We start from the raw sequence: 57671 nt of genomic DNA on the forward strand, positions 1-57671 counted from the left end.
GAACATGCTTCGTTTTAAAAATCTGAACTAATAAGTGTAGCGCTTCTTTCATCTCTTCTTCTAAAGGTAATCGAGTCTCCAGATCGAGCTGTGCTTGAATAGACTGAATTCGTCGATAAGGCTCAATCACCCCTTGCGTATACTCGGCGTCGTTCCAGTTCCTATTGCGAGTACTGACTGCTGCGGTAAGACACTGGGTCACAACATTAAAAACGTTACGCTTGCGTTCCTGCTCTTTCATCTCTGCTGCCATCTCTTCCTGCGCCAACAGGTACTGCTGGGATTGTTCTAGGGGTAGGCAGACCATCGACTTGGTGTTAGATGCCATTAGATTCGTTAGTACGTTCTTAGACCCGAGCTCCACCGCAAGGGAAATTCCCTTTTGAGCTAGGAACTGTATGGACTGCACCCATCTCACAGGAGATATTAATTGCTTAGCTAACAGCGAAGCCACTTCCTTCGGTTGGTCATAAGGCAAGCCAGTCACATTAGAGATTACAGGCCACCGAAATGGATGAAAGGTATACGATGCAAGCTCCTTCTCGAATCGGACAGCTGCCGGGTGCATCAGAGGACTATGGAAGGGCGCACTAACTTGAAGAAATGAAATGCGCGCCCCCTGTTCTTCCAGCGAAGATGCAGCGCATTGAACCGCTTCGCGCTCCCCGGAGATGACGATCTGTTCTGGCGAATTGTAATTCGAGACGACAACTTTTTGTTCCGATATTCCTTGAGGGTCAAATGGAGACGCTCTTCTACATTCCTCTTCCACTCGCTCACGATGGATTCCAATAATTGCACACATTGCCCCCGTTCCTTCAGCCGCAGCCTCCTGCATGAACAGTCCCCTTTGCCTAACAAGCTTCAATGCATCCGAGAACGTAAGTACTCCAGCACAGACCAAAGCTGAAAATTCGCCAAGACTATGCCCAGCCGCATATGCCGGATTCACATCAATCTCTTCCTGATAGACTTGATAAGCTGCTACACTTGCAGTAAGCAAGGCTGGTTGGGCATTCTCGGTACGTGTTAATTCTTGCAACGAACCTTCGAACATTAGCTTTCTGAGATCGAAGTCCAGAATATCCCCAGCCTCCTCATATAACCGCTGAATGGAAGAGTAACGATCATATAACTCTTTGCCCATTCCGATATATTGAGAGCCTTGTCCTGGAAAAAGAAGTCCCAGCTTTCTCATCGCACGTCCACCTCCCCTGAAGGTACAAAACTTGCTGCTATTTGCTGAAGCAGATCCACATAACTTTCCATCAACCCTTGTATCCGCCGTTTGCTTAATCGTCGATCATTAAATGTACAGATGAGGTCCATGTAATCTTGATACATGTTTTCATTCATCCCCAGATTTCCATCTATGCGTAGCACTATGTCGTAATGCTCCAGTACATCCACATCAATTACAAAATTTAGATTTACACCGAATAGAGGCAGAATCGAATGCTTAGACTTGGTCAACCGAGTGGCTTGGAGTCGGCTACGCTCATACGACTGCTGCATCGCATCGATTCTCTGCTCATTCAGCTGTCGGAACAACGTTCCAAAATCATGAAGATCCGATAAATCCATAACAAGCGGAACGACCTGATTTCCCTCCTCCTGTGTATACTGAACAACTACTCGCTTCATTCCGCTAATCTCTGCCATTACATACATCCAGACCGATAACAGCACATCCGTACAAGGAATATGATGTTCACTAGCTATCGCTTGAATATGCTCCATCCACTTACCTTCTAACTCGATTCTTATCGTACCTAATCCCGTATGAAGGGGCTTAGGGTCAAAGAAGACAGCGGGCAGCGCTTGATAAGAGATAAGAACTGACTCATCTATCCCATCCCCTTGCTGATCTAACCACTGGGAAAGAGTAGCAATGGTAGGGTAGGCGAACAAATCGGTAATCGCTATACTAAATTCGTACGTTTTGGCAAGTTTAGCGTGAAGCTGCATTAGTAGAATGGAATTTCCACCCATTTCAAAAAATGGCTCATGCAAGCCCACATCGTCAAACTTTAAAACCTCCTGCCACAGCTTGCGCACTTGCGCTTGCGTTGGCGTTAGCGGAATTTGTTCAGACATTTCCAAGTGTTGTTCTAAGAGAAGCAGATTTCCCTTATCCCGCAGACTCTTCTTATCGATCTTGCCATTCACGGTCTTCGGTATGCCACCGACTCCATAGAATAAAGAAGGAATCATGTATGAGGGAAGATGCTCGGCTAGGAAACTCCGAAGCTGCTGCGCTCTAACTACCGTCTCGGTAACTATATAGGCGGCCAGAATCTGCATTCCATGTCCATCTACCTCTGGAAGGACAACTGCCTCCTGAACTTCGGGATGTGTTATCAGATGATGTTCAACTTCTCCAGTCTCAATGCGGTATCCCCGGATTTTGACCTGTTCATCATTGCGGCCCAGAAATTCAATTTGTCCATTCTCAAGCCATCGCCCCAGATCGCCCGTTCGGTACATTCGTAAATCTGTTGTCTCTTCTTCCTGTGGATCTAGGACAAATCGATGTCTGGTCTGATCTGGCTGATGCAGGTAACCTCGAGCAACCCCAGCACCAGCAATACAAATCTCTCCAGCAAGGCCAATAGGCATAAGCTGATTCTGTTCATTTAGAATGTACACACGGTAATTCAGAATAGGTCGTCCAATAGGAACCCGCACCGAATGACTGGGTAGACTGGATGGACATTCATAATACGTAGCACAGACCGTTGCTTCCGTTGGGCCATACGTGTTATAGATACGGGCATGCTGGGTTAGATTACTGATATACTCCGGTTTTAAAACATCGCCCCCACTAATCCACGTCTGTACCTGGCTCAGTCCCTCAAGTCCATTCAGTTCATTTAAGAGGAGCGGTGAACACGAGACACGCGTGATACCGTGGGTCTGAATCATGGGAATTAGCTTGCCTACATCCATAACTTCTAACTTACTTGCGATGACAATCTTAGCCCCCACACATAGCGCTGGGTACACTTCTTCCACGAACTGATCAAAGGAGCATGAGGATTGCTGTAAAAAAACATCCTTCGAATTGAGCTTAAATTCATCTTGAAATGCAGCCACATAAGCCATCACTTGTTGATGTTCTGTTACCACTCCTTTCGGCATACCAGTCGACCCTGACGTATAAATAACATAGGCTGCATCATCGGGATGGATAGCGAGTTCAAGATTCGTATCCCAATCTGTCTCTAAGGGTAGATCTACTGATACACTGCTGACCTCAATCACTGTCCCGGGGAAATGTAAATCAAGCTGACGATCTAACGCAGTCAATACATAACTACACCCGCTATCCAGTACAATCGATTGAATACGACTTAAGGTATACTCATGATCAATAGGAATATAAGCTCCACCTGCTTTGAGCACCCCCAACATAGCGACAATGCACTCAAAAGAACGCTCCAACACAATAGCTACATAGGTGTTCTTGGTGACGCCCAGTTTTTTAAGTTTCCTTGCCCAAAGATTAGCGTGATGGTTCAGTTCCAAGTAGGTATAAGATCTTCCCGCGTAGACAACAGCCGTCTGGGAAGCTGCTATACGTGCCTGCTCCTCAATGACAGAATGTATGATGAATCCTTTATCGCTTGCCATGATCTTCCGATTAAAATGATGCAGGATTTGGTCCGATTCCTCATCCGTGACTATGGTAATATCTCGCAACTTACGATTCGGATCATTGACGATTTGCATTGCTAGATGCTGAAAGTGCCCAGCCATACGCTGGATCATCTGACTTGTGAAGCGCTTCGTGTCATACGCCAACTCCACTTCAACTTCACGCCACATTTGTATTCCTAGGGTCAGGCCATAATGCGTACTTTCTTCCATCTGGTAATGATTTATGGCCAGGGGACCACGGTCCAGTAAAGTAAGATCTAAAGGATAATTCTCCAGTACTACAATGGAGCTTATGAGTTCGCTTGGCGCTACTGCATCGGTACAGGCAAGGATTGAGGATAATCCCGTATGCTCAAAGGGTTCCCGACGTTTTAAATGCCGATCTACGCTTTGAACATAGTCCGCTCCTTGCATCTCTGTAGAGGACTGAATACGTAGTGGAATCGTATTAATAAAGAGCCCCACCATCTGCTCAATCCCCCGAATGGAGGGCTCTCTCCCAGATACCGTTGTTCCAAATAGGACATCTTCTGTGTGGTTATATTTCTGCAGAAGCAGCCCCCATATGCTATATAGAAAAGATGCCATTGTAATATCATATTGCTTTGCAAAATCATTCATCCTTGTCGTATCTTCTAGCGAAAAGGATCGAATAACTTTGTCAATATTACCTACTGTTTCCGCATTTAGATGTCCTTCTTCTGGAAGTGCTGTGGCTCCCTCCACCCCCTGTAATTGTTCTGTCCAAAAAAACTGCTGCTGCTCTAAGTCTTGAGCCTGCTTCCATCTCAAGAATTCCTTAAAGCTTGTCTTAGGCTGAGAAATGAACTCGATGCTTGAAGCATGCGCTGTATAAGCCTCAAGGAATTCTTGGATCAGAATTCCATTACTCCATCCATCAAACAAAATATGATGCCAAGTCAAACTCATCTGATATCGATCGGCACGAAGTTTGAAGAGATGGATACGCAGTGGAGCAGTTTCGAGGTCAAAGCCCTGCATGCGATCCTCTAACCTGCTTTGTTCAGCAAGGATTTGTGCTTCTTCCAAAGGAAATTCCGAGTAATCTCGCTCCGTAATAGAAAGGGGATGCTCTTTTAAAATAATTTGAACCGGATGCTCCAGCTTGTCCCACCGAAAGACTACTCGCAACATTTCATTTATTCTCGCCACCGTACCCCAAGCCTTACGGAACGCAGAATGGTTCACCGCACTCGAGATATCGAGATAAAGTTGCTCCACATAATATGATTGATCGGGATCACTTACGTAGTGGAATAACATGCCTTCCTGAGTTGATGTTAATCCTAGAATATGTTCAACATTTGCTTTATCAATCTTCACAGAAACTGCGGGTTGCATAATCTTCCTCCTTTCTCCTTTAAATGGTTGAAGATATTGAGTCATAAGCTAATCTATTAAGTTCCGTAGATGTTGATAGATGAGATTCGCTCTGCACCATCTGGCCCATATCCATCTTGATCACCCGGTCGGCCAAGTTGAAGAAGCGATCGTCATGAGTAATAGCAATGATGCACTTGCCCCTCATCTTAAGTTCGGGCAGCAAGGTGTGATAAAAGAATGCGCGATATTCGGGATCTTGGTCCGCCGCCCATTCGTCGAACAGATAGATCGGCCGATCCTCGAGATAACTAATCAGAAGTGCAAGCCGTTTCCTTTGACCCGTAGACAGCTTAATCGTGTTGAGCATACCGTTCTCTATATGCACTTTCTCTTCCAGATGCAGGAGCTTCAGATAACGGGAAATCTCCTCGTGCTTCTCCCTATAAGGTATGCCATACATTTTCTCAAATAGATGGAAATCACTAAAAATAGCTGAATAATTCTGCCCAAGTCCATTCGAGTGAATAGGCTGTCCACCTAACCAGATTTCACCATGCGTTGGTGTGTATAGACCTGTAAGCAGTTTGGCCAATGTGGATTTCCCACTCCCATTCCCACCTGTAATAAACGTGATTTCTCCAGTATGAAAGGCATAATCGATCGGCCCTACCGTGAAGCTCTCTCCATCTTTGCTGCTATAGTGATATTCCACTGCTTTCAGTTCCAGTTCTACCGTCTTGGGTATTCGTGAATCCTGTTCATGATGCAGATTACCCGTGTCCTGCATGATATCTAGCTGCTTCGATAATGCTTCAATCCGATTCCAACTTACTCGCACTTTGAATATATTCGGAATTGTTCCGAGAATACCGTGCAGCGGCCCCGTCATATACAGCAGTACGAATACATAACTTCGAAGGGAATCGACTTTGAGTTCTGGAAAAAGAATGGGGAATACAAAGGCGACTACTCCTATTACGAACGTGAACAACAACTCTCCAATGACATTAGCATTAGCGAATTTCAAGTCACCCTGAATGCGCTTATCGCGATAAAGCTTACTACTGTCCTGCATATCCTCTTGGAAATCCTTACTTTTGCCTTCATGCATCCAAAGTTCCTTGAAACCGTGCGTGAGATCATGAATGAATTTGAAGAATGTATTCTGAATGTCCCGGGTCTGCTCCCATAGCTTGTTAGCTTGAAGGCCTACCACATAATGAACACCTGCAGCTAGTATGATCACAAGAATCGCTACGACCACCCCAATTGGGCTGATCATTCCCATGTAGACAAAACAGCAGATCAGCGTTACGAGGCTGGTTGCCCCCGTTATGACAATGTTGGAGAACTCGCTGATTGTCTCGGTATCATTGTTCAAAGAAGCTTGAATGGAACCTTCCTCTAAAGCCTCTACCTTTTGATAAGAGGTTTTTAAGATTTTATCTAACAGTTCTGTTCGTTTCTCAAAAACCATCTGATTAGCAATTCTAACTAATTTTGTTCTAACTAATTTCTGACCAAAGGCATAAATCGTAATCCCTAAGATGAAGTAGAGGAGCAACCCCCCCTGGAATTTTTTAATATCCCGGTTCAAAGCCTCATTTACAATAAAAATAATTAGAGCATTACCAAATCCGCTAGCGATACTCAGCATAATGAGTACAAATAGAGATTTGTCCCCTGTCTGCGGAAAGAGCTGAATTAAGATGAAATAGACACTGAAGATTAGCGCTGTCAGGAACAAAGATACGATTCCGTACACTAGGCTTTGCGGGGCCCACACACTTAGAAATGTCCAATTCAATCCCCAATACAGCACATCAGGAATGCGATATAGACAATATGCAAAACCCGTCATCCCCATCAGAAGTACAAGAAGACTCAGACCCATAGAAGATCTGGTGCCTACAAAAACACGATCTTGTCGGACAACTTGCTTGACCAAGCTCCCCGTGAACCAAAGCGTTAGAAGCATAATCGGAAGCGTAATAAAAAGAATCGCCGATGCCATATTATCCAAGCTTTTGTAGATATCACTTGTGGGAACAGGCAGTTCCTTGCCCTGAATAATATCCATAATTCCATCAGCCAAGGTCGAAGTATAAGGTGAATTCATGTTCGCTAGAATCCCAATTCCAATTCCCTCTGCGGGTCGAAGTACGATCTGCGAAGAGAAGTTAGGGTTACTGCCAGTATGTGAGATTTCACCCGATCCCTTTTGAAAAATACTCCAGCCCGCAGCATAAGAGGAACCATCTATATCTGGCATTACTGTTCGATCAGGAACATGCGATTTCTTGATTAATGCCTGTAGAGCAGGGCTAACTTTGGGATCTGCCCCAAGTTGTATCTGTATCCATTTTGCTACATCTAGCCCATTCGTAATAATGTAGCCTGCGGGCGAATTGCCCCGATACATCGGTGCATTGTAAGCTTTAGGACGTAACAAGTTAAATTTATATCCTTTGGCAAAGGACTGCTTTGCAGCCTCCTCCCGAAAAAGAACGGTATGTTCAAGCCCTAAGGGAGCGAATATATGTTGCGCCATATAAGATTCATAGCTTTGACCCGATACCTTCTGAATGATGAGACCCAGTATGTCGTAATTGATAGTCGCATACAGATATTTTTCACCTGGGGAATGGTCTAGGGTCTGTCCGACAAGAGGCCGAATTGTATCTTCAAGCGCTGTGTTTTTATCCGTGGCCGGAATATCTCCAATCGTCTGAAATGGAATACCACTCGTATGATGGAGTAATTGACTTAAAGTAATCTTTGCCGGATGACCTTGATAGCTCATGTGGAACCACGGCAGATACTTGGATACGGAATTTTCTAAGTGAATTCGCCCTTCCTCTTCTAATTGGAGAATCGCTAATGCGGTAAAGGCCTTGCTAGTAGAACCCAGTTCGAACAACGTATCCGGTGTAACGGGCTGCTGGGTCGATACATTAGCATAGCCGAAGCTTTTCTGATACACGGTACGCTTCCCTTCAACAATTACGACAGACAACCCAGGGATATCAGATTTCTTCATATTTTGCTGGATATACTGCTCAATTTCGCTTTCTTTGGCTGATAGGGAATCCGGCGCAGCCCAAGCTGTATGAGGCAGCAAGCACAATAGGATAACCATGAATAAAAGCACATGCCTTGAGTTATATTTCATGAACAACCCTCTTGTCTGCAAAGCGAAGAATCTGGTCTACGGCTGCATCTAATCCGCCCGTGACTTTGAACGATTGATGAATGACCTCACAGTGTCGTCTGTATTCGGGGTCGGTTAGTACATGCTGTACAGCTTGCCGAATATCTATGGATTGCAGTTCATCCTCTCGCAGATAGATTCCCGCCCCGGCTTGCTCAACCATGAGCGCCCCCATAAATTCATCAAATACTTGGGGCACGACTACCATAGGCACATGATGACATAGACTTTCATAGATACTATTGGCCCCGCCATGGGTTACAAAAGCATCTGCCCGGCTCAACACTTCTAGTTGTGGAACATAGGGGAACACTAAAATATGGCTTGGGATAGGACCCAATTCTTTTACATCTATTGCACTACCTATAGATAGAACAACTTGCACATTCTCGCTAGTGAAAGCCTGGATGCAGGATTTTACCAAATCTACTAAATTGTTCAGAATAGTACCAAAGGCAATATATACAAGGGGACGGTCATCCAACTTCTCATAAGGAAAATCTACGAGTTCCAATCGCGGACTTAATGTATAGCCTGCAAACCAATAGCTATCATCGAATGCATCTGCATAGAGTTGAAACTGTTTGGAGGTAAGTACGATATTTAATCGCTGCTTACTGCCAAACACATCGTTAATGATGTTAAGCGACTCTATTCCATACTTCGTAGCTATAATACGTGACAGCTTGTCCAGCAGCTTCCGATACATATCATGATTTCCTTTATGCTTCTTATATAGGGGATCATCTGCCGCCCTAAGTACGTACTCCATGAAGAAATCTGGATCTTCCTGCGCCATCTCATCAATGAAGGGAAAATTTGCAATTAGCGCTACTCCAGGAAGTTCAAGCTTCTCAGCAAACTGCTTTCCCCACAGGCAAAATGCATCATGTAAAATATAGTCTGCTTGTAACTCCACCACTTCTTCGTGCAGAGCCTCTAACATGGTTTGACTTTTATTCATAATAAAATCAGCGAAGACGAGAAAAGTATCCACACCCGAGCCCTGATGCGTCCCAAACCCGAGCAATCCCCGGTAACTTCGGAACGTCGCGCCAGTATGTTCAATCTTGTCCCGAAAAGCATCACTACAGTAATAAAAGACTTCTTCACCTCGCTCCACGAGCTTCCGAATTAAGCCAAGACTCGGATTCACATGACCGTGTAAATCTACACCGAAGTAAATGACTCTAGACATCCGTTTTCCTCCTTGTCTAAAAATCTAATGCAGAGATAGTACGCTAAAAAAGTAGGCTATCCAGCTCACTTTGGGACAATGCTGCGGTCTCAAAATCAGATGGAGTATAGTCCGTATCCCCTTTTAAGCAGCAATGATTCACGATGCCTTGGAATGTATTGCTATACATGCGTATCCAACCTTCCATCGTCTCTGGGTAGAAGTGATTCTCACTGTAAGTGACTGCAAGATGCAGTCTTTGATCGATAAGCATCATGTTCACTTCCAATGCAGCTGTCAGATGGTTCTCTTTGCTTACATCACTACCTTTAGACTCTTGGGATAGATGGGTGAACCATGCATTCGTAAAAGTCGAGCCGAAGTCTCCGAGATAGTTGAACCGGATGGGCTTGAACTTAGCGTAGCCTGCAATTTCGTGAGATATATAGTGCAGGATGCCAAAGCCAATACCGTGATTCGGGATGCAGCGGAGCTCCTCCTTAATCGATTTGATCGTAGTCGCTAAGTCTTCGCTCACTTCAAGCTGCATAGGATAAAGACTAGTGAACCAGCCGACAGAGCGGGTTAAATTCAAGTTAGAATGTAGTTCCTCACGGCCATGTCCTTCAAGTTCCACGATGGGCAGTTCCATCTTGAAGTATTCTTTTAGCGTCAGACCCAGTGTAACCAAAAGTAAATCGAGCGGTTCTGTACCATACCCTTTATGCGATTCATTAAGCCATTGTTGGGTTATCTCCACATCAAATTCATGAGTAAGGATTCGTGCTCTAGCCCATGTGTCTTCACCAAGCATTTGGTCCACAGGAACGGGCTGCATCTTATCAACGATAGACTGCCAGTACATTCTTTCCTTACGGACATGGCCTTTCTCCTCTTGAATCCATGTGGCCCAAGACTGTATAGAATCTGTTTTGTTCGGTAGTTGATCGCTGTTGCCTGCTTGATTATGCTCCAACAGCTGGACCATATCCTCTAATAGAATTCGCCAAGAGACACCATCTATCACCAAGTGATGGGCCGTCAGCAGAAGTCTCTGTCCCTGAACACCTAGATCGAACAGACAAGCTTGAAAAAGGTAACCTGATTGTAAGTCAAGTGAAGCTTTAAGCTTCTCCGCAATTTCAGCCATCTGGATATGTCGCTGCTCATCCGAGAGATCCCTTAGGTCAAAGATAAGTAACGTTGATGCTAGAGTACCTCTCATATCTTTGGAGTTATAAAAGAGTGTCTGACCGTCTGTTGCCACATTAGCTCGGAGTACATCATGATGGTCAATGAGTTGATCTATAATCCTGTGGATAATGATCGGTTGAACCGTCTGCTTCAATTTCAGCAGAACAGACTGATGATAATGTTCTGGATGTGCGAACTGCTGCGTCCAGAACCACTGTTGGATGGGCAATCTTGGAATGACACCAGTACAGGGCTCTTGGTTAACCATGGACATCGTTTCAAGCTCAATATATTGTGCCATCTCTCCAATTCGAGGATGGGCTAGAATATGACTTACTTTCAGTGTGTACCCTGCATTGTTCAGCCTTGATGCTAACTGAATGGCTTTAATGGAGTCTCCGCCCATATGATAAAAATGATCCTGCATCCCGATCTGCTCTACCTGTAGTATTTCTCTCAGTACATGGACAAGGAGGTGCTCTTTTTCATTTCGGGAAGGAACATACTCGGCTACTAGGGCAGATCGATCCGGTTCAGGCAGCCGCGTTCGATCTACTTTTCCACTTACGTTAATTGGAATCTCCGAGAGCCTCGTGTAAAAAGTAGGGACCATATAGTCAGGTAGAGTAGCATTCAACCACTCTCTTAGCTCATCATTAGAGACTAGGCCATCCACCAAAATATAAGCGCTTAAATATTTAGCAGAAGAGGAGTCTTCTAAATCTATAACTACAGCATCTACAACAGCGGTATGCTCCAGCAGTTGCTTCTCAATTTCTGTAAGCTCAATGCGGTGACCCCTAATCTTTACCTGATGATCGGATCGTCCACAATATTCAATGATTCCATTCTTAAGCCGCAGCGCAAGGTCGCCCGTTCTGTACATCCGATAGCCTGGCACAAATGGATTATCTAAGAATCGCGTTGCACTCAGTTCCTTTTGATTCAGATAACCTCGTGCCACACCATCTCCCGAGATATACAATTCCCCAATTACACCCTCAGGCACGGGATTGCAGTGTGGATCAAGCACATAGATCATGACATTATGCGCAGGAACTCCAATGGGCACCGAAGCTTTTCTATCTGCTAACCGATTGAACTTATGAATCATACAGCCTACAACGGTCTCCGTAGGGCCATATTCATTGTAAATCTCTATGTCACCGCTAAAGATATGTTCGATCATTTCTGCTAGATTTACTTTAAGCTCTTCCCCTCCTACAATAAATCGCTTCACGGATGAAGAAGGATAGCTCTGGTCTTTAAGTAAAGACAGGTGTGCCGGCGTAAGTTTGACTACCGTGGCTTCATTCTCTTTCATAATCCGATGTAAGATGAACTCATCACCCGTATCTCGGTATACCAGAATCATTCCTCCACTAATTAGAGGGGTAAAGATGGAGGTTACAGTTAGATCAAAAGCCAGTGAAGAATACAGAGGGAATACTTCTCTCTCTTTGCTCACATACATCAATGTAGCCCACCAAATATAATTCGTTAGCCCTTGATGCTCGATTAGAGTTCCTTTGGGTCTGCCTGTAGAACCTGAAGTATAGATTACATAAGCTAAATGGTCCGGCTGAATATCTAGCATGAGATTCGACGTATCTCCCGTATACCACTTGGGATCGTTCACATCTAGCCACTCCAACGAACTCAGTCTCTCAGAAATACCAATTTCTAATCTCCCACCTACATGAGTAAGAATGAGCTTCGTTCCAGAATCCTCCACCATGTACTGAATACGATCACTCGGATAAGCAGGATCAATAGGTAGATAAGCCGCACCAGCTTTAAGTACAGCAAAGATAGCCACTACAGTTTCCAGCGAATGCTCTATACAAATTCCCACCCAATGACCATAACCCACGCCTCTTAATCTTAATTCTCTAGCTAGTTGATTGGCTTTGCTATTCAGCTCTCCATAGGTTAATTGTTCCTCCCCATATCGAACAGCTACCTGATTATAGGAATGATTCACTTGCTCCTCAAATAATTGACTAACCGTATACTGCCTAGGATAGGCCGTTGTTGTCTTGTTGAAATCGTACACAGCTTGGTTCCATTCTTCTGAAGAGAGCAAGGATATATTGCTAAGCATCTGTTCAGGATCTGCCAATATGTGTCTTATAAGATTACGGATACAGCGTAGCATTTCATCTACCTGTTCTGCCGTATATTCACTACATTTATAGTCTATATCCAGCACTAGTCCATCCGTCTCGGACCAGTCTTTGATGACCCACTGCATGGCATACAGTTGGTTACCATTATAAAATTCTGTGTTCGTAACGGGCATTCCATTAAAATTTGTAGCAAGCTTAGTATTGTAGTAATTCACACAAGTGTGGAATAACTGATCATATCCTTTTTTCTTAAGTTCCAATTCCTGAATTAATTGTTCATACGGGTATTTCTGATGGATATAACAAGTCATTAACTCTTTTTGTATGCGGGTTAGTGTATCGAGTACCGATTGTTCATCATTCAGCCTAAATCGAAAAGGCATCGTACTTGTGAACATACCGAAGGTACTTTTTTCCTTGATGCCTGAGCGATTAAGAACGGGAGTCCCGATGACCAAATCATGTTGATGTGTCGTTTTATTCATATAAAGAAAATATAAAAATATAAAAAAAGTATTTAATGAAATGCCATGCTTCTGTGTGTAGGTTTTGAGAGTGGAGGATAAATGGGGATCAATAGAATAAGATATTCTATTCCCTTTCGTATCAGTAGAGGAACGATCAGCCCTTAACATCTCGGGTAAAGTCTCGTATTGGTTCAGCCAGAACTTGCGATTCTTCTGATAACGCTTCGAATCCAAATATATGGGCTCTTGCAGAGCATAATCGACATAAGATGGAGGCTTGTTGAACTGATGTTCGAACTCCCCGTTGGACTGCTGAGCGAAATGAGCAGTGTAATAATTCGTAACGTACTCCGTTATAATCTGATTGGACCATCCATCAGCAATCATATGATGCAACTTGACGTAATAACCATTCTCTTGATCGGAACATGTAAATAGCGCGAAGTAATAAAGGGGACCCTCTGTAAGATGGAAAGGGCGAGCCGACTCCTCTTCAATCCAGCGCTGGAATTCTTCTTCAGGCTTCTCATATGGAGAGAAATCCATGAAGTCAAGTGGCGTTCTACCAAGATGAACGACTTCCTGAAATACTTCTCCATGTTCTTCTCTGAGCTGTAACCGAACCCCATCATGATGCTCAATGAATGAAAGAATAGCCTGCTCTAAAATACTAAAATCGATCGGACCATGAATCCTGATCGGTCCACCAATATTGTACATTGAAGTATCCGGGAAAATGTTCTCAATATACCAGATTCGTTTTTGCGGATGAGTCAAAGGAATTCTAGACATAAATATTCCTCCCTGTTAAATTGTACTATTACAGTAAATTTTTATATAATCAGATAGATGGGAGGTTCATTCTTGCTTTGACATCAACTCGTCTAATTTACGCTTAATATATCAAATGTTAACGGAAGGAGCCTATACACACGATGGCCCAAAATATGGATTATATGATCAGCACCTTACCGATACGTGTCGTTGATTTGAAAGTTGTCCAAAATAAGCTATTAATCCAGGACCTGTATATCGCTCAAATTGCGCATATTCCTGGCAGAACGCATTATTGTACAAATACTTTCTTTCAAGATTGGGCCATAGTCTATATTGTAGGGGGCAATGGAAACTATCGTGTTAATGATGGACCATCCCATCCTGTAAAACAGGGAATGATTCTAGTATTTCGTCCTGAGACCAAGTTTGAATATGGACCTCCTGCGGGAGAGAGCTGGAATGAATATTACATTACGTTTGGAGGTAAGCGGCTCAACTCCTGGCTGAAGAGTGGACTTCTTCCTATTGATGAACCTGTAAACGTAGGCCTCGATGAACACATTATTTTGAAGCTTGAGTCCATGATTACACTGCTTGGCAGTCAAATCCCCTCCCACTCGGATCGGGCGGCAATGATATTTGAGAACTTAGTCTATGAATTCTATCAACGCTCCAATGAAGAACAAGCTCGTACTGGCCTGATTTATGCCATTATGGAGGACATTGATCATTCCTTATATGGTGATTTTGATTCTATAGCCATTGCCAAAAGGCACAGTATTTCCATTCCCACCATGCGGAGGCTAGTTCGTAAGAAGACGGGCTTATCTCTCCATAACTATGTAAATAGTCAAAAAATGATTGAAGCAAAGCGGCTCTTACACCGCTCCGATACCCCAATTAATCACATTGCCCGCATGCTTGGCTATGATGATCCATTATACTTCTCACGCTTATTCAAAAAATACTGCGGTATCTCTGCTAGCGAATTCCGTTCTGGAATCTAAAAGTTGCTCGGTGTACAGGTACATGAAAAAAGCATCACAGGATATCCTGTGGTGCTTTTGGTTATACATTCTTTTTTTGACTTATTTCATTTAAAACCTTTTTTAAGATATCCATGTACTTCCATCGTATAATGAATACTAAAATCTCCTACAGATGAGGGAAGCTTATGAAATTATTTTACTTTAGACCAGAAGACACTGTGTTGGAGCAACCTGCTTTTTTGCACAATGAAGTTCCTTATAATCTACTTCATCGAATCTCTAAGTCCCCAGATGCTACTCGTGTTTGTTCTTCCGACGGTCAGCTCATCTATGCTCAGACTCCCAACCATCCTGGATGGCTATGGATCTCATCCACAATCTCAGTGAATCAGAAGGTAGAAGCTGTTCAGGCACTGATTAAGATGCTAGGATCATTGACTGTCGTAGGTGTATCTGGTGAGCCAAAACTTGCGAGACTGTTCGCAGACCAGTACTGCCCTCTTCATGAGATGACCTACTCCACTCGGATGGAGATGGAATCTTATGCATGTCCGGCACTGATTCCTGTGAAAAATATTTTGGGTACACCTCACCTAGCGAGCACTGAGAACGTTGAGATCGTCGCCTATTTTCTATCCAGAATCAGCCTAGAGATCTACGGCAAGAGCGTAGAACCTGAAAGTCGTATAGAAGTAGCAGCTAATCTAATCAATACAGGCGGGGTTTATCTTTGGAAACAAGGCAATAAGTATGTATCTATGGCAAATATCTCCCATCGTTCACCAAGACATGGAAGCATTAATGCAGTATATACTCCACTAGATGCAAGAGGAAAAGGATATGCCAGTGCACTGGTAAGCTACATTAGTCAAATTTTAATCGATGAAGGTTATATCCCCATTCTGTATACGGATCTAAGTAATCCCATATCCAATAAAATTTATCAACGACTTGGCTATACAGATCGTGGCAAGATTCATCAAATTGTCTTCCGAGGTACGAAATCTTAACGGATATTGAAAGAACACACTCCATTAAGTCGAAACCTTGGCTCATATATAAAGCAAAACCTTACCTCCGGTAATGTTAGATGTATGCATTATTTCCAAGCCGTTCATTTTATTTGTATCAAGGGGTTGACCTTGACGTTGCGTCAACGTGTATTGTAAAGGAGTCAGGAGGTGAAATGATGGAATACAGTGTGCAGAGCTTAGGTAAAATGGCTGGAGTTAGCTCCCGGACGCTCCGATATTATGACGAGATTGGACTTCTTAAGCCGGCAAGAATCCATTCGTCAGGATACCGAATGTATGGGGACATGGAAGTGAATCAATTACAGCATATTTTGTTCTATAGAGAGCTAGGACTGCCGCTAGATCAGATCAAACTTCTGATGAATGCTCCTGAATTCGATACCGTGCGTGCACTTGTGCAACATCATCAGCAGCTCCTGATTAGACGGACGCAGCTCAACACTTTGATCCAGAATGTGGAGAGAACGTTAGCTGCACAAGAAGGGAAGATAGCTATGACGGATCAGCAAAAATTTGAAGGATTCAAGACGAAGCTAGTTGAAGAGAATGAACAACGTTACGGCCAAGAAATTCGTAGTAAATACGGGGATGATGTTATAGACCAAGGAAATGCTCGCGTTCTTAGTAGGACAATGGATGAGCAAAAAGCTGTTGCCCAGTTATCTGAACAGCTCATGGTTGTGCTTAAGCAAGCATATAAGACTGGAGATCCTTCGAGCTCAGAGGCTCAGCATGCCGCTGATCTTCATCGGCAGTGGCTATCTTATCACTGGCCTACTTACAGCAAAGAGGCTCATGCAGGACTAGCTAACATGTATGTGGAGGATGAACGCTTCACCGCGTACTATGATGCATTACAACCAGGAATGACTGTTTTTCTTAGGGACGCTATTGTGATTTACACGTCTTAAAGAGATTCAATAGATCAGAATAGTAAACTAAATAGCAAAAAAGTAGGCTTGGTTTCGTTCAGTTGTTTAGACTGATCTAATCCATGTCTACTTTTTTTAAAGTAACTTTCCTATATGAGTGTTACCTCTTATTTTTTAAAGATGCCAAATGCCTTGCCCACCGGAATAAATTCTCGCTCGAAATGAGCATTCAATACCGCAGCCCCTGTTCCGTACAGAGACAAAAGCCCAATCCCCATCTCCGCATAAGCCGCAAGGCCATGGAAGAATTCAGCAGCTACCCCAAATGCATCAAAGGTAAGACCTAGGAACAATAGATCAATCAGACAGAAAATAAAGAACAGCACTTTGTGCGTCTCCATAGCTCCGATCGTCATGAACAAGGTAAAGATAAGATATCCTGCAAAAGCAACTCCTAATTGCTTACCATCTGCATGTGAAGCTAAGACGGAACCAAATACCCCCATCTTAATCAGCCAATTAGCTGCCATAGCAAACCAGAAAAAAGCATAAGCACCGAACGCGGTCATACCGAACGTATTGTTGCGCTTCGAGTCTTGAATGCAAGCGAACAACTGAGCGAAAGCTCCAAGGAATAGTGCCCAAGGTACTGCATAGCTTAGCCCTGAAGTGATTTCTAATTTTTGCGACGATGCTACCAAGGTAACAATCGCAAGTCCGAACAATCCCATAGCGCTGGGATCTGCGTTAATAATTTTAACTTTCTGCTGTAATTCGTGCTGCATATAGAGCCTCCAGTATATTGTTTCTCTGTCTAGTATTTGTTCCACTCCCGGAACACACCTGACCTATTGTAACGGAAAGAAGTCCGATAGAAAAGAACTATTTTATGGTCTATTTCTCATGCGGCTGAGGATGGGATACTCTATAATTAATGTAAGCGTACGCAATATATTAGATTCAGGAAGAGAGGTTAGCCTTTAAATTGATACAGCTATTTCAATATAATGCAGAGGTCCGAAACGAGTGGTTTGATCTATGCAAGCATATCTCTAAGGAAGAGCTCACGCGTACTAGAATTGGGGGAGTGGGCAGTATTTTATATACACTCTTTCATGTGGCAGATGTTGAATACAGCTGGGTCCGGGGTATTCAGGGCAAGCCAGATATCGTAGTGAATTATGAGGAATATAAAAGTCTGGAACAGGTTAGACACTTATCCAGTTCATGGAATCAAGAAACGTTGGAGTTCCTCCACACATGGACGGAGGATCGAGATACATTCGTCACCCAAGTTAGTTGGCACAAAGATATCTACACCGAGGGTGAAATTTTAAGGCATGTTATTGCTCATGAAATTCATCATATGGGTCAACTCTCTATCTGGACTAGGGAACTTGAAATTAAGCCCGTATCCGCAAATTTTATTGGAAGATCCCTTCGTTAACCGGCCTATTCACAACATGCACTTTTCATTCGAAAGCAATCCATTTGGGTCCATCTTTGTTCAATATTAAGAACCTAGATCCTTCCTATAGGTAAGAGAAAGGAGCTAGGTTTTTAATAAGATAATAGTTAATAAAAAATATTGATTAAACATGTCTATCAACTGAACTACTATAACACTAAAGGCTTAACTCGTAAGTATGACCTAGTCTTTCCAGGTATATTATGTTCGCTACCCGTTTAACCCACTTCAACCGATCGCCAGAATTCTGGATATCCATAGGATCGCTTTCTTCAAGTTTCTTCTGCTCCTCTGGGGAGAGTAACTTCTTGTAAAACTCCGTTGCTGTATGGTTATTCACGTGATATCCAACAAGTATCGCTGACCTACTTAATTTCATTACAATTAGATCATCATAGACAGCCTCAACTGTAAAAGGCTCCTCTATTTTCATTAAAGCAACCATGTTATATTCTAGGCGAATATTTCCTGAGGGCTGGACAAGCAATACACGGGTTCCATCTATCATAACTGCATCTTTATCTGTGTTCATTAGTGTCTGCGTACTCTTTGTAGAGACGTAAGCTGTGGTTATCTTTCGGACTACCTTGCTTCCTTGGATTAAGTATTGATGATAATCATCATGAATGGATGGCTCACCATAATTGTCATGAATAGATACAAATATACTACCTGAGATAGGGCGGATTTGAAGTAGCGCCGTACCCTTGTTTCCTTTGAATTTAGGTAGTTGATCATCGATTTGCAAAGGTTTGCTATTAGATTTAGAAATATACAACTTTCTTTGCTGATAACTTATCCAAGCTGTCGTGTCCCCATAGCTAGATTGAATTAGACTATCATCTCCTTGGAGATCTATACGATTTTTTTGCCAATTTAACTCATAACCTAATGCTATGGCAATAGACCGAAGCGGAATATAGACTTGTCCTCCCTTTATATAAGGTGAAGCTACAAGACTTGAGGTAACTTCATTGAGTCTCATATGTCTAGAATTCAGTTTAAATACCGCTTTTCCTGTTGGAGAAAGTGTTGTGATCGACCGGCTAGTAGCATCCCATAACACCTTACAGTTAAGACTTTGCGATAACTCTCTAACCGCTATGAATGTATTACCTTTGCTAACCGTAGGATGTATTCCAAGAGGCTTACCATTCAATAATACTTCTGTGTCCGAAGCGACAGCAGCTGAACTCAGTTGATTGCCCACAACAAGTAACACCATCATAAAGAAAACAGTTGTGAGAATAGCCTTTTTAGCAATCTTATAACGATAGAAAGTGTGCATATTTCATCCCCCTTTATATGCTATAGAACGTATATTATGATAAATAGTTGCTTATTTTCTATAAATTACATATTTATCTTACTTGAATGCATAGATAAAAAAAACCGCCTCTCCATATTTATGGATTAGCGGCTATAATACAATAGCTCTTCGTTCTCGTCTAATTAGATACTTGTGTCTACCCAATTCCCATTACGGAATACGGGTTCTACCGTACCGTCTGCTAATTCACCATCGATAGACAGCTCTGCGGAACCGATCATAAAGTCCACATGAGTTAAACTCGTATTGCCACCCTGCGCTAACAGGTCCTCTTTAGACAGTTTCGTACCGCCTTCGATGTTCACCGGATAACAGCTTCCTAGGGCAAAATGGCACGAGGCATTCTCATCAATACCCGTATTATAAAACACGCGATTCAGCTGTGAGATAGGTGAATTGTGGGGCACTAAGGCCACTTCACCTAAGTAAGATGCTCCCTCATCTGTCTCTAAGAGTGAGGTTAGGTGCTCACGACCTGTATCCGCGTCATAAGCCGTTACTTTGCCATCGGTGAACTTAAGCTTTATCCCCTCGACTAATCGACCATTCAAATTCAGCGGTAGTGTACTCGCTACCGTACCGTTCACGCCAGTTCGCTTAGGCATAGTATAGATTTCCTCTGTGGGCATATTGGCTACAAAGTATATTCCTTTTTCATTCTCATCGCCCCCGCCCAGCCATAGATGTCCTTCGGGAAGCTCCACACTCAGATCGGTACCTGGTGCCACATAATGAAGACGCTTATATCGCTTCAGATTCATGCGTTCTTGACTCTTTTTAAGATGAGCAATATGCTCTCTCCATGCAGCTACAGGATCTCCACCATCTACCCGATTCATCTGGAAAATAGCATTCCACATCGCTTCAATCCGCTGTTCTTCTGGCAAATCTGCGAATACTTTATTCGCCCAAGCTTGCGTTGGTGCTTTGATCAAAGACCAGCTGATTAGATTGTTGCGTACGTATCTGGAATAATTCTCACGAGCCACGGCTGCTGCCCGTACTGCTGTGGAGACTTTGGAAGAATCAATCCCTTTATATAGTTCAGGATCAGGCACTTTGATATGTAATATTGCTCCGCCGCCCTCAGCGAGCTGCTCCATTGTATCCGCCTGCCACTTTGGATAGTAACCAAAGGAATCCTCAGGAGCTTTCTCATAACGAATGCGTGAAATATGTTCATCTTCAAAGTCTACCTGAACGTACTTAGCTCCTGCTTCATAAGCTTTGGCTACAATTTTCCGGGTTAGCTCTACCGCCTCAAGAGGCGACTGAACAATCAAGACTTGTCCAGGTTGAATGTTCACACCTACTTTTACTACAAGGTCTGCATATTGCTCCAGCAAAGTATCGAAGTCTCTCATCGCTGTTTCCTCCATCCCTTTAGAATATCTATTCATTTTATCATGAAACTCGGGGAAGAGAACAAACACAAAGGGAGTGTGGCAAGCTTTTCACCTGCACTCCTCCCCGGACCTGTCAAATATATATTATCTATTGTTTTAAGAACGTCTAGCTGAAGAACGATACATTAAATATAAGAAATAAGGGCCACCGATTAAAGTAATGAGTAGACCTGATGGAATATCCCTAGGCACTACAATGGTCCTACCAACCCCATCAGCGAGTACAAGCAGTGTGGCTCCTAGCAAGCTGGATAAAATCACGGATTTTCGAGTATGATGCCCGGTCAGCAACCTTACCATATGAGGCACCATTAATCCTAGGAAACCAATTGTCCCGACACAGGCTACAGCCCCTGCCGCTAGTAGTACCCCAACGGTCATGGCAAGCAGTCTTGTCCGGCGAACCGGCAGACCGAGTCCCGTAGAACTCGCATCATCAAATACAAGGAGATCAAATCGACGAGCCAACCAAAGAGCAATAGGGACAAGGACAACGAGAAACACAGCGATCGTATAGACTTGATCCCAGCTTCTTGCATACGTACTTCCTGTCAGCCAAATATAGGCGGTGCTGCCGTATAGGGAACCTTTTATGATCAAAGCCTGAATTCCCGCTGCACCCATGGCAGACACTGCGATTCCTAACAGAATCAGGACCGAAGGATTTAATCCCTTACGCCATGCGAATACGAAGACAAGAACTGCCGCTAAAAGCGCTCCTACTACTGCCGCGATGGGAAGCAGGGATACAGGGATTTCAGGCCAAGCGACCAAGACGAGCAAGGCTCCGAATCCAGCTCCAGAAGTCACACCGAGAATGGAAGCGTCCGCAAGCGGATTACGGACTGCACTTTGGATAAGCACTCCACTCACAGACAAAGCTATTCCTGCACCGGCAGCAACTAGTGTCCGAGGTAAGCGGATTTTCATAACCGTATAGGAAGCTGCACCATCCGAACCCATTAGAGCCTTGATTAGCTCTGCGAAGCTTACAGAAGATTGCCCTCCGAACATTAAAGATAGGAACACGATTGTAAGAATAAGAACAGTTAAGCCACCTACCAACAACGCAAAAGGAATTCGGTTCGCTTTTCCTCCCACAGCCATCGAACTTTGACCAGGTGAACCTGCAATTCCTTTCATCTTGGTAAGAACAAGCCAGATGAGCCAAGGTGCTCCAATCAGAGCCATCACAGCTCCCACCGGTAGTTCTCCTGAGCCGGTCGTACTGCGGATTATTCTCGCCACAACATCCGCGCCCGTCAGAAGAACAGCTCCCCATACGATTGAACCTACTATGAGCCAGCGATGCTTACGGAACCCCGTCAGACGCACCAGATGGGGCGCAACTAATCCAACAAAACCTACAGGACCAATTACACTTACGATTACAGAAGCTAACACTACAGAGATAGCTAGACCTGCAAATCTAGTTAGCCCTACTTTTTGACCTAAGGAAGCCGATGTCGCCTCGTCCAAGTTCATTACATCGAATTGACGACTATAGAGCAGAGCCACTACGATCGCCCCAGTTATCCATGGCCAAGCATACACGACCCCTTTCCAATCATTCTGCACAAGCGAACCCGATCCCCAAAGGAAGAGAGACTGTGTCTCCTGAGCATAGAAAATATGAATTGCCCCCGTGAACGAACCTAAGACCATGGAGACGATCATCCCTGCCAATGCCAAACGTACAGGTGTACTTTTTCTCCCTCCCCCAAGTCCATAAGCTGCAGCTGCCGAGACGCTGCCCCCTATAGCCGCCCATAGAAATGGAGATTGGTGAAGTAATGTAGGGAACATAACCGTTCCAAGGACAACCATAAAATAAGCCCCTGCATTAATACCCAACGTATCCGAGGCCGCTAAGGGATTTTTGGTAACCGTCTGCAGTAGTGCTCCAGCTACCGCAAGTGCCGCACCGGATAATAAGCCGATGAGAGTCCTGGGCATGCGAATATCCCAGATTAAATGATGCTCTAACTTGTCCTGTCTATGTAGTAACGCCTCCATAACCGTAGGCAGAGAAATTTGCGCCTCCCCATAACACAAACTTAAGAAAAATAACAGGAAGAGGGCAGCTATGCCGCCCCCTATCATAGCTATAATTCTCCACTGCATTCCTTGGTCAGTACATGTAGGCTTCGTGGCCTTCATCAATGTACTCATTTGGTAATCACACCTACAACTTGGTCAACCAGCACTTTAGAAGAAATCGGTCCCCCGAATGTCCAAGTCGAGCCATCCAACGGATAGGTGCGTTTTTCTTGAACAAACTTTAAGCCATTCCATACCGTATTCTTTTTCATACTTGCGCCGAACACATCATCATCTTTTTGTACAATGTAGATAAAGTTCGAGGACTGAACTGCCGGAAGAGCCTCAATAGTGGTTGTAGTGAACCCATATTTCTCTACCTTCTCTGGCTTCCAATCATTGATCATTCCAGTGCGTGCCAGCGTCTCTGCAACGACTGAATTATTCGTGAACAGACGTAGGGATACCGCATTCTGATATGTAAAAGCTTGCGTTAACACGTAATGAAAGTCTGATTTCCCAGCAGCGGCTAGTTTCGTCTTCGCTTCTTCATAGTGTTTATTTAAATCTGCAAGAACTTGGTCACCCTCTTTGGTCTTGCCTACAGCTAAGGCAATGTTCTTGAAAATTCGTTCCATCGCAGCGTAATCATATCCTTCATTATTGTACGGATCATATTGAATAGTCGGTGCAATTGCTTTGAGTTGATCATACATCCCATCCACATTATCTCCATTGGTAACAATCAAATCTGGCTTTAATGCCGCGATGGCTTCCAAATTAGGTTCGGAACGATCTCCTACATCCTTTACATCTTTCCCAAGTGCCGCTTCATTCGTTACCCAAGTCGAATACCCTTTGTTGTCAGCATTTCCAACAGGCTGAACACCTAGCGCTATCAGATCTTCTGTGAATGTCCATTCCAATACCACTACGCGCTTTGCAGGTTGATCTAGCTTCAGTTCACCTTTATCATGCTTAATGGTGATTGAAGTCGTAGACTCTGGGCTTGTTGCAGGTTCGCTTGCCTTAGAATCACTTTTACTTCCACAAGCGGATACTAATGCTGCTATAAGCATAAGTACAACGAACAATTGAATACGTTTGGTCATGTAGATCTATCCCCTAATCCATTAAAATTGAGTAATGATAATGATTATCAATGAACCCTCTGAGTATTGATGATAATGATTATCAGTGATAATGTCAACAACAAAAAAACTGCACGTTTATTAAAACATGCAATTTCTTGTATATTTATAAGATCAAATTGAAATAAGAAGTGAAAAGAAACAAAAAGAAGTAAAAAAAAGAAATGATGTGCTCTTCTTACTAACACTACACTTTTATTTCGTTTATCTCTAAAATTACCGGACAATGATCGCTTCCTAACACATGACAATCGATACGAGCATCCTGAATTTGTGGAGCAAGTCTAGCTGAAGCCAGCCAATAGTCGATACGCCAACCCACATTGCGTTCTCGCACTTTTGGCATATTGGACCACCAGCTATAGACGTCTGTCCGATCGGGATACAACGTTCTGAACGTATCCATGAAACCTGCGCCTAAGAGATCGGTCATCCGTCCCCGTTCCTCCAAGGTAAACCCAGAGTTTCCACGGTTTCCTTTATAATTCTTCAAATCTATTTCCTGATGGGCTACATTTAAATCCCCACATACAAGCACAGGTTTTATTGTATCTAACTGCTGCACATAGGTACGGAAGCGATCCTCCCATTCCAACCGATACGCTAACCGTGACAGATCTCGTTTGGCATTGGGTGTATAGACATTCACTAGATAAAATCCTTCGAACTCTAACGTAAGCATTCGGCCTTCTGGTTCGTGATCTTCTTCCATTCCATAGCGTACGGTGAGCGGCTCTATTTTAGTGAATACAGCCGTTCCCGAATAGCCCTTTTTTTGCGCATAATTCCAGTATTGATAGTAAGGTTCATCATACTCTAACTGAATTTGTCCCTCTTGTAGCTTCGTCTCCTGCACACAGAAGATGTCTGCCTGTTCCGTCGCAAAATAATCCTTAAACCCTTTATTCACACAGGCCCGAAGACCATTCACATTCCATGAAATCAATTTCATAATATCCCCCTCATCGCATCCAATCGCTCATCAATTCTAGCATAATCAACCCATAGCATAGGAGGAAAATCGTACCTTACATACAAAAACAGCGTACAGAAAATAATAGAGCTGCTGCCTTTCCATACAATCCATATAATAAAAAAAGGACCTTACTGTCCCTTTAGGACAATAGATCCCTTTATCTCTTAATCTATAAAATATTACGCAGCGTCTCCTGAATCATCGGGAACTTAAATACATACCCTGCTCGCTCTAAGCGATCTGGCATAACCCAGCGGCTCTTAAGGACAAGCTCTGTCTCTGTCCCAATGAATAGAGCACCCATCTCTAACATCCAAGCGGGAGAAGGTAATCCTACCTTCACATGCAGTACTTCACGGAACTGCTTCATCAGTTCCCGGTTCGTTATCGGATTCGGCGAAGAACAGTTGATCACACCGGTAATGTCCTCATGGGCCTGGATGAACCTTACGATCTCGAATAAATCCGCGATATGAATCCAACTGAATTTCTGATTACCGTTACCTTGAGGACCTCCTAATCCCCACCGAACAAGATTTCGAATCGGCTCTATAACTCCGCCATGAGGTCCAAGGACAATCGCAATGCGCAAGGCAACCTGCCTTGTCTCTGGACGCTCATAGTGAAAGAACATTTCTTCCCAAGCTTTGGCTACCTCCACCGAAAATCCAGAACCCAACTCCCCTTGCTCTTCAGTCATCGGGCGATCTTCAGCATGACGATAGATTGTTGCTGTACTCGAATTAAGCCACAATTTGGGCGGCACAGCGCAGGCTTGCACAGCTTGTCCAAGAATAGCTGTCGTTCTCTTTCTAGAATCCATGATCTCTTTCTTATTCGCCTCATGATATCGGCAATTCACTGATTTCCCAGCCAGATTAATCAGCATTTCTGAACCTTCAAGTGCAGACCTGATGGCTTGTGCGTCATCCCAGCTTACCGACTTAGGATGTCTTGAGATTAGGATAACCTCATAGCCGAGCTTCTGAAATTCCTGCTCAAAGTAGGTTCCAACGAACCCTGTACCCCCTGCCAAAATGATTTTACCCTTCACTTTGTTCCCTCCAGTCTTCTTCCTTGCTGTCTTACACTTCTGGGTTCGGAGGAGTTTCTAAGGCGGGTTCATTCATTCCTCCAAGTCTTCTTGTTGCAGTTTCTCTTCGGCCTACCGAAGGAGATAGCGTACCTGCTACACCTAGACCAAATGGAGGCATATTAGTATAAATGCTCTCATACTGACCCTTCGTAACTTTATACGTCTCATGAAAAATACCTACGGAACCGTCAGTTCCGATTGACTTATTGAATCTTTTCCAAGCTTCTAAATGAAATCCACCTCTTGCATAGGCCTCAAGCTGCTCATAGGACTTCCAGTACTGAAGCGTTGTCGCTCCTCTTGTGTTAAAAAGAATCTCTGCGCTAATGAATCCAAGCTCCGGATGTTGATATAATTCACGGATCATAGGGGGCATGGCCCTCGCAACAGGAACCCATTTATGTAAAGCTAATATCTTGTTAACACGCATGCCAATAAAAAACACAACAAAATCGTCTTCCATCTCCGCAGAAAATCGCCCTGGAATTACACGTCTCTTCATTTTAATTGCCCCATTTCTTAGCTTGCACTATTATTCCACATTTATATATTCTTTCCTAGTTTATACAAATCCTCTTCACTCTCATATTTCTCTATTTGAATATAGAAGTATCTCCACCTTCAAGTTACATACCCTTTATCTCCAACTCTCACACGGAGGAGAAACACTTTGTATGCAGATCGTGCAGTGGTACACTGTACTTGTTCTTGCATATGTTCTCATTTGGATTCAACTACATATTGCTCGAAACTGAATTATTAACTATAGAAGGGACAATTCATTATGTATCCGGCCTATTCCCAAGAAGACATCGAACGGATGTTATCTGAACATAAAACCTACCACCTTAGCGGAGCCACGCTGAACATAGATTTCCGCATACAACAACTTCAAAAATTACGAGCTGCCATCCAGTACCACGAAAAAGAAATTATGCAAGCGCTCTATCAAGATCTTCGCAAAAGTGAGTTCGAATCGTATGAAGCAGAAATTGGATTAGTTCTGGAGAGTACAAGATATATGGCATCCCAATTAAAAAAATGGGCCAAGCCTAAGCGGGTAAAAACCCCACTCTACTCCTTCCCTTCCCGCAGCCGTCTAATGTACGAGCCCTACGGAACTGTACTCATTATTGGACCCTTCAACTATCCGTTCCAACTTCTGATGGAGCCTTTAATTGGTGCTATATCCGCTGGCAATGGAGCCGTTCTCAAGCCATCGGAGAGCACTCCTCACGTCTCCGCCTTGATTCATAAAATCATTGCCAGTATCTATGATGAACGTTACATCAGAGTCATCGAAGGCGAGAAAGAAACGACCTCTCATCTCATTCATGCTCCCTTTGACTACATCTTTTTTACAGGAAGTACGGAAGTAGGCAAGATTGTTATGAAAGCCGCTTCCGAACATCTGACGCCTGTTACGCTCGAACTAGGTGGGAAAAGTCCTGTCATTGTTGACAAGACGGCACGGATTGATATCGCTGCAAAACGTATCATCTGGGGAAAACTTATGAATGCAGGTCAGACCTGTATCGCCCCCGATTATGTGCTAGTCCATCACGAGATCAAGGATGCCCTAATTCTCAGACTTACTGAGACCATACACAGTTTCTATAGTTCCAATCCAATGGACAGTCCAGATTACGGTCGAATCGTGAATGAGCGTCAGTTCGATAGACTTACTCAATTAATCCATCAAGATCATGACTATGTGATTACTGGAGGCCATGCTGTTCGTGAAGATCTGTACATAGAACCTACCTTACTAGACATTACTTCTTGGGATGCTGCAAGCATGGAGAAAGAGATTTTCGGACCTCTCTTACCCATTCTCACATATGAGAAATTGGAAGATGCTATTACAACGATTACTCGGCGGCCCAAACCGCTTGCCTTATACCTTTTCACAGAAGATTCTATAGTAGAGAATGCAGTGCTGAGCCGAGTTTCATTTGGCGGGGGATGTATTAACGATACTCTCTCTCATGTAGCGAATCCTTATTTGCCATTTGGCGGCGTCGGTCAGTCTGGCATGGGTGGATACCACGGAAAGTACAGCTTTGAACTGTTCTCACACCGCAAAAGCATCGTCAAAAAGAAATCGAACAGCGAATTAGGTCTATCTTTTCCTCCCTTCCGGGGTCGGATCAAATGGCTAAGAAAGCTTATGAAATAAACAAAAAAGGACCGCCTAGGCGATCCCTTGTAACTGTTGATAATCATTCCTAATCCACTACTATATGATTTATTGATAGAAATCAATTAACTGACGAACAATCTCCGCTTCATCGAGTTCCACAACCGTCTGGAACTGAGGTTGGTCTAAAAGCTTCGCAATCTCCTCAGGGAACTCTTGTTCAATCTCACATAATATAATCGCTTCATCGAACTTGGCAGGATGTGCCGTAGCTAGCGCTACGGTAACCTCTCCGTCCATATGAGCATGTTCGTAAGCGGCAATACCACAAGCTGTATGCGGATCTAGTAAGTAATCATGCTCAGATTTATACTTCGCAATTAAATCTAGACACTGTTGGTTAGTGGCGCCTAGCGCTACAAATTCGGACTGAACCTTTAGTAGGTCCTCCCCGGTAATCACAATCTTACCTTCGGATTTAAGCTGTTCCATGTATGCAGATACCTTCTCCGCATCTTCGTTCAACAAGTAATATAAGTAACGCTCAAAGTTGCTTGCCACTTGAATATCCATCGAAGGGCTGTGGGTACTGCGGAAATCCCCAGGTTTGTATTCGCCTGTGCGCACAAAGCGTTCCAAAATATTATTTTCATTCGTTGCAATGATTAGCTTATTGACCGGTAATCCCATTTTCTTAGCTAAATAACCCGAGAAGACATTGCCAAAATTGCCCGAGGGAACACTAAAGTTAATTAGTTGTGGCTTGTCATTGCCTTGATTCACTTGCAAATAAGCATAGAAATAATAGACGGTTTGGGCTAGAATTCTTACAAAGTTAATCGAATTAATCGCGCGAAGATGGTGCTTCCCTTTGAATTTTAGATCAAAGAATAAGTCTTTAATAATCTTTTGACAATCATCAAAATTCCCTTTAACCGCTAGGTTAAGCACATTGTCATCTTGGACCGTAGTCATCTGAAGCTCCTGAATCTTACTCACCCGTTGATGCGGATGCAAAATACAAATCTTGATTCCTTCCTTCCCACGAACACCTTGGATAGCCGCCGCGCCCGTATCACCAGAAGTTGCACCCAAGATATGTATAATCTCTCCTTGTTTCTTCGAGACGTAGGAGTAAAATTCCCCCATGAACTGCAATGCCACATCTTTGAAGGCAAATGTCGGACCATGGAATAGTTCAAGTATATAAAGAGAATCATGTACTTTCTTAAGCGGAGTTACTTCTTTATTACGGAAACTGCTGTAGCTACGAGCGACCATAGCCCTAAGTTCATCTTTTGGGATTTCATCATTAATATATAGCGAAAATATTTCCAAAAATAATTGCTCATAGCTAAGTGATGCCCATGCCTGAAGTTGCTCACTGGAAACCACGGGTGTCTGCTCGGGAATCATGAGGCCACCGTCATCTGCCAGCCCCATTAGTACAGTATCAATGAACCCTTTAGGTTTTACATGTCCTCTAGTACTTACATACTGCATATTGTTTCCTCCACTCGCTTTTCTGAATTGTTTCTATTTTACCCTGCTACGGTGCTGCAACCAAGTGTTATTTTCAAAATGTCGTCTAAAGGGAGAAGAAATAGGACATGACTTATAGAAAAAAGCTCTACTTCTTATGGAAGCAGAGCTAGTATTGCAAACAAATATTAGGTTTGATATGCTTAGCGTACGTATAGCAAATAACCTCTTTGACCTAAGAGGCTAATTATTAGACAAGTCCTACCTTATCTAATCTATACGGTGACAACTCCATTCAGAACAAGGAGGTGACAACCATGGCTCAAGACGTACTGTGCGAAGTGAATTCTTGTCTTCACTGGGCAGGCGAGAATAAATGTGGAGCAACTTCCATTTACATCGTAGGTAATAGTCCAAGTAACACGAATACTTCTGAAGAAACAGACTGCAAAACTTTCGAAGCTAAATAAGGAATACTGGTGGAGGAACTGTGCAGGTTCCTCTTTCTTTTTTTATTTTATCAATAATGATAATTATTATCAAGCGCTAATATCACTTTTATTGTTATCGAACATAAAAGAGCCTACATTCTAAAGAATGCAGGCTCTTCATTCAACCCTTAGATTCTGCGATAACCCCTCGGAAGGATACCTGTTAGTTGGATTCTGCGAATCTCAGCGATCGTTAACAATTGATTGGTCGAAATGATCGACTGCACATCATTGCCATTAATCAAATCATCCAGATCACGCAGATTAGTGATGCCTCTATATACCCTAAAATTCCCTCTAAATCTTGTTCTAGAGAATAAGACTAACGTAGCATCTCGATTTATAGAGAAGAAGCGTAAGCTCTCCACTCCACCAAGAATGAAGTTCGTATTTCTTATTCCTAAATTTCCACGATACGTCCTGCTCAGTCCTCTAAAATTCTCATCTGAATATACCGTTAACCTTGGATAAATGATTTGTGTTGCCTTATTAGCCATAAAATATCAAGCTCCTTTCACTATAGAGTATGAGACTCTAGCAAGGATGGCTTGGATACTCTACACCGATTAAAAGTACATTTTTATTTTCTATAGATCTCCCTATAAAAGAAAGATATTGACGTACAAAATATTCCAGTTTATAATCCCAACTAAACAGGTGCGAATTATTTGTGAATATTGTTAACCAGACCACTGGAGACACCCCTTGCATAAAGAGTGCCTCTTTTTGTTATGCGCATAACTGGTAGTTACCACATTACCACTAGTCTTTTATACGAATAGGAGCGTGGTTCTCAATGGATCTGCTGCAAAGTCATGCCCCGCTTTACTACCAACTCAAACATTATATTAAAGACAAAATTAACCGCCAAGAGTGGTTGGTAGGTACAGCTATTCCTAGCGAGCGGCAACTTGAAAAGGCGTTCAGTCTAAGCCGTACTCCCGTTCGGCAGGCCCTAGGGGAGTTAGTACATGAAGGAATTCTTGAGCGAAGGCATGGGAAGGGCACTTTTGTAGCAGAACGAAAAATAACACAGACCACGACTTCACTCATTGGACTCCTTGAAAATCTACAGCGAAAACAGCTTCAACCCATCGTAAAAGTGCATGACCATCGCATTACGGCAGCACCGCAGGTCGTAACCGAATCCTTACATCTGCTTGCAGAAACTCCTATGATTCGTGTACAGCGTCAGATTTTAGTAGAAGAAATATGTGTTATCTTCGATGAGAATTATTTCCATGTCAATCTTGAGGACTATATGACGATAGAGAATCTCAAGCACCATACCGTGTTTGAATTGCTAGAGAAGAATGGAATTGAAATTCAGAAAGGATCTCAGCGCTATAGCGCTACGCTGTTAAACCCATCTATAGCTGAGCTTATGGATCTACCAATCGGTTCTCCTGCACTTCTTGTGAGTACGCTGCTGTTCAACACTCGCGGTATTCCATTACAGTATTCTATTTCGTACTGCCACCCAGAGCACTATGAACATGAGATTTTATTATCCCGCTAATGAAAAAGGAGAATAAAGATATGAATACCAAACCATGGGCCATCGGCTTGATAACAGTAATGTTAGGCGCTTCCCTAACTGCTTGCACGACAAAAAAAGATACTCCTTCTGCGCAAGAGGTTAGTTCTACGCCCAAGGATGCGAAAATTGAGCTGAATTTTGCCAATTGGATCTCTACAGAAGATGCAACCAAACCAGCTTATGAAAAACTAATCGCAGAATTCGAAAAAACACATCCGAAGATCAAGATCAAATCTGTGGGTATTCCTTTTGCCCAGTATAAAGATCAAGTTCTTGTCTCTTCTAAAGGGGGCAATGCACCCGATGTGCTTATGTCTAATCAAGGTTTTACTCCTGCATTCGTAGGAGCGAATGTAGTAAGTCCTCTCGAGAAATTAATTAGTGCTGACATCCTTAGAGACATTGTGCCTGCGAGTAAGAATGGGGTTACCTTCAACGGAGCAGTCTACGCCCTGCCTTGGACCCCACATCCAAATGCCCTCTTCTGGAACAAGACTTTATTCCAAAAAGCCGGCCTTGATCCCAATACACCACCAAAGACTTGGCAAGAACTGCTTCTGGATGCTCAGAAGATTACGGCCCTGAAGAGCAATGCAAGCGGAAGTCCTGTATATGGTCTAGGTGAAGCTACAAAAACAGGGTCTTACACTGGGCAAATGTTATACCGTCTCGTGCTCTCTAATGGCGGAAAACTTGTGGATGATCAAGGTACATTGGTCTTGGGTGAAGGGACAGCTCTAACGGATTCCCTGAATTATCTACGTCAATTATCCGTGCAGAAGATTACACCGGTAGGAGCGGAGATCAAAGATCTTCGGGGTATGTTCGCTAATGGATCATTAGGTTTCTTGATTGATGGAGATTTTGGCCGAAATAACTTCCGTACGATGAGCGGGAAAGGCGAAGCTTTTGATAAAGAGTGGGGAGTAACTGTGGTTCCAGTAAATAAAACGGGACGCTCGGAGACTGTCTTTACCGAACATCAGCTACTTATTGCTAAAGATTCTAAGCATGCGGATGCTGCTGCTGAATTTGTTAGCTATCTGGTCTCCAAAGATGCCCTTACTATCTATCATCAATTCAATGGAGTCCTCTCTTCGCTTACCTCCGTATCGGCCTTGCCTGAGCTGAACGAAGATGACTATGCCAAAGTATTCAATGAACAGATGAAGACAGCTTCGGCCTTCCCCACAGCCAATCCAAAATTCGATAATGCGATGAAAGAAGCATCGAATTTGAGTGTACTTGCTACGACTACCAATGAAGACATCCCCTCAATTATCGCCAAAGTTTTGCCTAAGATCCAAGCTTTATATCAAAAGTAAATCGTAACGGAGCCGTGTATATCATGAGAAAACGATGGACCCGAAGACGCAAGCAGCAGCTATTTGGCATGACCATGATTGTACCGGCTGCGTTGCTATTATGTATAACCATTGTCACTCCCTTATTTCGTTCAATCTATGCCAGTTTCCTGGATGATTCTCTGCTATCAGAGGATCATGCATGGAATGGTTTTCAAAATTACATAACGCTGCTCTCCTCTTCAGAATTCTATCATTCCTTACGTGTTACGCTATTGTATGTCATCTGTGTGGTTGGAATTGAGCTTATTCTAGGCACTATACTCGCCCTGTTGCTGCACAGCCAAATTCGGTTTCGTAGTTTTTTTCGCAGCATTATGCTTATTCCTTGGGCCATCCCCACGATTGTGTCCGCCGTTATTTTCTTGGTTATTTACAATGGAGACTATGGAGTATTGAATCAAATTCTAATGACAACAGGGATATCGGATCATAAATTAAATGCTCTGAATGATCTTACCCTAGCTCTACCCGCTGTGATGGGCGTAGCCATCTGGAGACAAACACCTTTAATGGCCATTATGATTCTAGCGGGATTACAGAACATTCCCGCCTCCCTGTATGAAGCAGCTACCATCGATGGCGCAGGCGCTCGTAGTTCTTTTTTTCATATTACCCTGCCATCCCTAAAGCCTGTACTTGCGAATGTGGCCTTACTTATGACGGTGAATAATTTCCAGATGTTTACGCTGTTCTATACATTAACGAATGGCGGTCCGGTCGGAGCGACAAAATCACTGGCGATACTCACCTATGAAACAGCTTTTGAACAATACGATCTGGGCCTGGGAGCTGCTATCGGTGTGATCTGGATGATTCTTCTGCTACTCTTTTCCATTCCACTGTATCGCATGGCTCACGCCAGCAGGGAAGGGTAGGAGGATGCCAACTATGAAATTTAATAAAAAAACTGTAGTTCAATCCTTCAAATATGGCTTACTCTTCATCTTGTTCGTGCTGTTCATGTTCCCTGTCTATTGGATCATCAATGTTTCACTACAGAATAATGCAGCCTTGTTCCAGTTCCCTCCTCACTGGGCTCCTCAGAATCTGTTCATAGAAAGTTACCGCATGGTGCTTGCCTCAGAAGAATTTCTAATGTTCTATAAAAATACCTTTATCGTCGCGGCAGGCTCCACCCTATTATCTGTACTAGTCTCTATTCTTGCTGGATATGGATTCTCCAAATTCCGATTTCCTAGCATGGGTATCTTGCTCGTGTTATTTCTCTCAACACAAATGTTCCCAGCCGTCACCCTGCTCATCGGACTCTATACGTTATATGGTTCACTAGGATTACTGAATACGTATGCGGCCCTCATCCTAGCATCTACAACTACTGCACTGCCTTTCTGCATAATGTTAATGAAAACGTTCTTTGATCATATCTCCAAGGAACTCGGAGAAGCTGCTGAAATGGATGGGGCTACGCAGCTTGGAACGTTAATTCGTGTAATTCTCCCCCTTTCCAAACCAGGAATTATGGCCGTATCCATCTATACGTTCCTAGTCGCATGGGATGATTTCTTATTTGGACTAACTTTAGTTAGTGATCTGGATATGCGGACGTTAAGCCCTGGACTCTCTCTTAAATTCCTTGGGGAATTTAGTTATAACTGGTCTGCGGCTGCTGCGGCTGCCGTAATAGCCACCGTCCCGCTGCTAGTGGTGTTCTTATTTCTTCAGCGATTCATGGTGGCCGGGCTATCTGCCGGCAGTGTAAAAGAATAACTAATTCTTATGAAAGTAGGACTGAGCAATATGGCTACTCTTCATCCACAAAAACCAAATATCATCGTGTTCTTTACGGACCAGCAGCGATGGGATACCACCGGAGTGCATGGTAACCCTATGGGACTCACACCGAATTTCGACCGATTGGCTACCTATGGAACCCATATTGATTATTCTTTTACCTGTCAGCCTGTATGTGGACCTGCTAGATCCTGTCTACAGACTGGGCACTATGCCACTAGTTCTGGTTGTTATCGCAATGGAATTCCGTTGCCTAATCATTTAGAGACCATCGCTGAGCTATTTCAGCAAGATGGGTACGATACCGGATACATTGGCAAGTGGCATCTGGCAGACGAAGAACCCGTCCCTGCCCCACAACGTAGGGGGTACGAATATTGGTTAGCTTCAAATATCTTGGAATTCTCCTCGGATGCTTATCATACTGTCGTCTACAACAATGACAATCAGCCGGTGAAGCTGCCAGGTTACCGGGTCGATGCACTTACCGATGCCGCCATTCGCTATATTGATGGTCATCAAGACGATCCCTTCTTCTTATTCCTGTCTTATCTAGAGCCCCATCATCAGAACCACAGGGATGACTATCCTGCACCTACGGGATACCGCGAACGCTATAATGGTGCTTGGCTTCCTCCAGACCTTGCTGCTCTTGGAGGTACGGTCCATCAGCATATCGGCGGATATTATGGGATGGTCAAACGGCTGGATGAAGCGCTAGGTCGAATTCAAGATGCTTTGAAAAGTCTGGATTTAGAGCAGAATACGATCCTTCTATTCACCTCAGATCACGGGAACCATTTCAAGACAAGGAACGAGGAATACAAACGATCGGGGCATGATAGCTCGATTCGTGTTCCTACCGCGATTACAGGACCTGGATTTTCTGGAGGAAAAAAAGTGCAGGAACTGGTTAGCCTTATTGACCTTCCCCCCACACTGCTAGATGCTGCAGGTATCAAGGTCCCTTCTCACATGCAGGGTAGATCCATCTTGCCTATTCTACGTGGACAGTCTCCTCTTCTATGGCCAGAGGAAGTGTTCATACAGATTAGTGAAAGTGAAGTAGGACGAGCAATTCGAACTAGAAAATGGAAATATGGCGTCATAGCTCCCGATCTAGATGGGTATACACATGAGGGTGCTGAAATGTACCAAGAAGCCTATCTTTACGATCTTGATGCTGATCCTTATGAACTTACGAACTTAATCGGCTGGGATTCCCATGATGAGGTCAGTGCCGTTCTACGTGAGCGGCTACTCCGCAGAATGGAGGAGGCGGGCGAAGCCCCCCCAACTATTGTGCCTGCTACTAAGAAAGATGGCGGACAACGCAAAGTAAGCGCTCAGGAAGCACGAGGCTAATGCCCATATTCAGGCTACGCAGGAGCTATGTAAAACCCCAAAAGATGAGCGATAGGTTCGCTTTATCTTTTGGGGTTTTGTTGTTATCTTTCACAGTATATTCCCTGTATGATCTAAGTTTTTACTATGCATGCTGTCTTAGATTAACTTTTTACACTTGTTGAGGGCGGCGTGATTCGGGCCTTCGGCGTATTTCTCCCTCTAGACACACCTCTGTGCTTGCCTTCCTGACTCTCCAGTCTACGGGAAAAGCGAGAAAGACTATAATTCACAATAAAATATAGAAGGGCTGCTAAGAAAAGTGTAGGGAACACTACACTGTTACCTTGTCCCATCACAATTTGAGCATTATGCATAAGTTCAGGAAGCGCAATAATAACAGCCAACGAAGTATCTTTTAATAGAGAAATAAACTGACTAACTAATGGAGGAACCATCCGTCTTAGACCGATTGGCAGCGTAACACAACGAAGTGTCTGTATCCGAGTCATACCTGAAGATTGGGAAGCCTCCACAATTCCCTTATTCACCGATGCTAATCCACTCCGCACAATTTCGCATATCATAGCGGCTTCAAATAAAGTTAAGGCAGTAACAGCCGCCCAGAATGGGGACATCTTCAGTCCAACTTGCGGCAAGGCAAAATAAGTGAAAAAGATGAGCAGCAGTAAAGGAAGATTACGAAGGGTCTCCACAATCAATCCGATAACCGGCGATACAATTGGAATATGGGAATACCGAACAACGCCTAGAGCTACACCTAAAATGAAACTGAATACAATGGCTACAGCTGCAAGCAGAAGCGTATACAGAAAACCTTCAATAACAAACTGCACATTATGCACGGAATAAGCTTGTGAGAAATCCATACCATTCAGCTCCCTTTAACCTACTCTAGCCATACGACGTTCTAAGACACGTGTCGCATAAGCTAAAGGGAAAGTAAGAATCAGGTAAAACATGCCCACGAAGATATAAGTATCCATCGTATTATACGTCTCCAAGTTCACCTGATCTGCAAAATACATCAAGTCCATTCCTGCCACCATACCTAGTATGGAAGAATTCTTCACAAGGTTCAGAAATTGATTGCTAATCGGTGGAATTACGATCTTAATTGCCTGAGGCAAAATAATAAACCGCATCGCCTGAGCGTAAGTTAAGCCCGATGAGATCGCCGCCTCTAACTGTCCTGTAGACACGGATTGAATTCCAGCCCGAATGGCCTCGGCAATAAAGGACGAGGTATAAATTGTAAGTCCCAAGGTGCCTGCCTGGAATCCGTTAAGCTGTATACCCACTGAGGGCAGGCCAAGATAAAAGATAAATACGACAAGCAACAGCGGAATGTTGCGGAAGAACTCTACATACGCAGTCCCTACACCTCGAAGAACCTTCACAGGGGATATGCGAAACACTGCGATCAGTGTTCCCAAGATAAAGCTGCCTACCAATCCTAAGAGACTTGCAAAGATTGTATATAGAAATCCTTCTAGATAATCTGCCCAATGCTGAGTGAGAACGGAGAAATCCATACTTTAATCCGCCGAAGGCTTCTCGCCAATCCATTTTTCATAGATCGCCGCATATTGCCCGTTATCTTTCAATTCTGAAATCGTATCATTTACTACTTGCAGTAAATCCGTATTCCCCTTCTTAGCCGCAATCCCATAAGGCTCATCTGTAAAAGTCCCGCCGACCACGGTATATCCCGGGTCCTGCTTGCTCATGCCATATAGAATTGCATTATCAGTAGTAAGAACATCACCTTTGCCTGCTTTGAGTGCTGTGAATGCTTCTTGATAATTCTCGAACTGAAGTACACTTAAGCCAGATACTTTATCTTCAATATTCTTGATTGAAGTTGCGCCCTTAACACCAATGACCCTCGTATCTTTTGTAATATCAGCAAGGCCTTTGATTTTGCTTCCTTGCTTCACAAGTAGGGATTGACCTGCCTTGAAATACACATTAGAGAAATCTACTTGTTTCTTCCGCTCGTCGGTGATGGTCATGGTAGCTATGATCAGATCGATATCTCCATTGTTAAGCAGAGGAATTCGCGTCTTGCTCGTTACTTCTTTTAATTCAAGCTTGTTTTCGTCTCCGAAAATTTTCTTGGCAATCGCTTTGGACATATCAATATCAAAACCGTCTACCTTTCCACTTGCGGTATCTTTTAATCCAAATAATTTTGTATCATACTTCACACCGACTACGAGTTTGCCGCGATCTTTAATGTCTTTCAGGCCGCTACTGTCCTTAGCATTACATCCTGACAATACAAGCGTAAGCGTTAACATCACTGTAGTCCCTAAGCTTAGAACATGATTCTTCTTCATTATGGTTACCCCTCTCATCTTCGTTTCATTAGTGATTAATGACTTTACTCAAAAATTCGCGGGCACGTGGCTGGTCAGGTTCAGCGAAAAATTTAGCGGGTGTAGTATCTTCCAGAATCCGTCCTTCATCCATAAAAATAATGCGATCCGCTACTTCACGAGCAAATCCCATCTCATGGGTCACCACCACCATGGTCATTCCTTCACTGGCGAGAAGCTTCATTACACTTAGAACTTCTCCAATGACTTCGGGGTCCAGTGCTGAGGTTGGCTCATCAAACAGCATAATTTTGGGTTTCATTGCAAGCCCCCGGGCAATAGCCACCCGCTGCTGTTGTCCACCAGATAACTCAGAAGGAAAAGCCTCAGCTTTATCACGAATTCCTACTTTTTCAAGATAGGTCATTGCTGTGCGCCGCGCTTCCTCCTTACTGATCTTGAGGACCTGTACCGGGGCTAGTGTAATATTATCAATGACTTTCAAATGCGGGTATAGATTGAAATGTTGAAAGACCATCCCAATACGTTTCCGTAGAGACTGAATATCAGCTTTGCTCTCATCTACTTGGGTACCGTCTACTTCGAGTTGTCCTTCCGTAACAGTTTCCAGCCGGTTGATACAGCGCAAAAGTGTACTTTTGCCGGAACCCGAAGGACCAATGACTACAACCACTTCTCCCTCGACGACGTCCAGATTAATGTTCTTAAGGACTTGGAAATCCCCATAATATTTATTGACCTGTCGAAATGAAATCATCTGTACACTCCGTTCTGAGAGTTATAAATCAACTCTATACCAACATAAATTAATACATATTTACAATTATATGTTAACAATCATAACTCAACTTTCTGTTTTTTTGAAACATTAAATTATATTTAAGGATGAATATGTAAAATAAAATGATTGAACGATATAAAAAAAGCCCATTTCCACCTAGACAGGGGAGTGGGCTTATTTGACTTATTATTTTGATCATTCTTTTTCAATCAATCTTGAACCGTTGTACTTCACTTTGCAGTTCTTGTGCCAATGAACTTAGACGCTCTGCCGCTGAAGATATGCCTACCATCTTGTTCACTTGTTTGTCAGAAGCCATCGCAAGGAGACGTGAATTTCCTGCAATATGCCTAGATAGTTCTTCTACACGTTCCTCAGATTGGATCATCTGCTCGGTTCCGGCTGAGATTTGTTCGGATGCTGCAGATACTTCTTGTACTTGCTCGGTGACCGTCTCAATGGAAGTCTGGATAGAATGGAATACTTCGCCTGCCTGACTTACAATCCGAATACCGGAACGTACTTCTTCCGCCCCTTTATCCATAGAGACTACGGCTCCTTCGATATTTTTGACCATATTGTTAATTAAGGAGGCAATCTCCTCTGACGACTGCGTAGAATGATCCGATAATTTCTTCACTTCGCCAGCTACAACGGCGAAACCTCTTCCATGCTCTCCTGCACGTGCGGCTTCAATAGAAGCATTCAGCGATAACAGATTAGTCTGACCTGCAATATCTCGAATTAGCTCTGTAATGTGGGCAATCTTCTTCGACTGTTCCCCGAGATCATTAATAATCTGAGAGGAGTCCTGAACACGTTCATCGATCGTCCCCATCTGACGTATCGTTAGTTTCATGAATTCGGTTCCTCGCGCACTATCATTCAAAGCACGTTCTGAGGAGGAAGCTACGGTCGTGGCTGAATCTGCAATCCGGTAAATGCTAGTCGCTGTCTCTTGTAGTGAGGTCTTGTTCTCATTCATCGAATGAACCTGACGCTCCGTAGCGCCAGAGATATCCATGACTGCTTCGCGCATCTGATTTGCGGTCTGCACAGCTTCTTCCGAACCTGTGGATAGTTCACTAGAAGCTGAGGCTACCTGTTGCGAACTTTCGCTGATCGTGTTGAGCAAGCTTTTTAAATTGTGTTTCATACTATTAAATGCTTGCGCCATCTGACCAATCTCATCTTTATTGTTCAACTGAATATCCTGAATGGTCAGATCACCCGCTGCAATCTGCTTAGCAGATGCAGCCAGTACCGTCACCGGTCTAGAGATCATTCGACCGAATACATAAGCAATCAGAGCACCGATCAAAAAGGCTAGTATAGATACGCCAATTACAGTATTTTTTACATTGTTGACACTTCGGCTGGTATCGGCCGCGGTCTGATCCAGCATCTTCTTCTGTAGCAATTCTAAGCTACTCGCCTTATCAGCAAGGGCTTTAGCCATGGGTACACATTGCTGCTGTACCATGCGTGTATATACGTCAATCTGATTTTTTTGTTTGGCCGCTATAATATCTACTGTTACACTAGCATACTTAGCTTCCAAATCTTTCAGCTCACTAAGAACAGCTTTGGTCTGTCCCACCGGAAGTTTGTTATCCAGTTGCTTCAATTCATTAGCAAAAGAAGCGCGCCCTTGTCTATAGGCATCAAGTTGTTCATTGTCTCCCGTAAGAAGATACCCTCTAAGGTCCTTCGCTTGCTTGGTCACAATATATTGTAATTCTTTGGCCGACAAAATATTGGTGACCTGATTATTCAACAAATGTGAATAAGACTTATTTATAGTGGAGAGCTGGACGTAGCTGATCGTGGCCACAATCAGGGTCAGGAGTATAGTTACTGCAAAACCACTGAACAGCTTTTTTCTTATATTCATATGTATTTCACCTTTCTTGTAAAAATTAGTATGTAAGTTCTATTTTTACCCATTCAATATTATAACTTTCGTCCCCTCTCAACGAATAATATACCCTATTTTTAGGCATAGAGAATCATTTTTTTGTTAAATCTGGCGATATGTTTATATTAACGGTAGTTTTCATAGTTTAGTTCAGTCTTCCACGAAAAAAACATAAAAAAGACCCTTCTACTCAACATGCAGTAGAATGGTTCTCCTTTTTTGCATAGCTATTTTAGTTATACCACTAAGTTCGTAATGCCCAATTGCTTCCGGATAACAAAATTATAAATGTGCCCAACTAACTAAGCTCATATCCCTCATTTTGATAGGATAGCATACATATGAAAAAAGCCCTAAAATACAAGCATCAGTATAAGCTGATGTTTGTATTCTAGGGTATTTCCATCAATGATATGTAGTTGGCATAGGTGTATGTATTTATATTACTATCTAGTTCTCGTACTAGAGGTTTGAATTTTCTCTTGTAAAATATCTCGGAAGCTACGGTTTTTATCTACCTCGTCTTTTTTGGTCTGTGTCACCGTTTGGGGTCTGAACGATGGATAGGGATAATAAGCTCCAATCTCATGGACTTTCAGGCTCATACAGTAATCCTCCTGATTTGATAGGTTTAAGTAATTTCTCAAGTATTATGTACCCTGAACTCCAAGATGGTAAACCTTTTTTGGCGAAAACAGGAGAATAGAGCCAGTTATTTAATAATGTATTCGGGTTATTTTAGAAGGCATAAGAGGTAAGGGCTAGAGATATTAATTGCAACCCTGTCCATATAACTGCAAAGAAAGACCGAGGTCAGGGACCTTGGTCTTCCACATCATTAGGACTTCTATGCTATTGGGTAACGATTCCATCAAATAGAACAGGGACATCCATCCAGATTGTGTTCAAATATTGTTCAGCTTTTTAATATACCGTTACTTTCACCGATGTTGTCTTACCGCCATACGTCGCAGTAAGCGTCGTTGTTCCTTTTTTTATCCCCGTGAATTCACCTGCTTTGTCCACACTTACAATGGAGGGATCATCCGAAGTAATCTCAGCATTTTGAGTGACATTATAATCTTTGCCTTCCTTTTTAGCGAGAATCTGAGTAGACAAGGTCTTGCCTACGGAGATACTGTACTCCTCATCACTGAATGCTATAGATTCTGTTGCTGCGTTAGGCTGACCCGGAGGGTTCTCACCCTCGGTAGAGAGATAGGTCAATTTGAGTGAAAAATCATTTGTTGGTTCAAAGTAATTTATGTTGGATATGAGTATAATGCCATGATTGACAGCTTTAGAATCCACATTACGGGATTCTAAAGGGGTATAGGATTTGAGCTCCCCGTTCGCCTTCGTTATATATACACCTTCATTGCAAGCAAAGACATAACCTGCTCCATACACAGGTTGAATTGACCTGCAGTACCCCGTTCCAATATTTTTATCCCATTCTTCTTGTCCATTTTTGTCGAGCTTCAGAAGATTGAAGCTATCACTATTAACATAATGTTGGATTACCACGCCTCCATCAGATGCGAGTGCCATACTGGGTCTAATTTGGTTAGACTTTTTTTTCCATATTATTTGACGGGAAGAATTTAATTTCCAAATTGTTGCTTCCTTTTTTTCTGCTTCTTCAGCGCCTATAACATAATAATTCCCCTCAGCATCTTCAAGAATAGAGTAAAGTGTTCCATCTTCTTGAAGTAGAGCTCCAGAAGGCGAACTAGAAACAGCTAAATAATCCCACTCTTTCACTCCATCCGAATTATATTTTATAAGTTTTGTTGTAGTATACTCAGAACCATTATAACTACGAAGAGCTAGCACTATTCCGTAATCATTGGTCTCTATCATAAAAGGCACTTCTTGACTTGAATCTTCTTTATTAAGAATTGTCTCCCACATTACAATCCCATTCTTGTCTAATTTAGCTATATAAAAACTTCGTAATCCATTTTGATCCTGGAAAGAACCTCTTAAAATAAAACCTCCGTCCCGAGAAACTATTGCATCACCAAAAGAAAAATTACTATACTTGTCGGGTGAAAAAAGTCTTGACCAAATAATGTTTCCCTGCATATTTATTCTTGCCAAATAAAATTCTTGTTTTCTTGTATATGGGGTGCTATATAAGCTATTGTAGCCAACCAAGCTTATAATGCCTGATTGCTCTCTTATTTGAGTATTAAAAACGTGAATATTAGGGTAATATTTGCTCCAAACCACTTCTGGATCGTTGACCGCTGCTGAAGCTGGGCTACTTAAGATCCCTATACTTAGTAGTACACCTAACAAAATCCCTGTCACTGTCACTCTCACGTTCCACATGTTCCATTTCTTCATCAACTAAGCCCACATCCTTCTCTATTATTGTGATGGCATACATATGAAAAAAGCCCTAAAATACAAGCATCAAGTATACCCTGGTGTTTGTACTCTAAGACGTCTCCATCCATTCTTATGTAGTCTAGTAGAATATTGCGGAAGCTAAATTTTGCTCTTAAATCCTCTTTTCTTGGCCCTTTGTCACCGTCTGGGATGCGCACGATTAGATAAGGATAACAAGCTCTGATTTCATCCATCTTCAAAGATTTACATCAAACCCCCTGAACCCTTTTGATCTGACAGGATTGAGGTTTCTTCATCATTATGCATTCTGCAATTTAAGAATGTAAACCTTTTTAATCCAAAATAGTTATATATATCCATTTAATGCATTACCTCTCTGGGTCACTTTGGTTAGGTCTGTGAAATTAGGGCCAGAGCCATCATGTACAACCCTGGCCTTAGTAACTGCAAATAAAGCCCAAGGTCAGGGACCTTGGGCTTTAATATGCTATTCTTTCAAAAGATATGCTATTCCGTTACGATGCCATGGACTAGTACAGGGACATCTGCATGATCTGCAATGTGAATATTGTCGTAAATCATTTGAATGACATCTTCTACCTGTTCACGGTTGGCATGAATAGTCACGAGGGATTCGCCTACTTTCACAGCATCCCCAATCTTCTTATTCAGCATAAGTCCTACCGCAAGATCAATTTCCGATTCCTTGGTTGCGCGGCCTGCTCCAAGAAGCATGGCTGCTGTTCCAATCTCATCGGCTATAATCTCAGCTACTACCCCATCTTCACGGGAAGGAACTTCGATTAGATACTTAGCTTGAGGTAATTTCTCTGGATGATCGACGATGGAAGGGTCTCCACCTTGGTTACGAATGAAGTCTTTGAATTTCTCAAGGGCTTTCCCATTATGAATCACTTCACGAAGCATCTCTTCTGCCTCTTCTAAGGACGAAGCTTTACCCGCCAAGTATACCATTTGACGCCCAAGCGCTAAGCACAGTTCTTCAAGATCTGCGGGTCCCTGACCTTTTAAGGTGTCAATCGCTTCCTTCACTTCAAGCGAGTTCCCGATTGCGAATCCTAGGGGCTGGCTCATATCCGAAATCACGGCCATCGTCTTCCGGCCTACATTGTTCCCAATGCGTACCATAGCGCTAGCCAGTTCCTTCGCATCTTCCGTAGTTTTCATGAATGCGCCCGCTCCGGTTTTTACATCCAGCACGATAGCATCTGAACCTGCGGCAATCTTCTTACTCATGATAGAACTTGCAATCAGAGATACGGCTTCCACCGTAGCGGTTACATCCCGAAGCGCATACAGCTTTTTGTCCGCAGGGGTGATATTACCCGTTTGTCCAATGACAGCAATTTTATGTTCATTAACAAGTTGTGTGAATTCATCTTTCGTAATCTCCACATGGAAACCTTCGATTGCTTCGAGCTTGTCAATTGTACCGCCTGTGTGACCTAGACCACGCCCAGACATTTTGGCAACAGGAATATCGAGTGCTGCGACTAATGGAGCAAGAACCAACGTAGTCGTGTCACCTACTCCGCCTGTTGAATGCTTATCTACTTTGACGCCTTCAATTGCAGACAGATCAATCGTCTCGCCTGAATTCACCATCGCCATGGTCAAATCTGCACGTTCACGTTCATTCATATCTTTGAAATAAATCGCCATCGCTAAGGCACTAACCTGATAATCGGGAATATCGCCCTTCGTATAGCCTTCAATAATAAAGTTGATTTCTTCTGTGGTGAGTTCTTTCCCATTCCGCTTTTTCTCTATTAGATCAACCATTCTCATGGGGGCACACTCCTTTTGTAAGTATAGATATAATTACAACGAGATTGCAGTATCCAATGCTACTTCTAACATCTCATTAAATGTAGTCTGACGCTCTTCAGCCGTCGTCTCTTCACCCGTCAACAAGTGATCGCTTACGGTAAGGATGGTGAGTGCATTTACGCCATATTTTGCAGCTAGAGTGTAAAGTGCAGTTGTCTCCATTTCAACAGCGAGCACGCCATAATCCATCATTTTATTGCTTACTGTATTATCGTCCCGGTAGAAAATGTCTGAGCTCAGAATGTTACCTACATGTAGCTTCAGACCTTTCTCTACACCACGATCATAAGCCGCCTTAAGCAATGGGAAGCTCGCAATGGGAGAGAAGTCCCATCCACCGAACAGATTCTTATTCAAGCTTGAATCGGTAGAAGAAGCTTGAGCAAGAATGACATCACGAACTTTGATATGCTGCTGCATAGCACCACACGTACCTACTCGAATCAAATTTTTCACGCCGTAGTCTTTAATGAGTTCATTAGCATAGATGCTGATGGAAGGAATACCCATACCAGAACCTTGAACAGAAATTCTCTTACCTTTATAAGTACCTGTGAATCCGAGCATGCCGCGAACTTGGTTATAACAAGTTACATCTTCCAAATACGTATCTGCAATATATTTCGCACGAAGTGGATCTCCCGGTAAAAGAATCGTTTCTGCTACGTCGCCTTGTTGCGCATTAATGTGAACACTCATGTGTACATCCCCCAGTAAATAATAATTTTGTTATCATTCGCTCATCACTGTCTTATTTCAAATCTGCCAAGAAGCTAGTGCCATGCTCAGGCATAGTTACTTTAAAGTTATCCGCAATTGTAGCCCCGATATCTGCAAAAGTCTCACGTAAAGCAAGCTCTGATCCACCTTGGAAACGCGGAGAGTATACCAATAAAGGTACAAATTCACGTGTATGATCCGTGCCGCGGTACGTAGGATCATTCCCATGGTCTGCGGTGATGATTAAAAGGTCATCGTTCGTCATTTTCGCAAAGACCTCAGGCAGTCTCGCATCATAATCTTCAAGAGCCTTCCCATATCCCGCAGGATCGCGGCGATGTCCATAAAGCGCATCAAAGTCTACTAGGTTCAAGAAGCTGATCCCTTTGAACGGTTGATCCAGCACTTCGATCATCTTGTCCATGCCATCCATATTAGAGATAGTGCGGATGGCCTGAGTTACGCCTTCGCCATCATAAATATCAGAAATTTTGCCAATAGCGATAACATCTAAGCCAGCATCTTTGAGTTCATTCATCGTTGTGCGGCCAAAAGGCTTCAAAGCATAGTCATGACGATTCGCTGTACGCGTGAAGCTGCCCGGTTCGCCGATGAAAGGACGGGCGATAATGCGGCCTAACATATATGGATCATCTAGCGTAATTTTACGGCAGAATTCACAGATCTCATACAGTTCTTTCAAAGGAACCACATCTTCATGCGCTGCAATTTGCAGCACGGAATCCGCAGAAGTATATACAATCAATGCGCCTGTCTTCACATGTTCTTCGCCTAGCTCATCGATAATCTCTGTTCCTGAAGCTGGTTTGTTACCGATGACCTTGCGGCCTGTCTTCTCTTCAATACGCTGAATCAGCTCATCTGGGAATCCATGCTCGAATACTCGGAAAGGCGTAGAGATGTTCAGACCCATGATCTCCCAGTGACCTGTCATCGTATCTTTGCCACTGGAAGCCTCTTGCATCTTTGTAAAGTAAGCTTGGGGCTGTTCAGCCTTAGCAATACCGTGTATTTCTTCAATGTTGGACAAACCTAATTTCGCACTATGCGGCATATGAAGTCCGCCTGTAGCATGGGCAATATGCCCTAGCGTATGCACATCAAAATCATCAAAATCTGCAGCATCTGGCGCTTCACCAATACCTACAGAATCCATAACAAGTACGTGAATTCTTTTAAAATTATCCATAGTTATCGTTCCTCTCGCTTCTGATGTTATAAGAATAATCCTGCAACTGTCGCTGACAGTACACTAACCATCGTAGCACCATATAGCAGCTTAAGTCCAAAACGGGCTACCACATTCCCTTGCTTTTCATGCAGACCTTTCACGGCTCCTGCAATAATACCAATGGAAGAGAAGTTCGCAAAGGATACCAAGAACACGGATACAATACCTACGGTATGGGCAGATAATGCAGTATGCTTACCTAGTTCAAGCATAGCTACGAATTCATTGGATACCATTTTGGTCGCCATAATACTTCCTGCTTCCACGGCCTCATGCCAAGGTACACCCATAATGAAAGCAAACGGAGCAAATACGTAACCTAACAACTCTTGGAACGAAATACCGAAGATACCGTCGAAGATTCCGTTAACCATAGCAATTAGTGCTACGAAACCAATCAGCATCGCAGCTACGGTAATCGCCACTTTGAAGCCGTCCATAATATACTCGCCTAGCATTTCGAAAAATGATTGTTTCTCTTCTTCTTGGACTTCCAGAATGTCTTCTTCTTTATCCACCGTGTAAGGGTTAAGAATGGAAGCGATGATGAATCCGCCGAATAAGTTGAGCACGAGTGCCGTAACTACATACTTAGGGTTGATCATCGTCATATAAGCGCCGACAATGGACATCGAGACTGTAGACATCGCAGAAGCACATAACGTATATAGTCGATGTTTAGGTAACAATCCAATCTGTTTCTTTACCGAAATAAAGACTTCTGATTGACCCAAAATAGCGGAAGCCACAGCGTTGTAGGATTCCAGTTTACCCATTCCATTCACTTTACTCAAGATAAGCCCAATGTACCGAATAATGAAAGGTAAAATCTTGGTATACTGTAGTATTCCAATCAACGCGGAAATGAAAATGATTGGCAGCAGCACCGATAAGAAGAACGGAGATTGTCCTTCGTTTGCAATACCTCCAAATACAAAATTAACACCCTGCATGGCATAAGCTAGGAGATGATCAAATGTAGAAGCAAATCCCTTGATCATAAATTCACCGACACCTGTGTTCAGCAGTACAAAAGCAAGGATCGCTTGCACAATAATCATGACTAGAAGCGGTCGATAACGAATCTTCCGTCGATCATTACTCGCTAGGAAGGTAAGCACAAATACCATCAATATCCCTACAATAGCTATTAAGTATCTCATGTTGTATTTCTCCCATAGTTAAATTGATTGGCACTTCCTATGAAGCGCTTACAGCTGGCATAAAAAAGAAAGAATCCCGTAGGATTAATTCTTTTTGTCCATGTCCTCCGCCTGAAATGCTCCAGGCAGAAGTCGATCCATCGTCCATTGTTCCGTATTCCCATGAAGATTTGTCAGGAAAATCTGAGTATCTGCATCGCAGAATTCAGCCAGCACTTGACGACAAGCTCCACATGGAGATACAGGCCCTTCCGTATCTGCAACGATGGCAATCGCTTCTATTTTCTTATTTCCTTCGGAGACTGCTTTGAAAATAGCTGTACGCTCTGCACAATTTGTAAGTCCATATGAGGCATTTTCGATATTACATCCTCTGTAAACTTGCCCACCCGCTAGTAAAGCTGCACCTACTGGAAAGTTAGAATAAGGTACGTATGCCTGTTTGCGAGCCTCAATGGCTTCCTGAATCAATTGATCTTTCATGGACGAATCCTCCTAGAACCTGATGTACTTTAGTAAGAAGATGTAGATTGACCACCCTGCATAATTTTAACACCTGAACTTGCTCCGATACGTGTAGCGCCTGCTTCAACCATTTTGTTCATGTCTTCCAGACTACGTACCCCACCCGATGCTTTAACGCCTACGTCCTTACCTACAGCTTGACGCATCATAGCGACATCTTCTGGCGTTGCTCCACCTGTGGAGAAACCGGTTGAAGTCTTCACAAAGTCAGCTCCAGCAGCAACAGCAAGTTTGGAAGCGCGAACTTTCTCTTCATCGGTAAGCAGACATGTCTCAATAATGACCTTTACGATTGCTTTGCCTGAAGCTGCATTCACAACTGCGCGGATATCTTTCTCTACTAAATCGTCATTACCGTCTTTCAGCGCGCCAATATTAACGACCATATCTATTTCATGAGCTCCGTTCGCAATCGCGTCTTGCGCCTCGAATGCTTTAACTGCTGTAGTCGTAGCACCTAAAGGGAAACCAATTACGGTACACACTTTAACATCTGTACCTTTCAATTGTTCTGCTGCATAGACCACCCAAGTAGGATTCACGCATACGGAGGCAAAATGATATTGCTTCGCCTCTTCTACAAGCTTGCTAACTTCCTCTTTGACAGCATCTGCACGAAGCAGTGTATGATCAATAATTCCTGCGATTTCCATGAATGAAGTCTCCTTTTTCCGTAACTAGTTTTGATTTCACCGTTATCATAGCACAGCCTTGAACAATTGTAAATTTGATGTTGAAATTATGTTCACGCCTTAAATTAAGCACTAATTATAGGTAGTATGCTCATAAAAAAACTGCCGTATGTCTACGGCAGCCAAATTACAGAAGTAATGCCCTCGCGGTATATTGATCCGTTATAAGAACATTTGCATACTTCCCTTTTAAAGCCGCTCTTATGGCTTCAATTTTACGATGTCCCCCTGCTACGAGAATGGATTGCTCTTTTGTACGCAGATCCGATAATTCAATCCCTACAGTTCTGGCATTAATTTCTTCACTACAAATAGTTCCTTCCGCATCAAAAAATCGGGAGCAAATATCACCTACACCTTCTCGTTGCAACAATTCCTGTTCTGCCTGACTAAAATACCCTAACCGAAAGAGAAGAGCGTCTTCTTTGACCGTTCCTACAGTGAACACCGCAATATTCGCTTGCTTGCCCAGCTGGGTAATGCGGTGAATGTGGCGGTCTTGCTCCACCATTTGTTTCACTTCAATATTATCGAAAATCACCGGTAGGGGCATATAACTTGCCGCCGTGCGAAAAGCTTCTGCGAACAAATTCACCGTCTCAGCAGCATACGTATGAATATGTGAATGACTTACGCCACCTTTTAGCTGAACGACTTCTACGCCTTTGACTTGTTTGGGTTGAAGCTGAAGCGCAACAGCGTGCATCGTCTTGCCCCATGTAACTCCGATAATATCTTTATCCTGAACCGTCTCATGAAGGTAGTCGGCCGCCCTTTTGCTAATATGTTGTTGAATAATCTGATATTCATTCATAGGCGAGTAAGCAATATGTACCTGATCCATCTCATACTTATGCTGAATTTCTTCACCTAGTGCACCTAAATCTTCTAAAGGATCAATAATATTAATCTGTACATATCCTTTTTCCTTGGCATACTGCAACAGTCTAGATATCGTGGGACGAGAGACACCCAGTCTTGTCGCAATATCTTGCTGGCTGTAATCATTCAAATAATATAATCTCGCCGCTTCAATACTTAATCGCTGTTTTTCCTGTTCCAAGTAGATGCCCCCCCTTTCCCATGATTCCATTTCGATCATCCGAGAATTCCCATCTAAACATCATTATAACGAATAAATGAAGGTCGTGGAAATGAATCTAATCTACTGTACTCAAATCTTGCAGAAACTGCCGTTGGACTTTCCCTTGCACAGCACCTGCTTGGACCCATTTCTCCATTTCTTGCTGAGGGTGTTGAGATTGTAGTAATTTTCTTATATTTGCTTCTAGATTGGCCCGATAATCCGGATTCTTCATGGATTCTCCCTGCATGGTCTGCATAAGTTGCATCCAGTCTGGATCAGAATCTCCACCCATGAGCTGTGGATATTGCTCAGCCAACCTTACAACTTGTGCCCATGAATCTCCATTTAATAAAGCAGCTGCCAAATAATTACCGATAAAGCGATGATCATGATCTATGGTCATTACTTTCTTGAATATCGCTATTGCTCTTGCAACTTCCCCCTGTTTAAGTAGCGCCGAACCATATAGGGAAAGTTCATAACTGTTATCCTTATCTTCCGTTGATTCTTGATAGGTAACTAACAATTTTTGATAGGTGATATACGAAGCGTGAAATTCACTCCACATATGCCGATCATAATAATAATTCAAAAGTCTGAATTGATTGTTTTTTTCAGAGGGATTCAGTTCCAATAACTGCTTCCGATAGGGAAATGCTTCTTGCTCTGTAATTGAACGATCTGCTCTCGACGCGCGAATGACCTTAGCGTCATACAGTTGCAAAATCATTTGTAGATTATGAACATTGAAGGGGTTTTGCTTATGATCTTCCTTGTATCTTTTCATCGCATCATCTAATTTCCCTTGCAATACCAGTTGATCCGCAAGAGTTAATGTTCGCTCCTTGAGCGAGAAGAAAGGGAGCTTCCCCACGGTGTCTGTATCCAATCGATAGCCATTGCTGCTAGTCATTATATGTCCCTGAGCATCATAAGCTTCTACCGTCCACCACATGTTCCCATTCGGGTTAGAGAATCCTAATATCGATAACGAGTCTGGCTTTCCATCCTTGTCATGGGAGGATATCCCCGTAGACTGGTTATAAATTTGTTCCACAGGCACAGAAAGTTCACTGTCTTTAATATGCATTTTGAAAGAGGAGCCTATAGATCCCCCATCCGTGCCTAGCCATAATGAAATATTATAATAGCTTGCCCCAGGTACAGAGGTCCATGAAAAATGAACATTCTTACCGGTTATCGTCTCATGATTACTAGGAGATGTAATTTCCATAAGGGGATGAAGTACAATATTTTTTGTTATTTGTTGACTACGTCCGGCTTTTATCCAGTCATCGTCTGATCTTGCCCACATATAGCCGTTCATTTGCTCATAATCAAATCCTGCTTCTAGTTGATAATTCCCAGGAAGAACACCATAAAACTTATATTCGCCTCGTTCATTAGAGACCGTCTCATACATCTCTGAACTAGTCAGACTATGATTCAAATCACTAGCTTCCCGGAGATACACGCCCACCCCCGCTATAGGAGTACCATCACTGTACTTCACCATACCCGTTACTTGAGTAACTGTAGCCTCTTTATGAACCAATTCTTTATCTAAGGTAAGCTGCATTCGTACAAGCTGCTTAAATGCTTCATCTTCAGAATTCGAACTGGCAACAGGATCCTGAAATTGTTGTTTATATTCGGTCATGTTCTGTGTAACCCATTTCGATGCTTCTCTCCATTGATGATCTTGAAGAAGTAGCTTCATCTGAATGTCAACATACTGGACGAAATACTCCCTATTCAGCGTCTTCGAACCTGAAGGTGGAAAAATTTGAAGCACCTCACGGGCTTGCACAAATTGTCCCTGTTCAAACAGACTTTGAGCGAGGTTCACAGCAATACTTAATTTGTAAGCAGCGTATTCTCCTGGTATCCTGGACTCTCCTTTCCGGAAAGTCTCCAAACTTTGATTCGGCTGCCCTTTGCTATAATACAAATTGGCAAGCTTTTTAATAGCAGACACATAGTCTATTTCTTTACTAGGTACATGTTCTACATAATCTTCAAGCAAAGATATTTTCTCATCTGTTGTGAGGGGTACGGGGGTTTCTTCTTTAATAGACGTTGTCATATTTCCAATATGAAGCGGATACGCTCGATTAGAAGAACCTGTATTCTTAATAATAAATTCCTCAACTCGTTGCCATTTTTGTTCTAAGGTAGTGCTGCTTTGAATTATGCTGAACGTACTTTTATCTTTTTCAGCCTCTAACTGATCTTTTTGAACCTTGTCCCCATTCTGTGCCTCAAACTTAGGAATTATATAAAAATTAAATATCAACACAGTTGCCACCGCTAATATCATCCATACAATCAGGTACTTCAATTTAATTCTGATTTTCAAGGAGTCTCACCGCTCTTTCATAATCCCGCTGCCAATATGTGTTTCCTCCTGCTTCTATTAAAGCACCCCGATCCGCAGTTATCATCTGAATTTGGGGTTGACCCTGATTCGAATACTGTCGCCAAGGAATGACTACAAGGAGGGCCATGAGGAGGAATATAGATATAGCTGGAATAAAAGAGAGTTCGATGTCTCGGTTTAACAGCTTCTGAATATGGCCTAACCTACTTTGGGGATGTGTGTGTTGTAGGACTTTATCATAAGCTGTGAAATGAACTAAGCGCTGCTCCTCATCAAAAAGTGCTTTGATACTAAGTTGTGCCTTGATATGAACTTGTTCTTCATACTGTATTTCTTTCGCAAGTATTTTATTAATTTGTTTTTTAAAAAGATGTTCTCCATGATATTTAGTATCTGTTCCTGCATTAACAGTATTTTTATGTACAACGCCCTGAACTAGCTCTGATTCAGCCTCGTTCCCTCCATCATCGGATGCTTTCCCCATCCCGCAATTCCTCCTTTTCAATTAAAGTTTTAAGTTGCTGTCTTCCCCGGACTAAGCGAGCTTTCACCGTATTCTCATTGCATTTCAAGTGACTAGCGATTTCTTGTACCGTAAATTCGTTGTAGTAATAAAGAATAAGGGCTTCACGATAAATATACTTGAGTTCCTGGATTAGGCTACTTAATCTTCCTTTCAACCACATTCCAAGAACAATATCTTCGGGACCTGCAACACTCTCTTCTTCTAAAGTCAGCCACACCTCATCAGAACTAGGAAAGAGATGTCGCCAGCTCCAACTTCGCTGTTTTTCTCTACATCGGTTCACGGCAATCCGAATCAGCCAACTTCGCAGTTTGTCCGGTTCTTTCAATTGATGGATACGCTCATAAGCCCGAACAAACGTATCTTGCACAGCTTCTTCCGCCGCTTGTTGATCTCGAAGTAGCAGACAAGAGGTCCTTAATAATTCGGTGCCGTACTGATCCATTAAGACTCGAAGTGCCTTTTCATCTTTTCTATGTAGACCTTCAAATATATTCAGACTGGCTCCTTCCCCCTTTCTCTTAAGAAGATGCTAGCTAAGATGATTTAGGTTGCATTATTTTCCAAGCGATCTAAATATTTTTTGCATACTTAATAAATTCCTTAGCAGCCGCCGTCATCGGTCTATCTTTTCGATAGACAAGTGAGATAACAGGCCCTTCCAGCAGGTTGCCTGGCAGAGGAGCGGTTCGGATTCTACCTCCCATATCCATATTCTCCAGCCCCCTTTTTGTAAAAAAGGAAATGCCGGTCTTGGCCTGCACAGCCATCTTTACAGCTTCAAGAGAGTCCATAGTTACCGAATTCCACAGATTAATCTGGTTTGCTGCAGCCCAACGTTCAGAATATCGCCGAATAAAGGACCCTTCTGCATGTTGAATGAATCGCTCCTGAGCAATTTGATTCACTTCAATTTTCCGAAGCGCATTGAACGAATGTTCTTCCGAATATATTAAAACGACATCGTCACGATTCAGTAGGTCACATTGCATTTGCTCGGGTAGTGGTTCATCCGACGTATGCAGTATAGCCACATCGATCTCCGCTTGTTGCAGCATCCGAATGACCTCTTCATCTGGACGAATCGTCATCTCTAAATGTAAGCCCGGGAATTTACGCATGAATTGTCCTGCGGCCACAGGCAAATAATAATTACCTGGCATCAGTCCTCCCCCAATACGTAATGTTCCTCTTTCCAAATTGTCGAAATCCTCCATGGCATGAAGCGCTTCTTCTGTTAATGCTGTGATTTTGTAGGCGTAACTATAGAAAGCTTTGCCCGCTTCCGTTAAGATCACCCGACCTCTTCGCATCTCGAACAGCGTGAGCCCAAGTTCCTCTTCTAGACTCTTCATATGAAACGTGACTGTAGGTTGTTTGAGATTTAATTCCCGAGCTACATCCGTAACCTTTTTATACTTATCTATTAAAACTACAATCTTAAATTTAATATAATTCATAACAAATTCGCCTCTTTTCGACCATTTTATAGTATTTTATAGCACCTTATAGATTTATTCTATATAATCATCAATTTTTTATTTGATATTTTATCTTTGATTTTACAAACTACTGAATTTCGAATGATGAATGGGCACTATACTTTGAATTGTTGGTTGGTTATTCCGACAAAAAAACAAAAACACGATTAGGGGAGAATACAAACCATGAAATTAAAAAAGACGTTCCTTACGGTTCTTACATTAGCTTTCACTCTATCTCTTACAGCTTGTGGTACCAAAGACACGGCGACAACGGACAGCAATACCAGCGGAACAGATAAGCCAGCGCTTAGCGGCTCCATTCTTGCGTCAGGTTCTACAGCGCTTCAACCGCTTGTTGATCAAGTTGGCAAGAAATTCATGGATAAAAATAGCGGCGTATCTATTCAAGTACAAGGCGGCGGAAGCGGAACAGGCTTAACGCAAGTATCTGGCGGACAAGTTCAAATCGGTAACTCTGACGTATTTGCTTCTGAGAAAATCAAAGACGAAGCTGCTGCAAAAGCACTCGTAGATCACCAAGTAGCTGTAGTAGCAATCGCAGCAGTAACTAACCCAGAAGTTGGCGTGAAGAGCCTAACTAAGCAACAACTCGTTGACATTTTCACAGGCAAAATCACGAACTGGAAAGAAGTACAAGGTAAAGATGTTAAAATCGCCATCATCAACAGACCAAGCAGCTCTGGAACACGTGCTACTTTCGAGAAATTCGCTCTGGGAACCAAAACAGAAGATTTGAAAGGTTCGATCCAAGAAGATTCCTCAGGTACAGTGAAGAAGCTGGTAACTGAAACACCAGGCGCTATCGGATACCTTGCACTTTCTTATATCGATGATAAAGTAACTGCTCTTCAATATGATGGCGTGGATGCTAATGTAGACAACGTTATTTCTGGTAAATACCCAGTATGGGCATATGAGCATATGTACACTAAAGGCGAGCCAGATGCTTCCACTAAGGCGTTCCTTGATTACTTCATGACAGATGAAGTGCAAAATGGAGACATTACTGAACTTGGTTACATTCCTTTCTCCAAAATGCAAGTTAAACGCGATGTAGAAGGTAATGTTACGAAATAATACTGTGATCAGATAAGGCAAGCTATTCCAAGCAAGAGGCGGAAGCAATACTTCTGCCTCTATTTTCACTTTAGGAAAGAGGACGATTATGAGCGCTAAACCTGATCAACCTTATTTGCTACGTAAGCATAAGACAGAGGAATGGATCGGTCGTGGATATACCACCATTTGTGTAATGTTTCTAATTGTAATTATTATATCTATTGTGTATTTCGTAGCCAGTAAAGGGATCACAACGTTCACGAAAGATGGCGTCAGTGTCTCTGAATTTTTGTTCGGCACTCGTTGGAGCCCAGATGACAATCATTTTGGCGCGTTCCCATTCATCTATGGCTCTTTCCTTACATCGCTGCTTGCAGCGGCCATTGCCAGTCCACTAAGTATCTGCGCAGCACTGTTCATGACGGAGATTGTTCCGACTTGGGGCAAAAAATTACTTCAACCCGTAATTGAGCTTCTGGCAGGTATACCTTCAGTAGTGTATGGTTTCATCGGACTAAGTATCCTCGTACCCGTATTGCGCGATACATTCCCAGGTCAAGGAATTGGGGTGGCAGCCGGAGCTATTGTTCTCTCCATTATGATCTTGCCCACCATCACTAGTATTGCAACCGATGCACTTAGTTCACTTCCGCGTAACTTGAAAGAAGCTTCCTATGGACTAGGATCGACACGCTGGCAGACGATTAAAGGAGTCGTTCTCCCTACTGTAATGCCTTCCATTTTGACCGGAGTTGTCCTAGGGATGGCACGTGCTTTTGGTGAAGCATTGGCTGTACAGATGGTTATCGGGAATGCTCCTCATGTTCCTTCTTCCCTGTTCGAGTCCGCTTCGACGTTAACTAGTGTCATTACCTTAAATATGAGCAACACGGTTATGGGTACAGCTCAAAACAACGCCCTATGGAGCATGGCATTGATCCTTCTTTTGATGACCTTCGTGTTCATCTTCGTTGTTAGGTTACTTGAAAGGAGACATCGACTGTGAAGCCAAAAACTGCGGACAAAGTAGCAACCGGAATTATCGTATTTTTCG

At 43.0% G+C, this 57671-nt stretch carries 46 protein-coding genes and 1 pseudogene (2 of these 47 running past the window's edge); 14 read left to right on the forward strand and 33 right to left on the reverse strand.

Annotation, left to right across the window (positions count from 1 at the left end; all coding sequences use genetic code 11):
• The 5 genes in view from fabD to J2Z69_RS08045 are tightly spaced (at most 43 nt apart) and all read right to left on the reverse strand, a layout consistent with a single transcriptional unit that may run on beyond the window.
• Positions 1-1198, reverse strand: partial view of an ACP S-malonyltransferase gene (fabD, locus tag J2Z69_RS08025; RefSeq protein ID WP_209860930.1) — the 5' portion only. The gene continues 98 nt to the left of window position 1, outside the view; 1198 of the gene's 1296 nt are visible here — the first part of the coding sequence; its start codon is at positions 1196-1198; its stop codon lies off the left edge, out of view.
• The gene (locus tag J2Z69_RS08030) at positions 1195-5022 is read right to left on the reverse strand and encodes a non-ribosomal peptide synthetase (RefSeq protein ID WP_209860932.1); all 3828 of its coding nucleotides are present in this window, start codon (positions 5020-5022) and stop codon (positions 1195-1197) included. Before J2Z69_RS08030 ends, fabD begins: the two co-directional genes overlap by 4 nt.
• Positions 5023-5041: 19 nt before the next feature.
• Positions 5042-8176, reverse strand: coding sequence for a cyclic peptide export ABC transporter (locus J2Z69_RS08035; protein WP_209860933.1), 3135 nt, complete (start codon positions 8174-8176; stop codon positions 5042-5044).
• Positions 8166-9413: a macrolide family glycosyltransferase gene (locus J2Z69_RS08040; protein WP_209860935.1), complete on the reverse strand. Its 1248-nt coding sequence runs from the start codon at positions 9411-9413 to the stop codon at positions 8166-8168. The genes J2Z69_RS08035 and J2Z69_RS08040 overlap by 11 nt, the downstream gene beginning before the upstream one ends.
• Before the next feature lie 43 nt (positions 9414-9456).
• Positions 9457-13974: a non-ribosomal peptide synthetase gene (locus tag J2Z69_RS08045; protein WP_209860937.1), complete on the reverse strand. Its 4518-nt coding sequence runs from the start codon at positions 13972-13974 to the stop codon at positions 9457-9459.
• A 143-nt stretch (positions 13975-14117) separates the two neighbouring features.
• Here J2Z69_RS08045 and J2Z69_RS08050 point away from each other — a divergent pair, with 143 nt between their 5' ends.
• From J2Z69_RS08050 to J2Z69_RS08060, 3 genes are all read left to right on the forward strand, one after another.
• A complete protein-coding gene (locus J2Z69_RS08050) occupies positions 14118-14966 on the forward strand; it encodes an AraC family transcriptional regulator (RefSeq protein ID WP_209860939.1) in 849 nt (282 codons plus the stop codon).
• A 167-nt stretch (positions 14967-15133) separates the two neighbouring features.
• Positions 15134-15958 (forward strand): GNAT family N-acetyltransferase, encoded by an 825-nt coding sequence (locus J2Z69_RS08055; RefSeq protein WP_209860941.1) that lies wholly within the window; start codon positions 15134-15136, stop codon positions 15956-15958.
• 179 nt (positions 15959-16137) lie between these two features.
• Positions 16138-16893 carry a MerR family transcriptional regulator gene (locus tag J2Z69_RS08060; RefSeq protein ID WP_209860943.1) on the forward strand — a complete coding sequence of 252 codons (756 nt, stop codon included), beginning with the start codon at positions 16138-16140 and terminating at the stop codon, positions 16891-16893.
• Positions 16894-17021: 128 nt separating this feature from the next.
• On the opposite strand, the gene J2Z69_RS08065 is transcribed toward J2Z69_RS08060, so the two are convergent.
• Positions 17022-17639, reverse strand: coding sequence for an acetate uptake transporter (locus J2Z69_RS08065; protein ID WP_209860945.1), 618 nt, complete (start codon positions 17637-17639; stop codon positions 17022-17024).
• A 200-nt stretch (positions 17640-17839) separates the two neighbouring features.
• On the opposite strand from J2Z69_RS08065, the gene J2Z69_RS08070 reads away from it, so the two are divergent.
• Positions 17840-18301 (forward strand): DinB family protein, encoded by a 462-nt coding sequence (locus J2Z69_RS08070; RefSeq protein ID WP_209860947.1) that lies wholly within the window; start codon positions 17840-17842, stop codon positions 18299-18301.
• A gap of 178 nt (positions 18302-18479) precedes the next feature.
• Here J2Z69_RS08070 and J2Z69_RS08075 read toward each other — a convergent pair whose 3' ends face one another.
• From J2Z69_RS08075 to J2Z69_RS08105, 7 genes are all read right to left on the reverse strand, one after another.
• On the reverse strand, positions 18480-19610 hold the full coding sequence (locus J2Z69_RS08075; RefSeq protein WP_209860949.1) for a stalk domain-containing protein: 1131 nt from the start codon (positions 19608-19610) through the stop codon (positions 18480-18482).
• Positions 19611-19774: 164 nt separating this feature from the next.
• Positions 19775-21016: an aminopeptidase gene (locus J2Z69_RS08080; RefSeq protein WP_209860951.1), complete on the reverse strand. Its 1242-nt coding sequence runs from the start codon at positions 21014-21016 to the stop codon at positions 19775-19777.
• Positions 21017-21154: 138 nt separating this feature from the next.
• Positions 21155-23230 carry an iron ABC transporter permease gene (locus tag J2Z69_RS08085; RefSeq protein ID WP_209860953.1) on the reverse strand — a complete coding sequence of 692 codons (2076 nt, stop codon included), beginning with the start codon at positions 23228-23230 and terminating at the stop codon, positions 21155-21157.
• Entirely contained in the window at positions 23227-24210 is a 984-nt protein-coding gene (locus J2Z69_RS08090; protein ID WP_209860955.1) for an ABC transporter substrate-binding protein, read from the reverse strand. Before J2Z69_RS08090 ends, J2Z69_RS08085 begins: the two co-directional genes overlap by 4 nt.
• Positions 24211-24436: 226 nt before the next feature.
• Positions 24437-25201, reverse strand: a complete 765-nt coding sequence (locus tag J2Z69_RS08095; RefSeq protein WP_209860957.1) for an exodeoxyribonuclease III — start codon at positions 25199-25201, stop codon at positions 24437-24439.
• A gap of 193 nt (positions 25202-25394) precedes the next feature.
• A complete protein-coding gene (locus tag J2Z69_RS08100) occupies positions 25395-26279 on the reverse strand; it encodes a TIGR01777 family oxidoreductase (RefSeq protein ID WP_209860959.1) in 885 nt (294 codons plus the stop codon).
• Between the two features lie 31 nt (positions 26280-26310).
• Positions 26311-26823: a DUF4188 domain-containing protein gene (locus tag J2Z69_RS08105; RefSeq protein ID WP_209860961.1), complete on the reverse strand. Its 513-nt coding sequence runs from the start codon at positions 26821-26823 to the stop codon at positions 26311-26313.
• 282 nt (positions 26824-27105) lie between these two features.
• Here J2Z69_RS08105 and J2Z69_RS08110 point away from each other — a divergent pair, with 282 nt between their 5' ends.
• Entirely contained in the window at positions 27106-28500 is a 1395-nt protein-coding gene (locus J2Z69_RS08110; protein ID WP_209860963.1) for an aldehyde dehydrogenase, read from the forward strand.
• Between the two features lie 69 nt (positions 28501-28569).
• Here J2Z69_RS08110 and thrC read toward each other — a convergent pair whose 3' ends face one another.
• A complete protein-coding gene (thrC, locus tag J2Z69_RS08115) occupies positions 28570-29964 on the reverse strand; it encodes a threonine synthase (RefSeq protein ID WP_209860965.1) in 1395 nt (464 codons plus the stop codon).
• 296 nt (positions 29965-30260) lie between these two features.
• Between thrC and J2Z69_RS08120 the strand changes: the two genes are divergently transcribed.
• Positions 30261-30413 (forward strand): DUF1540 domain-containing protein, encoded by a 153-nt coding sequence (locus J2Z69_RS08120; protein WP_209860967.1) that lies wholly within the window; start codon positions 30261-30263, stop codon positions 30411-30413.
• 149 nt (positions 30414-30562) lie between these two features.
• Here the strand turns inward: J2Z69_RS08120 and J2Z69_RS08125 are convergent, their stop codons facing one another.
• A complete protein-coding gene (locus J2Z69_RS08125; protein ID WP_209860969.1) occupies positions 30563-30931 on the reverse strand; it encodes a hypothetical protein in 369 nt (122 codons plus the stop codon).
• A gap of 299 nt (positions 30932-31230) precedes the next feature.
• On the opposite strand from J2Z69_RS08125, the gene J2Z69_RS08130 reads away from it, so the two are divergent.
• From J2Z69_RS08130 to J2Z69_RS08150, 5 genes are read left to right on the forward strand one after another with little or no spacing between them, the layout of a single operon-like run.
• Positions 31231-31953, forward strand: coding sequence for a GntR family transcriptional regulator (locus J2Z69_RS08130; protein WP_209860972.1), 723 nt, complete (start codon positions 31231-31233; stop codon positions 31951-31953).
• Between the two features lie 20 nt (positions 31954-31973).
• Entirely contained in the window at positions 31974-33299 is a 1326-nt protein-coding gene (locus J2Z69_RS08135; protein WP_209860974.1) for an ABC transporter substrate-binding protein, read from the forward strand.
• 23 nt (positions 33300-33322) lie between these two features.
• Positions 33323-34216 (forward strand): carbohydrate ABC transporter permease, encoded by an 894-nt coding sequence (locus J2Z69_RS08140; RefSeq protein WP_209860976.1) that lies wholly within the window; start codon positions 33323-33325, stop codon positions 34214-34216.
• A 13-nt stretch (positions 34217-34229) separates the two neighbouring features.
• Positions 34230-35069, forward strand: a complete 840-nt coding sequence (locus J2Z69_RS08145) for a carbohydrate ABC transporter permease (protein ID WP_209860978.1) — start codon at positions 34230-34232, stop codon at positions 35067-35069.
• A 9-nt stretch (positions 35070-35078) separates the two neighbouring features.
• The gene (locus tag J2Z69_RS08150) at positions 35079-36458 is read left to right on the forward strand and encodes a sulfatase family protein (protein WP_245339097.1); all 1380 of its coding nucleotides are present in this window, start codon (positions 35079-35081) and stop codon (positions 36456-36458) included.
• Between the two features lie 227 nt (positions 36459-36685).
• Here J2Z69_RS08150 and J2Z69_RS08155 read toward each other — a convergent pair.
• The 18 genes and pseudogenes from J2Z69_RS08155 to J2Z69_RS08240 form a co-directional block, all read right to left on the reverse strand.
• Positions 36686-37327: pseudogene (locus J2Z69_RS08155) on the reverse strand (amino acid ABC transporter permease); the annotation flags it as partial.
• A 15-nt stretch (positions 37328-37342) separates the two neighbouring features.
• The gene (locus J2Z69_RS08160; protein WP_209860982.1) at positions 37343-37993 is read right to left on the reverse strand and encodes an amino acid ABC transporter permease; all 651 of its coding nucleotides are present in this window, start codon (positions 37991-37993) and stop codon (positions 37343-37345) included.
• Between the two features lie 3 nt (positions 37994-37996).
• On the reverse strand, positions 37997-38800 hold the full coding sequence (locus J2Z69_RS08165) for a transporter substrate-binding domain-containing protein (protein WP_209860984.1): 804 nt from the start codon (positions 38798-38800) through the stop codon (positions 37997-37999).
• Between the two features lie 28 nt (positions 38801-38828).
• Positions 38829-39557, reverse strand: a complete 729-nt coding sequence (locus J2Z69_RS08170; protein WP_209860986.1) for an amino acid ABC transporter ATP-binding protein — start codon at positions 39555-39557, stop codon at positions 38829-38831.
• Between the two features lie 229 nt (positions 39558-39786).
• On the reverse strand, positions 39787-41475 hold the full coding sequence (locus J2Z69_RS08175; RefSeq protein WP_209860988.1) for a methyl-accepting chemotaxis protein: 1689 nt from the start codon (positions 41473-41475) through the stop codon (positions 39787-39789).
• Between the two features lie 470 nt (positions 41476-41945).
• Positions 41946-42104, reverse strand: coding sequence for a hypothetical protein (locus J2Z69_RS08180; protein WP_209860990.1), 159 nt, complete (start codon positions 42102-42104; stop codon positions 41946-41948).
• Positions 42105-42423: 319 nt separating this feature from the next.
• Entirely contained in the window at positions 42424-43854 is a 1431-nt protein-coding gene (locus tag J2Z69_RS08185; protein WP_209860992.1) for an Ig-like domain-containing protein, read from the reverse strand.
• A 510-nt stretch (positions 43855-44364) separates the two neighbouring features.
• On the reverse strand, positions 44365-45666 hold the full coding sequence (locus J2Z69_RS08190) for a pyrimidine-nucleoside phosphorylase (RefSeq protein ID WP_209860994.1): 1302 nt from the start codon (positions 45664-45666) through the stop codon (positions 44365-44367).
• Positions 45667-45699: 33 nt separating this feature from the next.
• Positions 45700-46407, reverse strand: a complete 708-nt coding sequence (gene deoD / locus J2Z69_RS08195; protein ID WP_209860996.1) for a purine-nucleoside phosphorylase — start codon at positions 46405-46407, stop codon at positions 45700-45702.
• Between the two features lie 52 nt (positions 46408-46459).
• Positions 46460-47638, reverse strand: a complete 1179-nt coding sequence (gene deoB / locus J2Z69_RS08200; RefSeq protein ID WP_209860998.1) for a phosphopentomutase — start codon at positions 47636-47638, stop codon at positions 46460-46462.
• Between the two features lie 26 nt (positions 47639-47664).
• Positions 47665-48843, reverse strand: coding sequence for a NupC/NupG family nucleoside CNT transporter (locus tag J2Z69_RS08205; protein WP_209861000.1), 1179 nt, complete (start codon positions 48841-48843; stop codon positions 47665-47667).
• An 84-nt stretch (positions 48844-48927) separates the two neighbouring features.
• On the reverse strand, positions 48928-49326 hold the full coding sequence (locus tag J2Z69_RS08210) for a cytidine deaminase (protein WP_209861001.1): 399 nt from the start codon (positions 49324-49326) through the stop codon (positions 48928-48930).
• Between the two features lie 29 nt (positions 49327-49355).
• Positions 49356-50021 carry a deoxyribose-phosphate aldolase gene (gene deoC, locus J2Z69_RS08215; RefSeq protein WP_209861003.1) on the reverse strand — a complete coding sequence of 222 codons (666 nt, stop codon included), beginning with the start codon at positions 50019-50021 and terminating at the stop codon, positions 49356-49358.
• A 166-nt stretch (positions 50022-50187) separates the two neighbouring features.
• Entirely contained in the window at positions 50188-51123 is a 936-nt protein-coding gene (locus J2Z69_RS08220; RefSeq protein ID WP_209861005.1) for a DNA-binding transcriptional repressor DeoR, read from the reverse strand.
• Positions 51124-51220: 97 nt separating this feature from the next.
• Entirely contained in the window at positions 51221-53506 is a 2286-nt protein-coding gene (locus tag J2Z69_RS08225) for a carboxypeptidase-like regulatory domain-containing protein (RefSeq protein WP_209861007.1), read from the reverse strand.
• Positions 53490-54011: a hypothetical protein gene (locus tag J2Z69_RS08230; protein ID WP_209861009.1), complete on the reverse strand. Its 522-nt coding sequence runs from the start codon at positions 54009-54011 to the stop codon at positions 53490-53492. The genes J2Z69_RS08225 and J2Z69_RS08230 overlap by 17 nt, the downstream gene beginning before the upstream one ends.
• Positions 53992-54498, reverse strand: a complete 507-nt coding sequence (locus tag J2Z69_RS08235; RefSeq protein WP_209861011.1) for a sigma-70 family RNA polymerase sigma factor — start codon at positions 54496-54498, stop codon at positions 53992-53994. The genes J2Z69_RS08230 and J2Z69_RS08235 overlap by 20 nt, the downstream gene beginning before the upstream one ends.
• Positions 54499-54625: 127 nt before the next feature.
• Positions 54626-55513, reverse strand: coding sequence for a LysR family transcriptional regulator (locus J2Z69_RS08240; RefSeq protein WP_209861013.1), 888 nt, complete (start codon positions 55511-55513; stop codon positions 54626-54628).
• A gap of 207 nt (positions 55514-55720) precedes the next feature.
• Here J2Z69_RS08240 and J2Z69_RS08245 point away from each other — a divergent pair, with 207 nt between their 5' ends.
• The 3 genes from J2Z69_RS08245 to pstA all read left to right on the forward strand — a co-directional run.
• The gene (locus tag J2Z69_RS08245) at positions 55721-56635 is read left to right on the forward strand and encodes a phosphate ABC transporter substrate-binding protein (protein ID WP_209861015.1); all 915 of its coding nucleotides are present in this window, start codon (positions 55721-55723) and stop codon (positions 56633-56635) included.
• A gap of 88 nt (positions 56636-56723) precedes the next feature.
• A complete protein-coding gene (pstC, locus tag J2Z69_RS08250) occupies positions 56724-57623 on the forward strand; it encodes a phosphate ABC transporter permease subunit PstC (RefSeq protein ID WP_209861016.1) in 900 nt (299 codons plus the stop codon).
• Positions 57620-57671, forward strand: the start of a protein-coding gene (gene pstA, locus J2Z69_RS08255; RefSeq protein WP_209861018.1) for a phosphate ABC transporter permease PstA. It continues 836 nt past the right edge of the window; 52 of the gene's 888 nt are visible here — the first part of the coding sequence; it begins with the start codon at positions 57620-57622; its stop codon lies off the right edge, out of view. The genes pstC and pstA overlap by 4 nt, the downstream gene beginning before the upstream one ends.

Origin of the sequence: Paenibacillus shirakamiensis (assembly GCF_017874255.1) — a bacterium.
GTDB lineage: Bacteria > Bacillota > Bacilli > Paenibacillales > Paenibacillaceae > Fontibacillus > Fontibacillus shirakamiensis.

What these genes read in the sequence shown, in the direction of transcription:
- J2Z69_RS08165 (WP_209860984.1), bottom strand. Translation starts at nt 38,800, where the DNA reads ATGAAGAAGAATCATGTTCTAAGCTTAGGGACTACAGTGATGTTAACG.
- J2Z69_RS08145 (WP_209860978.1), top strand. Translation starts at nt 34,230, where the DNA reads ATGAAATTTAATAAAAAAACTGTAGTTCAATCCTTCAAATATGGCTTA.
- J2Z69_RS08045 (WP_209860937.1), bottom strand. Translation starts at nt 13,974, where the DNA reads ATGTCTAGAATTCCTTTGACTCATCCGCAAAAACGAATCTGGTATATT.
- deoD (WP_209860996.1), bottom strand. Translation starts at nt 46,407, where the DNA reads ATGAGTGTTCACATTAATGCGCAACAAGGCGACGTAGCAGAAACGATT.
- J2Z69_RS08120 (WP_209860967.1), top strand. Translation starts at nt 30,261, where the DNA reads ATGGCTCAAGACGTACTGTGCGAAGTGAATTCTTGTCTTCACTGGGCA.
- deoB (WP_209860998.1), bottom strand. Translation starts at nt 47,638, where the DNA reads ATGGATAATTTTAAAAGAATTCACGTACTTGTTATGGATTCTGTAGGT.
- J2Z69_RS08050 (WP_209860939.1), top strand. Translation starts at nt 14,118, where the DNA reads ATGGCCCAAAATATGGATTATATGATCAGCACCTTACCGATACGTGTC.
- J2Z69_RS08130 (WP_209860972.1), top strand. Translation starts at nt 31,231, where the DNA reads ATGGATCTGCTGCAAAGTCATGCCCCGCTTTACTACCAACTCAAACAT.
- J2Z69_RS08060 (WP_209860943.1), top strand. Translation starts at nt 16,138, where the DNA reads ATGGAATACAGTGTGCAGAGCTTAGGTAAAATGGCTGGAGTTAGCTCC.
- J2Z69_RS08030 (WP_209860932.1), bottom strand. Translation starts at nt 5,022, where the DNA reads ATGCAACCCGCAGTTTCTGTGAAGATTGATAAAGCAAATGTTGAACAT.
- J2Z69_RS08205 (WP_209861000.1), bottom strand. Translation starts at nt 48,843, where the DNA reads ATGAGATACTTAATAGCTATTGTAGGGATATTGATGGTATTTGTGCTT.
- J2Z69_RS08235 (WP_209861011.1), bottom strand. Translation starts at nt 54,498, where the DNA reads ATGGATCAGTACGGCACCGAATTATTAAGGACCTCTTGTCTGCTACTT.
- thrC (WP_209860965.1), bottom strand. Translation starts at nt 29,964, where the DNA reads ATGCAGTATGTAAGTACTAGAGGACATGTAAAACCTAAAGGGTTCATT.
- J2Z69_RS08095 (WP_209860957.1), bottom strand. Translation starts at nt 25,201, where the DNA reads ATGAAATTGATTTCATGGAATGTGAATGGTCTTCGGGCCTGTGTGAAT.
- pstC (WP_209861016.1), top strand. Translation starts at nt 56,724, where the DNA reads ATGAGCGCTAAACCTGATCAACCTTATTTGCTACGTAAGCATAAGACA.
- J2Z69_RS08140 (WP_209860976.1), top strand. Translation starts at nt 33,323, where the DNA reads ATGAGAAAACGATGGACCCGAAGACGCAAGCAGCAGCTATTTGGCATG.
- J2Z69_RS08160 (WP_209860982.1), bottom strand. Translation starts at nt 37,993, where the DNA reads ATGGATTTCTCCGTTCTCACTCAGCATTGGGCAGATTATCTAGAAGGA.
- J2Z69_RS08245 (WP_209861015.1), top strand. Translation starts at nt 55,721, where the DNA reads ATGAAATTAAAAAAGACGTTCCTTACGGTTCTTACATTAGCTTTCACT.
- J2Z69_RS08105 (WP_209860961.1), bottom strand. Translation starts at nt 26,823, where the DNA reads ATGAAGAGACGTGTAATTCCAGGGCGATTTTCTGCGGAGATGGAAGAC.
- deoC (WP_209861003.1), bottom strand. Translation starts at nt 50,021, where the DNA reads ATGGAAATCGCAGGAATTATTGATCATACACTGCTTCGTGCAGATGCT.
- J2Z69_RS08055 (WP_209860941.1), top strand. Translation starts at nt 15,134, where the DNA reads ATGAAATTATTTTACTTTAGACCAGAAGACACTGTGTTGGAGCAACCT.
- J2Z69_RS08240 (WP_209861013.1), bottom strand. Translation starts at nt 55,513, where the DNA reads ATGAATTATATTAAATTTAAGATTGTAGTTTTAATAGATAAGTATAAA.
- J2Z69_RS08230 (WP_209861009.1), bottom strand. Translation starts at nt 54,011, where the DNA reads ATGGGGAAAGCATCCGATGATGGAGGGAACGAGGCTGAATCAGAGCTA.
- J2Z69_RS08190 (WP_209860994.1), bottom strand. Translation starts at nt 45,666, where the DNA reads ATGAGAATGGTTGATCTAATAGAGAAAAAGCGGAATGGGAAAGAACTC.
- J2Z69_RS08080 (WP_209860951.1), bottom strand. Translation starts at nt 21,016, where the DNA reads ATGAGAGACTTCGATACTTTGCTGGAGCAATATGCAGACCTTGTAGTA.
- J2Z69_RS08125 (WP_209860969.1), bottom strand. Translation starts at nt 30,931, where the DNA reads ATGGCTAATAAGGCAACACAAATCATTTATCCAAGGTTAACGGTATAT.
- J2Z69_RS08065 (WP_209860945.1), bottom strand. Translation starts at nt 17,639, where the DNA reads ATGCAGCACGAATTACAGCAGAAAGTTAAAATTATTAACGCAGATCCC.
- J2Z69_RS08075 (WP_209860949.1), bottom strand. Translation starts at nt 19,610, where the DNA reads ATGCACACTTTCTATCGTTATAAGATTGCTAAAAAGGCTATTCTCACA.
- J2Z69_RS08180 (WP_209860990.1), bottom strand. Translation starts at nt 42,104, where the DNA reads ATGAGCCTGAAAGTCCATGAGATTGGAGCTTATTATCCCTATCCATCG.
- J2Z69_RS08170 (WP_209860986.1), bottom strand. Translation starts at nt 39,557, where the DNA reads ATGATTTCATTTCGACAGGTCAATAAATATTATGGGGATTTCCAAGTC.
- J2Z69_RS08175 (WP_209860988.1), bottom strand. Translation starts at nt 41,475, where the DNA reads ATGAATATAAGAAAAAAGCTGTTCAGTGGTTTTGCAGTAACTATACTC.
- J2Z69_RS08035 (WP_209860933.1), bottom strand. Translation starts at nt 8,176, where the DNA reads ATGAAATATAACTCAAGGCATGTGCTTTTATTCATGGTTATCCTATTG.
- J2Z69_RS08090 (WP_209860955.1), bottom strand. Translation starts at nt 24,210, where the DNA reads ATGACCAAACGTATTCAATTGTTCGTTGTACTTATGCTTATAGCAGCA.
- J2Z69_RS08135 (WP_209860974.1), top strand. Translation starts at nt 31,974, where the DNA reads ATGAATACCAAACCATGGGCCATCGGCTTGATAACAGTAATGTTAGGC.
- J2Z69_RS08210 (WP_209861001.1), bottom strand. Translation starts at nt 49,326, where the DNA reads ATGAAAGATCAATTGATTCAGGAAGCCATTGAGGCTCGCAAACAGGCA.
- J2Z69_RS08085 (WP_209860953.1), bottom strand. Translation starts at nt 23,230, where the DNA reads ATGAGTACATTGATGAAGGCCACGAAGCCTACATGTACTGACCAAGGA.
- J2Z69_RS08150 (WP_245339097.1), top strand. Translation starts at nt 35,079, where the DNA reads ATGAAAGTAGGACTGAGCAATATGGCTACTCTTCATCCACAAAAACCA.
- J2Z69_RS08040 (WP_209860935.1), bottom strand. Translation starts at nt 9,413, where the DNA reads ATGTCTAGAGTCATTTACTTCGGTGTAGATTTACACGGTCATGTGAAT.
- J2Z69_RS08110 (WP_209860963.1), top strand. Translation starts at nt 27,106, where the DNA reads ATGTATCCGGCCTATTCCCAAGAAGACATCGAACGGATGTTATCTGAA.